The sequence below is a fragment of the Flintibacter muris genome, assembly GCF_943192995.1.
In the GTDB taxonomy this organism is placed as follows: domain Bacteria; phylum Bacillota; class Clostridia; order Oscillospirales; family Oscillospiraceae; genus Lawsonibacter; species Lawsonibacter muris.
Genome location: NZ_CALPCP010000010.1, coordinates 1 through 55,881, shown reverse-complemented (window position 1 = coordinate 55,881; position 55,881 = coordinate 1). Strand labels below are relative to the sequence as shown.

The following is a 55,881-nucleotide window of genomic DNA, read 5'->3' as shown; positions in this document are numbered from 1 at the left end:
CTGCTGTTCAATCAGGTCGCCCAGCATAATCTGGGTGCCTCCTCCAAGCAGCCGGGAGATGGCAAAGGTGGATACCGACGGGACAAACACCATAGTCACCCCGGACAGCACCCCGGGCAGGGACAGGGGCAGAATGACCTTTCGGAATACCCCGGCGGAATCGGCCCCCAGGTCCCGGGCGGCCTCCACCAGGGAGTGGTCCAGCTTGACAATGACCGAGTAGATGGGCAGGATCATAAAGGGCAGATAGTTGTACACCATGCCCAGCACCACCGCCCCGGGGGTGCCGATCATGGGGATGTAGTCCACCCCCAGCGCGTCCAGCAGGCCAACGGCCCGGAACAGCTGGTTGAGCAGGCCGTTGTTCTCCAGAATGGACATCCAGGAGTAGGTCCGCAGCAGAAAATTCATCCACATGGGGAGCATAATCAGGGCCATGGCCAGGCGCTGGAAGCCGGGGCCCTCGTGGGCCATCCAGTAGGACACCGGATAGCCGATCAGCAGGCAGACCAGGGTGGCCACAAAGGCCAGCCGGAAGGAGCGGAGAAACACCGAGGCATAGGAGCCCATTTCAGAGAAATTTTCCAGCGTCCCCTCAAAATCCGCAGTGGTAAAGGCGTATATCACCATAATCAGGATGGGGATGACCACCATCAGCGCCATCCACACCACATAGGGGACAGCAAACCAGGAGAGCTTATTCTTCATCCCCGCTCTCCTCCTCGTCCAGCGCGTAGCTGGCGTCGCTGATCTCCTCATACTCCTCGGAGTAGGAGGAGTAATCGCCGAACATACCGGAGTATTCGCTCTTTTTCATCACGTGGATGCCGTCGGGATCGATCTTGATGCCGATACGGCTGCCCACCGGGGACAGGTCGGTGGTCTGGATGAGCCACTTGAAGCCGTAGAAGTCCACAATGATATCGTACTGCATCCCCTTGAAGGTGACCGAGGTGACGGTGCCCCGCAGCTGGCCCTGGTCCTCGGGGACAATGTCCACATCCTCAGGACGGATGACCACATCCACCGGCTCGTCCTTTTCGAAGCCGCCGTCCAGGCACTGAAAGCGGCGGTTGAAGATCTCCACCACCCCGTCAGCGCGCATGATGCCGTCGATAATGTTGGACTCACCGATAAAGTCGGCCACAAAGGCGTTCTGGGGCTCGTTGTAGATGTCCTCCGGACTGCCGATCTGCTGGATGCGGCCGGCGTCCATCACAACCACCGTGTCGGACATGGCCAGTGCCTCCTCCTGGTCGTGGGTGACGTAGACAAAGGTGATCTCCATAGCCTTTTGGATGCGCTTGAGCTCGTTTTGCATGTCCTTGCGGAGCTTTAAGTCCAGGGCCCCCAAAGGCTCGTCCAGCAGCAGCACCTTGGGCCGGTTTACCAGCGCCCGGGCAATGGCCACCCGCTGCTGCTGTCCGCCGGACAGCTGGGTCACCCGCCGCTTTTCAAAGCCCTTCAGGTTGACAATTTCCAGCATCTCCATCACCCGCTGGCCGATTTCCTCCTCAGGCAGCTTGACCTTTTTTCCGGAGGCGTCCGCCTTGGGGATGCGCAGGCCAAAGGCGATGTTCTCATATACGTTCAGATGCGGGAACAGGGCGTACTTCTGGAACACCGTGTTGATGGTCCGCTTGTGGGGCGGGACAGAATTGATCCTCACCCCGCCGAACAAAACATCTCCAGAGGTGGGTGTTTGAAAACCACCAATGATTCTGAGCGTGGTGGTTTTGCCGCACCCGCTGGGTCCGAGCAGTGTGAGGAATTCCTTATCCCTGATGCTTAAATTGATTTTGTCGAGTACAACCTCGTCGTCGAACGCCATGGTACATCCGTTCAGGCGGATCAACTCCTTGGACATGTATCCTCCCCCATTTCTATAAATTACCTTGTCAGCTCCCTCGATTTATTCACCGGGCGGCCAGACCGTCCTGGGGGGACGGCGGTGCGGTGACCGGCTTTCACGGATAGCGAGATACACTATAGCTGTTTCTCACCAAAATGTCAATGATTTCGCACAAATTTTTTGACGGATTTCCTGTGAATTACTCCAAACCCATAGCAGTATAAAACTTGTACAGGCCATCTATTTAAAGTACTCTATATTGGTATAGTAATATTATAGCAATCATTAGATTTGCTGCTATATGTAGGGACGGCCTTTGGCCGCCCCCTACAGCTCCGGTGTCAGCAATTTTGACGTTTGCTATAGAAATACAAGGCGGCCAGTATAGCATCACTGGCCGCCTTTTCTCGATGCTTCAATTATCCTGTCAAATTAGCAGTTAGAGGTCCCTGCCTGTCTGCGGTTTTTCCAGGCGCACCGCAGAAGGTACAATAGAAGAAGAACCAGCCAGGAGATGGCCTCGGCGTAGGCGATGACCATCTGTCCAAACACCCCGGCAAGGGTGTAGGACGCCGTAATGCGCACTGCCAGGCCGGCGATTCCCGCTATACCGGAAAAGGTCATGTCGCCCAGTCCCTCCAGATAGCCCCGTACCGCCATGGCCAGGCCGTAGACCACATAGAAGCTGGCCAGCCGCCGGAAGAAGTGTCCTCCGATTTCCACCGACTCTGGGGTCAGCCCAAACATGGCAATCAAAAACTCTCCGGCCAGCAGAATAATCAAAGTCAGGCAGACAGATACCCCCACGATCATCAGCATCCCGCTTTTCAGGGCCTGTCTGGCCCGTTCCGGCCGCCCCGCCCCAATGTTCTGGGCCACCACCGTGGCGATTCCGGAGCCGAAGTTGACAATGGGCAGCAGCAGCACCGTGTCCACCCGGTAGGCTGTGGTGATGGCGGCCACCGTCTGCTCCCCAAAGCCGTTCATAAACCGCTGGAGGAGGATATTTCCAAAGGAGGTGGTCCCGGACTGGATGGCCGGGGGCAGACCGAAGCGGCTCCCCGCTCCGGCGGTCTCCCGGTGAAACAGTTCCCGGCCAAAACGAAGCTGCAGAACGGGATACCGCTGGAAGGTGTAGGCGGTCAGATAAACAGTCATGGCAATCTGGGACAGGACGGTGGCCGCCGCCGCCCCCGCCGTCCCCAGCCGCAGGCCCGCCACAAAAATCAGGTCCAGCGCAACATTGATGACGGAGCATACCAGCACGGAGAGAAAGGGGGCTCGGCTGTCCCCCATGCCCCGCAGCACCGCGCAGAAGGTGTTGTACACCGCCAGAAAGGGGATGCCGGCAAACATAATCCGCAGATAGTGCTCCGCGTTTTGAAAGATGTCCTCCGGTGTGTCCAGCAGTACCAGCAGCTGCTGTGTAAATACAGCCCCCAGCCCGCAGATGACCAGAAATATCCCGCCCAGCACAAGACTGAAGGAGGCCAGGATATACTTCAGCTCCTCCCCCCGCCCCATGCCGAACCGCTGCGCGGCCAGCACCGACAGCCCCGAGGTAAAGCCCACAATTATCATTACAAACATGCTGTAGGTGGCGGTAACCGCGCCGATTCCGGCCAGGGCCAGCTCCCCCTCCACATTGCCCACAATAAAGGCGTCCACCCAGTTGAACAGCTGCTGGAACACACCGCTGAGTACCAGAGGGATGGTAAACCGCGTCAGCGCCATGGCGATGTTTCCCTGAGTCATATCATTCTTCAATTCGATTACCTCCCATATATACACAGAGGCGCTCAAAAGCTACCATACGGCCAACGCCGTACCACAGGGGTAACTTATGAACGCCTCTCGCACTATAAACTTGTAACCGCAGTATATCAGGCCGGTGAGGGAATGTCAACTGTTTCCTCCCCAGAGAAACGGGAATCAATGTTCAGAAAATTCCGCCGTATTTGCAGGGCGGGACGACTCGGCCTGCCGTTGTTTGGAAACCTTTTCCAACGGCGCGCCCTACAGCACCACAAAGCGCCCTTCCGGGTATGCCCCCTCCCAGGCGCAGGGCAGGCGCCCCTGCTGGTAGACCTTCAGTACGGCAGTAAAAAAGCCCTCCGAACCCACCATCTGCTCTACACAGGCCCAGGCCAGATCCCGCTTCATAAAGTCCATCCACTCCTGCTCCAGGCCGCTCTCCTCCTCCAGCGACATCCGCTGGACAAAGGCGCACCAGCTCTGCCACAGCCGGCCGGCCGCCGCATCGGAGACCGTTTCAAACACACGGTCGATCTCGTCGTCTCCAATACTATCCCGGGCCTGTTCCTCCAGCCGGCAGGTCTCTGGCTCCCAGACCGCCAGCATCTCCCTGTTCCAGTTGTCCCAGGCCTGGAATAAGGAGGGCTCCACCCGATACGCCTGACTGGGTTCCCCGCAGTGTTCCAGCCAGGGGATGTCATCCAAACCGGCCAAAAAGCGGTCCATACGCGTTTTGATTCTATCCTGCTCAATCAGCAGCTTGACAGCCTCCACCCCGACGGTGACAGCTGCCTGGGTATCATGGCTCTCTTTCTGGTCCAGGCCGGCCTTCTCCCGCTCCTGGTTCCAGATCACGTGGAATACCGACCCGCACCGCACCCGGCGGGAGGCCGCCACAGCAAAGAGGGCGGCGGATTCCATCTCAGAGGCCAGCACCCCCAGCCGCTTCCAGGCCTCCCACTTCTGCTCCAGCTCATAGCTCACCGGCATCCGGGAGGGGGAGTGCTGGCCGTAGAAGGAGTCCTTGCACTGGACCACCCCGGCGTGCCAGGAGTAGCCCAAGCTTTTGCAGGCCTCCACCAGGGCGGTGGTAACGGCAAAATCGGGGACGGCGGGCCACTCGATGGGGGCGTACTCCCGGCTGGTCCCCTCCATGCGGACGGCCCCGGTGGCCACCACCACGTCGCCGCTTTGAACGGACAGGTCAATGCCCCCGCAGGTGCCCACCCGGACAAAGGTGTGTACGCCAAGGTTGGCCAGCTCCTCCATGGCAATGGCGGCGGAGGGCCCGCCGATTCCGGTGGAGGTCACGCTCACACTCTCACCCAGGAGGGTGCCGGTATAGGTGGTATACTCCCGGTTTGTCTGGATGCGGACCGGGTTGTCAAAGTGCTTCGCGATAGCCTCACACCGGCCCGGATCGCCAGGGAGAATACAGTAACCCCCCACCTCGCCCTGGGCGCATTGGATATGGAATTGTCGTTTTCTTGTCTGTTCATTCATAATGAGCGGCCTCCCTGTTTCTATTATTGTGCTATTTTACCATAAGAGCGGCTGGTTTTCAAGGCCTCCTTTGTATTATGTCTTGACCTTTTCCCTGTTTCGGCCTATAATATAGAAGTATCAAAATTGCCTCGCGTGCCTCGCGTCCATGTGCATCCTGTGAAGGAGGCTTCAAGCTTGAAACGTTTTTTAATTTTTCCCTGTATTCTGTCCCTGGTGATCGGGCTGCTGGTAGGTATCCTGCTGCCCATTGACCTGAGCGGCCAGGATGCGCCCCCAGCGGTGAACAGCACTCCCAGCAATTTCACTCCGCCGCCCGGCGTATCTCAGCCGGAGGGCAGCAGCTCCTCCACCCTTTCCGCCGATACAGACACCCTGGATCTGGAGGACAATTTCCCCCTGCTGGGTTCTGCCTGCGCCGTCAACCGCTGCCTTCAGCAGCGCAGCTGGGCCACACTGGCCGCCTATGTCCACCCCAGCCGGGGCGTCACCTTCACCCCCTACTCCACCGTGGAACCGAACAGCGACCTGACCTTTACCGCCGACCAGATCAAAAACCTGGCCCAGGACCAGAATGTCTACACCTGGGGCTTTGAAGACGGCCGGGGCGACCCCATTCAGATGACAGCCATCCAGTACTTTGAGCGGTACGTCTATGACCGGGACTACACCCAGGTTCCGGAAATCGGAATCGACCAGATTATGACCAGCGGCAACGCCCTGGAAAACCTGACGGAGGTTTACACCGGCTGCCGCTTTGTGGATTTCAGCTTTCCCACCTCCGACCCGGTGAACGACGGCCTGGACTGGTCCTCTCTCAAGCTGGTGTTCCAGCCCGAGGGTGAGCACTGGTATCTGGTGGCTATTGTCCACGGGGAATGGACGATTTAACGTACAAAAGGCCCCCTTCGCAAAGGGGGCTGGCACGGCAAAGCCGTGACTGGGGGGTACCAGATAGAAAACCCTCCGTCATTTGCTTTGCAAATGCCACCTCCCTCTGTGAAGGGAGGCTTTTTCATCCAAAAACTGGAAAGGACATCAATTAAATGGATATTGTCATTGTAGGCAGCGGAAAAGTAGGCTTCTCTCTGGCAGAGCAGCTGGTGAAGGAGGAGCACAACGTCACCGTGGTGGACAGCGACGAGGAGGCCCTGCGCCGGGCCGGCGACCAGCTGGACATCATGACCGTCAGGGGCAACGGCGTATCCGCCGCCGTCCTGCGGGAGGCCGGCGTGGACAAGGCCCAACTTCTGGTGGCCGCCACCAACGCCGACGAGGTGAACATGGTGTGCTGCCTCACCGCCAAGGACCTGGGGGCCAAGTATACCATTGCCCGCATCCGCAACCCGGAGTACACCACCAGCGTGGGCGAGCTGCGCCGCAACCTGAAAATCGACATGGCCATCAACCCGGAGAACTCCACCGCCGTGGAAATCTCCCGGCTGCTCCGCTTCCCCTCCGCCGCCAATATTGAAACCTTCTGCCGGGGCAAGGTGGAGCTGATGGGATTTCGCCTTCAGGAGGGGGACTTCCTTATTGACACCCCCCTCTACGCCCTGCCGGACAAGGTAAAAAAGCTGTCATTGCTGTTTTGCGCCGTGGACCGGGGGGGCGAGGTGTCCATCCCTAACGGCTCCTTTGTCCCCAAGGCGGGGGACAAGCTGTACATGGTGGGCCGTCCGGACAGTCTGGACCAGTTCTTCCGCCAGCTGGGCCGGTATGCCCCCAAGGTCAGGCAGGTCTTTATGGTGGGGGGCGGCAAGGTGTCTATGTATCTGGCCAAAATTCTGGACCGGATGGGCATCCGCCTGAAAATCATCGAGCAAAACGAGGAGCGCTGCCGCCTGATCAGCGAGCAGTTCCCCCGGGTCACCGTCATCTGCGGCGACGGCACCGACTCTGAACTGCTGGAGTCGGAAAATCTCACCGCCAGCGACGCCTTCGTCGCCCTCACCGACCGTGACGAGGATAACCTGATTATCTCCCTTTACGCCATGCAGCAGGGGATCAAAAAGGTGATTACCAAGTGCAACAGGCAAAACTATGCCGGAATCGTCCGGTCCTTAGGCCTGGACAGCGTCATTTCTCCCAAATTTGTCACCGCCTCAAACATTGTCCATGTGGTGCGGGGCATGCAAAACTCCCAGGGCAGCGTGATGAATTCCCTCCACCGCATTGCCGGGGGCGGGGCGGAGGCTATGGAGTTTACCGTGGGCTCCGCCACAAGGCACCTGGGCGTCCCTCTTAAGGATTTGAAACTGCGCCCCGGCGTGCTGCTGGCCGTTATCGTCCGGAAGAACGACATCATCATTCCCCAGGGCTCCTCCTTCCTCCAAGGGGGCGATCGGGTTATCATTATCGCCCGGGGGGGCGGCGTGCTGGACCTGAACGACATCTATGCCCCTGAGTTTACTGGTGGAGGGGCCGCGAAATGAATATAAAGCTTGTTTTAAAGCTGGTGGGCCGGGTGCTGCTGCTGGAGGCGGCTGCCCTGGCCGTCCCCCTGGCGGTGGCCCTGATCTACCGGGAGGACCCCCTCCCCTTCCTGCTGGCCATTGCCATTGTGGCCGCCGTTGGCCTTGCCCTGTCCGCCCTGCCCGCCAAAAGCCAGTTTTTTACCCGCGAGGGCTTTGTAGCTGTGGGTCTGATCTGGATTTTTACCGGGCTGGTGGGGGCGCTGCCCTTTATGTTCTGCGGGTATTTCGCCACCCCTATGGACGCCATCTTTGAGTCCTGCTCCGGCTTTACCACCACCGGCTCCACCATCCTTCCGGAAATCGAGTCGCTGCCCCGGGGCATCCTGTTCTGGCGGGCCTTTACCCACTGGCTGGGCGGCATGGGCGTGCTGGTACTGGCTACCGCCATCCTGCCCAGGCTGGGCATCCGCTCCCACTACCTTACCCAGGCGGAGACGCCGGGGCCTGTCTTCTCCAAGCTGGTACCCAAGCAGTCCCAGACCTCTAAAATCCTGTATACCATGTATTTTGCCCTCACCGCTCTGGAGGCCCTCTGCCTGAAAATTGCGGGCATGCCCCTGTACGACGCCCTGATCCACTCCTTCTCCACCGCTGGCACCGGCGGCTTCTCCAACCGCAACGCCAGCGTGGGGGCCTATGACAGCGTGGCAATCGATGTGATTATCACCGTGTTCATGCTGCTGTTCTCCATCAACTTCGCGGTCTACTTTTTGATTCTGACCAAAAAATGGCGGGAGGCCCTGGCCAGTGATGAGCTGCGCTTTTTCCTGTCTGTGGTGGCGGGGGCAACCGTGGTCCTCACCCTGTTCAACCTGGGGGTCTACTCCAGCGTTGGGGAGAGTCTGCGCTACGCCTCCTTCCAGGTGGCCGCCATCATCTCCACCACCGGCTTTGGCACGGCGGACTTTGTCCTGTGGCCCCAGTTCTCCCAGATGATTATTGTGCTGCTTATGTTTTGCGGAGCCAGCGCCGGGTCCACCGGCGGCGGCATGAAATGCTCCCGGGTGCTGCTGCTGCTCCGGGGCCTGCGCCGGGAAATCCACCGTATCACCCACCCCCGCTGTGTGGAGGTGGTCAAGCTGGACGGCAAGCTGGTGAGTGAGGCCACCCTCCACACCCTGCTGGTCTTCCTGGGGGCCTATGTCACCACCGTCTTCGCCGCCGCCCTCATTATCTCCCTGGACGGCTGCTCCTTCGCCGTCTCCTTCAGTGCCGCCCTCACCTGCGTCAGCAATGTGGGCCCCGGCTTGGAGGCCATTGGCCCCAGCGGCAACTTCGCCGCCTTCTCCACCCTGTCCAAGGGGGTTATGTCCCTGTGCATGATTGTGGGGCGTCTGGAGATCTTCCCCATTCTGGTCCTGTTCACCCCCTCCACCTGGCGGCAGCTGTAACGGAGGGCGGACTATGACCTTACAGCAGCTGAAATATGTCATTGCCATTGCGGACAGCGGCTCTGTCAACTCGGCGGCCAAAAATCTGTATGTCTCCCAGCCCAGCCTGTCCAGCGCCGTGAAGGAGCTGGAGGATGAGATCGGCCTTGAGCTGTTCCACCGCTCCAACCGGGGGGTGACCGTTACGGCGGAGGGGGAGGAGTTTCTCAACTACGCCCGTCAGGTGGGCGAGCAGTATGCCCTGCTGGAGGACCGCTTTGTCACCGGGCGGTCCAAGAAGAAATTTTCCGTCTCCACCCAGCATTACACCTTTGCCATCAACGCCTTTGTGGAGATGGTGCGTAAGGTGGGGATGGAGGAGTATGAGTTCTCCATTCTGGAGACCCGGACCTACGAGTGCGTGGAGAATGTCCGGGACTATAAAAGCGAGCTGGGCATCCTGTATCTGGACGATTTCAATGAGAAGTACCTCACCAAGCTCTTTGACGAGAACAATCTGGAGTTCCACCCCCTGCGGGACTGCTCCACCTGCGTCTACCTGTGGGGGGAGCACCCCCTGGCCCACCGCCCCCAGCTGACCATGGCTGACCTGGAGCCATACCCCTGTATCGCCTTTGAGATCGGCAAGCAGAACTCCCTGTTCCTGTCGGAGGAGGTGATGAGCACCTACCGCTACCGCCAGCTTATCAGGGTAGGGGACCGGGCCACAGTGCTCAATCTGATGAAGGGCCTGAACGGCTACACCCTGTGCTCGGGGATCATTTGCCGTCCGCTGAACGGCTCGGAGTACACCACCATCCCCCTGGCGGAGGGGGGCGTTATGCATATCGGCTATATCCAGCGCCGGGGCAGCCAGCTCAGCCGCCTGGGCGAGCTCTACCTGGCCGAGGTCCGCACATCCATTTTATTATAGTTTTTACCTATAACCCGCTCCTGTTTTTGGGTATTAACACCCGGGGCGGGTTTTGTGATATCCTTTTCACACGCCAAAGGAAAAGAGGAGACCGAATGATTCGATTGGAACACGTCTCAAAGCGGTTTGAGACGGGAAAGCATACGGTGGAGGCGGTAAGAGATGTCAGCCTCCACATAGAGAAGGGCAAAATTGCCGGTATCATTGGCTTTTCCGGGGCGGGCAAGTCCACCCTGGCCCGGTGCATCAACCTGCTGGAGCGGCCCACCCAGGGGAAGGTCATTGTGGGGGGCGCGGAGCTCACCGCCCTGAACGAAAAGCAGCTGAGGGAAAAGCGGAAAAAAATCGGCATGATTTTTCAGCACTTCAACCTGTTTGCCTCCCGGACGGTATACGGCAACGTGGCCTACCCCCTGAAGGGGAGCGGCAGAAGCCGGGGGGAGATTGACCAAAAGGTGCGCTCCCTGCTGGACCTGGTGGGGCTGGCCGACAAGGCGGACGCCTACCCCTCCCAGCTGTCCGGAGGCCAGAAGCAGCGGGTGGCTATTGCCCGGGCCCTGGCCAACGACCCGGAGGTCCTGCTCAGTGATGAGGCCACCAGCGCCCTGGACCCGGATACCACCCGGTCCATCCTCCGGCTGCTGAAAGAGGTCAACCGCACTCTGGGCATCACCATTGTGATCATCACCCACGAGATGGGAGTTATTAAGGAAATCTGCGACCAGGTGTATGTAATGGAGGGGGGGCAGGTGGTGGAACAGGGGGATGTGTTCCATGTGTTCGCCTCCCCCCAGCGGGCGGTCACCCGAAAGTTTGTGGACAGCACCTCCAACCTCTCCCGCATCCGGGAGCTGCTGGACGACCCGGCCAACCCCATCCAGCTCTTACCCGGCGACTATCTGCTCCGGCTGAACTACCTGGAGCGCAGCACCTCCCAGGCGCTGATCTCCACTTTGTCCCGGCAGTTTGACCTGGACATCAACATCCTGCTGGGCAACATTGAGCTTATCGACGGCAACCCCCTGGGCGGCCTGGTGGTTATCGCGGGGGGCGGCCACGACAGAGTAACCGCGGCGGCGGAGTACTTATCAGAACGAAACGTATTGGTGGAGGTGATCGCCCATGGCTGATCTGCTGAACCAGATAATCCCTGACGTGGTGGCCCGCTCCGACCAGCTGTGGCAGGCCTTTTGGCAGACCATCCAGATGGTGGGCATCTCCGGGGCCATCTCTCTGGTGCTGGGGATTCCCTTCGGGGTGCTCCTGTTTACCACCAAGGAGGGGGGCATCCTGCAAAACCGCGCAGTGAACTTTATTCTGGGCAAAATCTGCGACTTTTTCCGCTCCATCCCCTTCATTCTGCTGGCCATCCTGCTGCTGGGGATGAGCCGCCTGATTGTGGGCACCGGAATTGGTGTCACGGGAGCGATTATCCCCCTGCTGTTCGGCACCATCCCCTTTCTGGGCCGGCAGACAGAGAGCGCGCTGGCCGAAGTCCCCGCCGGCCTGATCGAGGCGGCCCAGTCTATGGGCTCCTCCCCCTGGGAGATCGTCTGGCGGGTCTATCTGCGGGAGGCTGTCCCCGGCATCACCCGGGGCGTGACCATCACCATTGTCTCCCTTATCAACTTCACCGCCGTAGCCGGTACCATTGGCGCGGGCGGACTGGGCAACTTCGCCGTGATGTACGGCCACAGCAAGCATCTGCCCCAGATCACCTGGACCGTCATCCTCATCATTGTCATTCTGGTGAGCCTGGTCCAGTGGACGGGCAGCGTGATCGCCAAAAAAGCGGCCCACTAAATTGGTCTGTTCTTCCGCCCCTGGGCGGGATAATGGAAATATATCCATCGCATTTAGGAGGAAATTAAAATGAAAAAGAAGAACATTTTCGCGTTGGCCCTGGCTGCGGCCTTGTGCCTGTCTCTGACCGCCTGCGGCGGAAACAGTGGAAACAGCGGCAGCTCCAGCCCTGCTTCCGGCTCCAACCCCGGCTCCAGCTCCGCAGGGAGCGGCGCCCCTGCCGCTGAGCCCACTGTGGTCACCGTAGGCGTGGTGGGCGCCAACAACCAACAGTGGGACACCGTCAATGAACTGCTGGCCAAGGAGAACATCAAGGTAGAGCTGATCGAGTTTGCCGAGTACGCTTTGCCCAACAACGCCCTGGACGCCGGGGAAATCGACCTGAACGCCTTCCAGCACAAGGCCTATCTCAATAACGAGATCGAAAAGATGGGCTATGACTTGGCCGTTCTGGGCGACACCATTGTGGCTCCCCTGTCCCTCTACTCCGATAAGATCACCGACGTCAGCCAGCTGAAGGAGGGGGACAAGATTGCCGTCCCCAGCGACGCCACCAACGAGGGCCGATGCTTTAAGATTCTGGAGTCCGCAGGGGTTCTGGAGCTGGACCCCTCCGCCGGGTATATGCCCGAGCTGAAAGACATTACCTCCAATCCCCTGAACCTGGAGTTTGTGGAGGTGGAGGCCTCCAACACCGCCAGCCTCCTGCCCGACGTGGCCGCCGCTTTTGTCAATGGAGCCCACGCCATTGACAACGGGCTGAAAATTGATGAAGCTGTCTACACTGAGCAGGTCCAGCCCGGCTCCGACAACCCCTACATCAACATCATTGCCTGCCGCACCGCCGACCTGAACAACGAGGTCTATGTCAAGGTGCTGGAAGCCTACCAGTCTGAGGAGACCGCCCAGGCCATCCGGGACATCTATCAGGGCACCTATATCCCCGCGTTTTAAAAGCTGCTCTATATTATAGCGATCATCAGATTTGCTGCCGTATGCAGTGGCGGCCAAAGGCCGCCACTGCAGCTTTCCCCCCTCAGCCGCCGCCGCAGGCGGCGACTGTATCCCTACCCCCTCTGGCCCTCCTTGAGGGGGCCTATTTCATTGATGAGGTGAAAAACATGGCTATCCATCCGCTGATTGAACAGGACCGGGACTACCTGGTCAACATCCGCCGCCACTTTCACAGCTACCCGGAGCTGAGCATGAAGGAATTTCAAACCGCCGCCAGAATTGAGGAGGAGCTCCAGGCTGTGGGCATCTCCACCCGGCGGGTAGGTGATACCGGGGTGCTGGGCATTATCCAGGGCAAAAAAGGGCCCGGCAAGCGGATTGTCCTCCGGGCGGACACCGACGCACTGCCTATTCAGGACGAGAAAACCGTCTCCTACTCCTCCCGGTGCCCCGGCGTGATGCACGCCTGCGGCCACGACGCCCACACGGCCTCCCTTCTGGGGGCCGCCCGGGCGCTGAAACGGCTGGAGAAGGACATTTCCGGGGAAATCGACCTGGTCTTCCAGCCCGGGGAGGAGTACGGCGCGGGGGCTGTCCTCTTTCTTCGGGACGGGGTGCTGGAAGGGGCGGACCGCTCCTTTGGCATCCATGTGCAGTCCAACCTGCCTGTGGGCCAGGTGGCCATGAATCCGGGAGCGGAAAACGCCTCGGTGGACCACTTTACCATCCGGGTTTTGGGTAAAAGCGCCCATGTCTCCACCCCGGAGCTGGGTGCGGATGCCCTTTACGCCGCCGCCCAGATAGTAACCGCCCTCCAGGGCCTGGTGGGCCGGCTGAAAAGCCCCACCGATCCCGCCCTGATTGGGGTAGGGGTGCTCCGGTCCGGGGAGGGCTACAACATTGTGGCCAAAGAGGCGGTTATTGAGGGCACTGTCCGCTGCTTCTCTGAGGACACCCGGGCTATGCTCAACGGGAAAATTGCCAGCACTGCCCGCAGCATCGCCGCTTTGTACAACACATCTGTGGAGGTGGACAACGAGTCCTTCACCCGGGCCCTTATCAACCACGCCGGGGTGTATGAGGAGACTGTGCCCATCATTGAAAAGGTGGTGGGCACAGGGAATCTGGTGCCCAAGGCCCTCTCCCTGGGGGGAGACGACATGGCGGAGATTATCGCCGCCGTCCCTGGCGTGTACGCCTTTGTGGGCAGCGGCAGTGACACTGTCCCCGGCTCCCGCCTGGCCCACCACACCCCCGGTTTTGACGTGGATGAGAGGGCCCTCCCCATTGCCGCCAGCCTCTATGTGGAATTTGCCCTGGCCCAGCTTTGAAAACGGGGGAGTGTCCCAATCGCAGATTAAAGCGCAGGGGCGGCCATAGGCCGCCCCTGCAGACAGCGTCAATTTGGTGATTGCTGTAACATGCGCGGCAGGGTGCTCACAAAATGCGGTTCCCTCTTGACAGAGTGGGCCGCACTGTTTATAATGATTAAACATACTAACATAGTATGAAAATATGAAAGGATTGCTGACTGCTATGATTTACGCAGATAACGCGGCCACGACCAAAATGAGCCGCACCGCTGTTGACGCCATGCTCCCCTTTATGGAAGAGGTCTTCGGCAACCCCTCCAGCCTGTACGCTGCGGGGCAGAGGGCGGCGGAGGCCCTCCAGAGCGCCCGAGAGCGGGTGGCCGCCTGTATCGGCGCCTCTCCAAAGGAGATTACCTTTACCTCCGGAGGCAGTGAGGCGGACAACCAGGCCATCCTCTCCGCCGCCCAAATGGGGGCACGGCAGGGGAAAACCCATATCGTCTCCACCGCCTTTGAGCACCATGCCGTTCTCCATACTCTGAAAAAGCTGGAGGGCCAGGGCTTTGAAGTGGAGTTGCTCCCCGTGGGTCCTCTGGGCACCGTCACATCCCGGCAGGTGGAACAGGCCATCCGCCCCAACACCTGCCTGGTTACCGTCATGTACGCCAACAATGAAATCGGCTCCGTCCTGCCCGTTGGGGAGATCGGGGCAGTGTGCCGGGAAAAGCGGGTACTCTTCCACACCGACGCTGTTCAGGCGGCGGGCCATCTGCCCATTGATACGGCGGGGCAGAGCATCGACCTGTTGTCTCTGTCCGCCCATAAATTCCACGGGCCCAAGGGGGTGGGCGCCCTGTATGTCCGCCAGGGGGTCCCCCTGGCCAGCCTCATTGAGGGCGGAGCCCAGGAGCGGGGCAAGCGGGCCGGGACGGAAAATGTCCCCGGCATCATGGGCATGGCGGCTGCCCTGGAGGAGGCCTGCGCCCACATGGAGGAGAACACCCTCAGGGTGTCCGCCCTCCGGGACCGGCTGATTGAGGGCCTTTGCAACATTCCGCACTGCGCCCTCAACGGCGACCCGGTCAACCGCCTGCCAGGCAATGTAAACTTCTGCTTTGAGGGTATTGAGGGGGAGAGTCTGCTCCTTCTGCTGGACGACAGGGGCATCTGCGCCTCCTCCGGCTCCGCCTGCACCTCCGGGGCTCTGGACCCCAGCCATGTCCTGCTGGCCATTGGACGGCCCCACGAGGTGGCCCACGGCTCCCTGCGCCTGTCCCTGTGTGAAACCAACACCGATCAGGACGTGGACGCTATCCTGAAGGCTGTACCGGAGATTGTGGACTACCTGAGAGGCATGTCCCCCCTGTGGAAGGACAAAATCAGCGGCAAAAAGGCCTTTGTGCTTTGAGAAAGGAGAACAAATATGGCACTATACAGTGAAATGGTGATGGACCACTTTCTCCATCCCCGCAACGTGGGCGTGATCGAGGACGCGGACGGCGTCGGCGAGGTGGGCAACGCCGTCTGCGGTGACATTATGAAAATTTATTTGAAAATCCGGGATAACGTGGTCACTGATGTGAAATTCGAGACCTTCGGCTGTGGTTCAGCCATTGCCTCCAGCTCTATGGCCACCGAGCTTATCAAGGGGAAACCCCTGGATGATGTGCTGAAGCTGACCAACCAGGCGGTCGTCCAGGCACTGGACGGCCTGCCCGCCCACAAGCTGCACTGTTCCGTCCTGGCCGAGGAGGCCATCCAGGCCGCAGTGAAGGACTACTGCGATAAAAACGGCCTGCCTTACAACGGCGGACGTTAGGCTGCAAAAATCCGCCTGTTCCCTTGTGGAAATTGCTCCTGTGTGATAAAATGTAGTCCATTCCATTTCAAAGGAGCAGTAATTTATGTGGTTAGGCGTTGACTACTACCCCGAGCAGTGGGACCCCGCCCTGATGGATGCCGATATGGACACCATCCGGGAGATGGGGGGAAATGTGATACGGATTGCGGAGTTCTCCTGGCACCTGATGGAAAGGACGGAGGGCAATTACGATTTCTCCTTCTTTGACAGGGTGATTGCCAAGGCCGGGGAGAAGGGGCTGCACGTCATTATGGGCACGCCCACCGCCACCATCCCCGCCTGGCTGGCCAAAAAGCACCCGGATATACTCTCCCAGCTGGAGAACGGGCAGAGGCGGGCCTTTGGCGGCCGCCATGTCTGCTGCTACAACAGTCCGGAGCTGTATGCCTACTCCGAAAAAATCGTCCGGGCTCTGGTAGGCCACTACAAAGGGGAAAAGCAGATTGCCGCCTGGCAGATCGACAATGAGCTCGGCCACGAGGGTAGCGACCTGTGCTGGTGCCCTCAGTGCCGGCGGGCGTTTCAGGACTTTCTGCGGGAAAAATTCAACGGGGACATAGACAAGCTCAACCACACCTACGGCACCACCTTCTGGTCCCAGGAGTACAACGATTTTGATGAGATCCCCTTGCCCGCTGAGACTGTCGCCGCTCACAACCCGGCCCTCCGGCTGGACTGGGAGCGATTCCGCAGCCACAGTATTGTCCGGTACATGGAATTTCAGGCCCGCCTCATTCGGGAGACAGACCCGGAGGCGGTGATTATCCACGATTTTCCCGGCGGCGGGCTGGACAAGCATGTGGACTACTCCCAGGCGGCCAAATGTCTGGATATCGCCGCCTATAACAACTACCCCGTCTGGGGCGGCCAGAACGAACCTGTCCCGCCCCACGAAATCGCCTTTGGCCTGGACTACATCCGGGGGCTGAAAGGGCAGAACTTCTGGATCACCGAGGCCATTATGGGCGCCCAGGGCCACGATGTTACCGGCTTTCTCCCCCGGCCCAACCAGGCTAAAATGTGGTCCTGCCAGGGGATGGCCCACGGCTGTACCGCCATGCTGTACTTCCGCTACCGGGGGGCAGTCAAGGGGGCGGAGCAGTTCTGCTACGGCGTAATCGATGCGGATAATGTGAAGGGCCGCAAATTCCGGGAGGTACAGAGCTTCTTTCAGGATATCAGCCGGTATGAGCGGGCCCTGTCCGCTCCCATCCCCAGCGAGGTGGCCATTGTCTATGACTACGACTGCCTGGCCTCCTTCCGCATCCAAAGGCAGAGTATCCTGCTGGACTGCCAGAACGAGATGAAAAAGCTGTATAAGCCGTTTTACGATGGAAATGTCCCTGTGGATGTGATTCCGGCCCAGGCGGATATTTCCCAATACAAGGTGGTCCTTCTGCCCCAGATGATCATTGCCCGGGAGTCCTTTCAGGAGCGGGTGAAGGATTTTGTCCGCCGGGGCGGGACGCTGGTGCTGACCTACCGCAGCGCGGTGAAGGACACGGACAACAACCTGCCCTTTGGACAGCGGGTACCCGTGGGCTTTGGGGAGCTGGCTGGGGTGTGGGTTGAGGAGACGGAGAGCCTGCATGAGCTGAACGCCTTCCCGGTTATTGGTGAAAACGGCTTTGAGGGGGAAACTGGCTCAGGCGGTATTTTCCGGGATATGCTGAAGGTCCGGGACGCCCAGGTCCTCTACCGCTATGGCGACCCGTTTTACATAGACTACGCCGCCGTGACCCGGAGGCGACAGGGCGAGGGCACAGTCTACTACCTGGGCTGCGCTCTGGATGAGAAGACCACCGCCCGGATTATGAGGGCTGTCCTGGCCGAAAACCAAATTGACACCATCCCCTCTGACAGCGGCGTGGAGGTGGCCGTCCGGGGGAGCGGCGGGCAAAAGGTCAGGATTCTGATGAACCACAACGCTGTCCCGGCCTCGGCCCTGGGAGTAACCCTGCCCCCCTTCGGATATGTGATCGAGCCGGTCTGAGATGCCGTCTGGGCGTTTTGACTATGTGCAGATTCCATATTTTTGCGAAATATAGCCTTTGAAATATGTGCAAATTTGTCATAAAATGATACTATATCCGTAGAAGGAGGAATTTGCACCATGAAAAGGATTCGAGCGGCGTGTTTAGAGCAGACCATCCACTTCCTGCTGAAGGACGGCACTCCCTCTGAGGCCGACAAGCAACAGCTCAGAAAGGAATTTGAGGCCTACAAAACACAGCTGGAGCGCAACAAAACCCCATACAAGATTATGGAGGAGTGCGAGCAGCCAGACGGTTCCCTTATCATCAAGATCAAGCGGCAGAATAACTCCCAGCCTGTGGGGGATTATCTGCTTTGAGCGCTCCCATGTATAGGGCCGGTACCCTCATCCTGTACGAACGCAGAGGGGTATATGAGATTGAGAGCATAGGGGAGCCGCCCTCCTCGGTGGAGGGCGGCGGGCTGTATTACAAGCTTCGCTCCCCATTCTCCACCAGCAACGAAATCATCTATACCCCGGTGGATACCACCGCCTTTATGCGTCCGCTGATTGACAAAGCTCAGGCGGCCCAGTATCTGGAGCTGTGCTCACAGCTTGAGTCCTGCCCCTTCAGCTCACGAAAGACAATGGATCTTGCCGCGCATTATCGCGGTATGCTGGCCTCCTGTAAGCTGGAGGACTGCCTGCTCCTTATTAAGGAGATTTACGCCAAGCAGAGGGAGCTGGCCAGCCACAGCAAAAAGCTGGGACAGGTGGATCAGCAATATTTAAAGCTTGCGGAGCGGCTGGTATGCGAGGAGTTTTCCGCCGTGCTGCATACCACTCCGGAGCTGGTCAAAAAGCAGCTGTACGCGGCCATGAGACGCAAGACGGCTGTTTCAAAGGAATCGGCCGCACAAAAGGCAGCGCTTTAACCTATAGCAATCATCAGGTTTTCTGCCATAAGCAGGGGCGGCCTTTGGCCGCCCCTGCTGCTTGCCCCAAAAGCCTCCCTCTTTGAGGGAGGTGGCACGGCGAAGCCGTGACGGAGAGAGTTTGTACGGGAAAAGGATATAAAATACTCCCTCAGTCACCGCCTGCAGCGGCGACAGCTCCCTCAGAGAGGGAGCCTCAGAGTCTGTTTAAAAACTTTAGACAAGAGGGGGAGAGAAGTAGATAATAAGGGAAAAACAGGCGGGAGATGAGGATAGGATGCATCAATATCCAAGCGATATCAGCCGGGAAGAATATGATTTGATTCGAGAGGATTTGGAAGGAGCACGAAAAAGAACGCGTCCAAGACAGTACGATTTGTACGATGTGTTTTGTGCAGTGCTGTATGTGGTGCAGGGTGGAATACAATGGCGAATGCTGCCCAGCGATTATCCCGAATGGCAGAGCGTGTACTATTATTTCCGGGTATGGGCCGAAAAAGATGCGACAGGCGTCAGTGTTCTTGACAGGGTTCTGCACAAATTGGTAAAGCAGATACGGAACGAGGACCTGCGGCAGGATAAGACCACTTTTGGAATTGTTGATGCGCAAAGTGTGCAGAATGCTGACACAGCGGAAGAAAAAGGGTATGACGCGGGAAAAAAGTATGTGGAATCAAACGCCATGTTGCCGTAGATACGATGGTGCTGCCCCATGCCATAGCCGTAACAACCGCTGATGTGACTGACCGGGATGGAGCCGTTCAGATGATCCTTTCTAACCGGGACAATCTTTCCTGTGTAAAGAAGTTTCTGGTAGATGGGGGATACTCCGGCGCACGCTTTGCCAATCAGGTCAAGGAGATTTGCGGCGCGCAGGTCGAAGTTGTAAAGCGCGGCGAATTACACAAGTTTGTTGTGCTGCCGCGTCGTTGGGTGGTAGAGCGTCTTTTCGGCTGGCTCGACAAATTCCGCAGGCTTTGGAAAAATTGTGAACGCAAACTTCTTACCGCTGCCTAGATCCTTACTTTTGCTCTCATTGCCATCCTTATTAGAAGTTTTCAAACAGGCTATTAGGATTTTTGAGGCGGTCAGCGGTGGGCCGCTGGGAGGTATGAAAAGACAGGGGGCCGGGTTTCGGCCTCCTGTCTTTTCGGTTTTAGGGTTCGGCTATAGGTGGGTGGGGTGCTTCCTTATCTGTACCCACCTTGTCTGCGGGCCTGTTTTTATGGAATTGCGACGGTCTCCCCTATTTCTGGAATGCTCACTGGAATGGTCTGGCAGCGGGCCAGCACCCCTTCCACCATACTCCACAGCCCCTCCGGGTCGTTGTTCCGGGCGGGCATGTGGAGGAGTATCAGGTGACAGGGGGCCATACCCTCCACAATGCGCCAGGCGGCGGGGGTGGCCGCGTAGGCGAAGGGGGCCAGGACCACATCCGGACTCAGCGGACTGCCCTTCCACTGGGTGGGGGCGGCGTCCCCCAGGAAGAGACAGCGCCGGGAGCCCTCCACCAGAAGGCTGACGTGCTCCAGCTCCCGGTAGGCCGCCCCAATGTGGCGGGAGGGAATGGGCATCACCGTGACACAGCCCGCTGCCGCCGCTTCCCCCACCGTCACCGGCCAGGGGGACAGAGCCCCGGCTACCCCGCCGGTACCCAGCACCGGAGTCCCACCCCAGGCGTAGAGGCATTCCTTCATTGCCGATGGGTCCAGGTGGTCCGGATGGGCGTGGGTAAAGGCGGCCAGACTGACAGGCCGTTGAATCAGCGTGTTCAGCACCGCCGGCGGGGTGGGCAGATAGGGTCCCTCCGCCCCGCACACCCCGTCCAGAAGGATCAGTCTTCCGTCCAGCTCCAGCAGGCCGCCGGCATTGGCCGTCCGGGTGAATTTACACACCCGCCTTGGCCTTTCTCAGCTGCTCGGCGTCGGTAAAGCTCTGGCCGGGCACATAGCCGGGCAGGGGCACAATCTTCTCATGGATGGCGTCGATAATCCAGGAGGGCTGGGGGAAGAAGTAGTGGTCAAACTCGTAGGGCGGAGTGATCCAGTTCTTGGCCCCCACCACCACAGGGGGAGCGTCCAGGTCGTCGAAGCACAGCTCAGTGATATTCCGGGCCACGTCGTCCAGGAAGGAGCCCCGGGCGCAGGCGTCGCTCACCAGCACCACCCGGCCGGTCTTCTTCACGCTCTCGATAATTTTGGTGTAGTCCAGGGGAACCAGAGAGTGGAGGTTGATGATCTCGGCCTCCATGCCATACTTCTCCTTCAGCTCTTTGGCCGCTTCCACGGCCCGGTAGAGCACTGCGCCGATGGTGAGGATGGTCACATCCTTGCCGGTCTGGATGACGTTTACGTCGCCGAAGGGGATCTCATACCGTCCGGCGGGGACGCCGCCCTCGTGGAACTGCTCGCCCATGTCGTAGATGCGCTGGCTCTCGAAGAAAATCACCGGGTCGGTGCCGTTGAGGGCGGTCTCCATCAGGCCCTTGGCCTCCCAGGGGGTGGCGGGGAAGCACACCTTCAGGCCGGGGATGTGGGCACACAGGGCGGTCCAGTCCTGGCTGTGCTGGGCGCCGTACTTGGAGCCCACCGACACCCGGACCACCACAGGCATCTTCAAAATGCCAGCGGACATGGACTGCCACTTGGACAGCTGGTTGAAGATTTCGTCGCCGGCGCAGCCGATAAAGTCGGCGTACATCAGCTCCACCACGGCCCGGCCGCCGCACATGCCGTAGCCCACGGCGGTGCCCACAATGGCGGCCTCAGAGATGGGGGAGTTGAACAGACGGCTGTGGGGGATGGCATCGGCCATGCCACGGTAGATGGCAAAGGCGCCACCCCAGTCCCGGACGTCCTCTCCGTAGGAGATCATGGTGGGGTCCTCGTAGAACTTGTCCAGCAGCACCTCGCTGATGCCGTCCCGCAGGTTGAACAGCTTCATCTTGCTCACCGGCTTGCCGTCCTTGGTAAAGGGAGCACGCTCCTTGCCCTGGATCTTCTGCCACAGGGGGCACTCCTCCTTGGGGGTAAGGGCGTCGGGTGTGCGCTGGGTGTCAAAAGAGGGCACCTTCAAGTTGGAGTACATCAGCCGCTCCACATAGGCGGGGTCGTTGTCAAAGTCGGCGTAGGGGGAAACTGCGGGATCGGCGGCGTGGCGGCAAATCATGGTCATGCGCTCCACCGTCTCGGCCATAATCTCCTCAAACCGGCTGTCGGGGGCCACACCGGCCTCCACCAGACTCTGGCGGTAGGTGACAATGGGGTCAACAGCCCGCCAGGCCTCGATCTCCTCCTTGGTGCGGTATGCATTCTGGTCGGAGGTGGAGTGGCCGGACAGACGGTAGGTGATGGTGTCCAGCAGGACGGGGCCCTTGCCGGCCCGGAGCAGCTCCAGCTTGCGCTCCATGGCGTCGATCACAGCCAGGGGGTTGTAGCCGTCCACCCGCTCGGCGTGGAGCTGGGTGGGGGACACGCCGGAGCCCATGCGGGCCAGCATGTCGTAGGCCATGGTCTCGCCCCGGGTCTGGCCGCCCATACCGTAGGAGTTGTTGAAGATATTGTACAGGATGGGCATGCCCTGGTCCCGACCCTTTTCCCAGAGGGTGTGGAACTGGTCCATGCAGGCAAAGTTCATAGCCTCCCACACGGGGCCCCGGCCCAGAGAGCCGTCGCCAATGTTGCACACCACAATGCCGGGCTTCTCGTTGCACTTTTTGAACAGAGCCGCGCCGGTGGCAATGGTGGCGGAGCCGCCCACAATGGCGTTGTTGGGGTAGACGCCGAAGGGCAGGAAAAAGGCGTGCATGGAGCCGCCCATGCCGTGGTGGAAGCCGTTCTCACGGGCAAAGACCTCAGCCAGAGCGCCGTAGACCACAAAGCGGATTGCCAGCTCCTTGGTGTCCTTCACGCTGCCCAGCTTCTCCACCGCCCGCAGGGTGCTGCCGCCCAGAAAGCTCTCCATCACGTCCATCAGTTCCTGGTCGGTGAGCTTCTCAATGCAGCTCAGGCTCTTGGCCAGGATCTCGCTGTGGCTGCGGTGGCTGCCGAAGTTGAAGTCGTTGCGGTCCAGCAGGTAGGACTGTCCCACAGCGGCGGCCTCCTGGCCCAGGGACAGATGGGCGGGGCCGGGGTAGGTGGTCTCAATGCCGTTGTACACCCCCTGGGTCTTGATCTGGTTGAGCATGGACTCAAACTCCCGCAGGATGGTAATGTCCCTCCAGATACGCACCAGGTCGTCGTCGCTGAACTTCTTGCGCTCGTCCTGAACGGTCTTGCTGTAAGCGTTGACGGGGATGTCCTCAAAGGTGATCTTCCCCGGGGCCCGGGTGGCGGCGGGGTCCACAAAAATGCTCTTGGGCATGGTGAAACTTCCTCCTTATATTTAAATCTTGAACATGGCTTCCCGGATGATCTCGCCCACGGTGGGGTGGGGGAATACAAGCTTTTTCAGCCGCTGGGGGGGCAGCTCGGTGTCCACCATCATGGCGGCGGTCATAATAATCTCAGAGGCGTAGCTGCCCACCATGTGGCAGCCGATAAGGCAGTTTTTCCTGGTGTCCACCACCAGCTTGATAAAGCCCTTTCCGTTTTCATTCTCGGCCACATAGCGGCCGGAGTAGAGCATAGGCAGCTCCACCTCCTTCACCTCCAGGCCCTTGGCCCTGGCGCTGTCGGCGGTCTCACCTACGCTGGCCACCTCGGGGTCGGTGTAGATGACGGAGGGAATCACGTTGTAGCGCATCTCGTCCTTCACGCCCAGCATGTGGTTGACGGCCACCTCGGCCTCCCGGTAGGCGGTGTGGGCCAGCATCAGCTTGCCGTTGCAGTCGCCCACGGCGTACACGCCGGCCACGTTGGTACACAGGTGCTTGTCGGTGACGATAGCGGCCCGGTCCATCTCCAGGCCCAGCTTCTCCAGCCCCAGCCCCTGAGTGAAGGGCCGGCGCCCAGCGGACAGCAGCACCAGGTCGCACTTGACCTCCTTCTTCTCCCCGGCCTCCTCGTAGAGGACGGAGTTCTTTGTCACCTCCAGCACCTTGCAGGAGAGCTTAAACTCCATCCCACGCCTGCCGTATTCGTCCATAAGTACCTTGCAGATGGCAGGGTCGGTGGGGCCGGCGATCTTGGGCATCATCTCAATGACGGTGACATGGACCCCCACGCTGGCAAAGTAGCAGGCCATCTCCAGACCAATGACGCCGCCGCCAATGACCACCAGCTCACGGGGCAGCTCCTTCCGGTCCAGCACCTCCCGGTTGGTCACCACAAAACCGCTGGCAATACCCTCCTTCAGTCCGGCGACGGGGGGGACCACCGTCTCAGAGCCAGAGGCAACGACCAGCCGCTTGGCGGTGTACATCTCCTCCCCCGCTTTGACGGCAAAGCCGCCCTCAACCCGGCCCTCAATGGCCGCAGCCTTGTCAATAACGGTGACTTTGCAGCTCTTCATGGTGCCCTTTACCCCGGACACCAGGGTTTTTACCACTTTATCCTTCCGCTCCACCACCTTGGCGTGGTCCAGAGTGACCTTTTCAGCGGTCACGCCGAAGGCGGCGCTCTCGGTAGCGTGGCGGTAGAGCTTGGCGGAGTTGAGCAGGGTCTTGGTGGGGACGCAGCCCTCGTTGAGGCAGGTGCCACCCAGGGAGCGGGCCTCAAACAGGGCAGTCTTCATGCCGCCCTGGGCGGCCCGCTCGGCACACAGATAGCCGCCGGGGCCGCCGCCAATGACAATAAGATCAAACAGTTCCATAGTTCAGCCTCCTTATTTCGCCAGCAGTACAGTGAACTGCTCCAGCTGCCTGCACAGCTCCTGCACAAAGCGGGAGGCAGGCGCGCCGTCAATGGCCCGGTGGTCGTAGGTGAGGGACAGGGCCATGGCGGGATAGAGCTTGATGGAGCCGTCGGCGGCCAGCCTGGGCCGCTGTACGGTGGTACACACCCCCAGAATACCAGTCTGGGGCGGGTTGATGACAGGGGTAAAGCTCTCCACGCCGAAGCCGCCCAGGTTGGACACGGTGAAGCTGGCCCCGGTGAGCTTGTCGGGACTGATGGCCCCGTCTCTGGCCTCGGCGGCCAGCACCTTCAGCTCCTTGGAAATCTGGAGGAGGCTCTTCTCGTCGGCGTGCATAATGGTGGGGACAATCAACCCCCGGGGGGTGTCCACAGCCACGCCCAGATTCACATGGTTAAACTTCCGGATGCTGGTGTCGTCCAGCATATGGGCGTTCAGGTCGGGATAGGCGGGCAGAACGCGGGAGACGGCGTACAAAATCAGATCGCCAATGGTGATCCCGGCACACTCGCCGCCCGACTCCTTGAGCATCTTCCGGTAGGCCAGGATGGCGGAGGCGTCGAAGGAGAAGTTGTGAGTCAGCTGGGCCATAGAGGTCAGGGAGTTGTGCATAGACTTGCTGATGGCCCGGCGGATGCCGCTGAACTTCACATCCTCATACTCAGGACCGGCATCCACGGCGGCGGGGGCGGATGCCGCAGGGGCGGCGGACTGTGCGGCGGCGGGGACGCCCTCAGCCATCAGTCTGCGCACATCCCGCTCAATGACACGGCCGTTGGGGCCGGTGGGGGTGGCCAGGGAGCCGTCCACTCCGGCCCGCTCGGCCAAGTTCCGGGCCCGGGGGGAAATTTTTCCTGCGCCCCCTGGGGCGGCAGAGACCTCAACCGCCTGAACAGCCGCAGCAGCGGCGGCGGGAGCCTCCTCCGCCGCCGGGGCGGGTTCGGAGGCGGGAGCAGCTCCGTCGGGGCGCAGGGAGGACACATCCTCCCCTTTGGCGCCAATGGCGCACACATTCACCAGGCAGGGGACCTCCTCGCCGTCACCGAAGAAGATCTCCAGCAGTTCACCGGCGGCGGTGGACTCGCACTCAAAGGCGGCCTTGTCCGTCTCGTAGGTGAACAGAATGTCCCCCTCGGCAACCTGGTCGCCCACCTTCTTCTCCCACTTTCCAATGATACAGGACTCCACTGTGATACCCGCCTTGGGCATCAGGACTGCGTTTGCCATGACCATTCCTCCTAATTTTTCATTTTATATGGAAATGTTAAGATTGCGCCTGTTCACTGCGGCAATAGAGCTTGACATTGCTGTCCTTCAGCCGCTTTTTCCACTCCTCCGAGGGCTCCCGGTCGGTGATAATCCGGTCAATCTCCTCCAGCCGGCCCATGGACACAAAGCCGGCGCGGTCAAACTTCCGGTGGTCAGCCAGCAGAACGGCGTGGTCGGAGGCCGCCATCATGGCCCGCTTCACCTGGACCACATCATCTGAGGAGTCGGCAATGCCCAGTTGGGTGTTCACCCCCCGGGCGGACAGGATAGCGTACCGCACATGGTAGCTCTGGATGGTACTCAGGGCCTTGGGCCCCACCAGCGCCATGATGTCCGGCTTGAGCTGTCCCCCGGTGGAGATGATGTGCCAGGAGTCCTGGCCGCTCACCTCCTGCAAAATGTTCAGGGAATTGGTAATCAGGGTCACCTCTTTCAGGTGCCGCACCGCCCGGATAGCGAACAGAGCGGTGGAGCTCTCGTCCACCATCAACGAATCGCCGTTCTGGACCATCCCGGCCAGCAGCCGGGCAATGGCCACCTTGCCCTCTACATTGGTGTTCTTCCGGGTGGCATAGGGGGGCGGGGCCTGATCGTTGTGCTTGAGAACGGCACCCCCATAGGTGCGCACGGCGATTCCCTCCTGCTCCAGCCACTCCAGATCCCGGCGAATGGTCTCCTCCGACACGCCAAACTCGGCGCTCAGCTCGCCCACTACCACCCGGGAGGTGGCCCGAACCCGGTCTACAATCACCTGTCGGCGCTCCGCCAGCAGCATCAGCCTCGCCTCCTTCCCTGTCTCCCGGTTTTTTACTGTTCAATCATACCACAAACCCACAAATTCGTCAACAGAAATCCCACATGATCTCAAATATTCTTTGTGATTTTGTGGTTTTTTGTGTAGAAAGCTATTGACAAGTGCCACATAAATCCACTATACTGGTCAAAAAGACGGGGCAGACACACAGCCCGCCCAAAAAAGTGAGGTTTTTTCTATGAGCTGGTCCTTTATTGACGTCCAAAGCACCGATCCCGCCTTCAATCTGGCCCTGGAGCAGTACGCCTTCGACTCCCTGCCCCGGGACCGGAACTGGTTTATGCTCTGGCGCAACCACAACACTATCGTCGTAGGCCGCCACCAGAACACACTGGCGGAGATCAACGAGGCGGCGGTCAGAGAGAAGGGGGTCACCGTGGTCCGCCGCCTGTCTGGCGGGGGAGCGGTGTACCACGATTTGGGCAACCTGAATTTTACCTTTATTCAGGATGCCGCCCAGGGCGGCCAGCTGGACATGGGCCTGTTCTGCCGTCCGGTGGCCCAGGCCCTCCAGGCCATGGGGGTAGATGCTCAGGTCAACGGCCGCAACGACATTACCATCGACGGCCAAAAATTTTCCGGCAACTCCCAATATCTCCGGGAGGGCCGGGTAATGCACCACGGCACCATTATGTATGACTCCAACCTGGACACGGTGGCCCAGGTCCTGCGGGCCGACCCGGAGAAGATACAGGCCAAGGGGGTGCGCTCCGTCCGTTCCCGGGTGACCACGGTTCGAGCCCATATGCCCCGCCCCGTCCCCCTGGAGGAGTTTAAGGCTCTGCTTTTGAAAGAAATTTCCAGAGAGCGGCCCATGGATCCCTACCGGCTCACTGAGGCGGATATCTCCGCTGTGGAGGCCATCAAAAAAGCCCGCTACGACCGCTGGGAGTGGAACTACGGCGTCTCCCCTCCCTGCGATTTGCTGCGCAAGCGGCGCGTGGAGGGCTGCGGCACTGTGGAGGCCCACCTCCACCTGGAGGCGGGGCAAATCGCCGCCATCTCCTTCTATGGTGACTTCTTCTCCGCAGTGGAGCCCGAGGAACTGGCCCGGCATCTTCAGGGCTGTCCCCTGCGGGAGAAGGACCTGCGGGAACGGCTGACTGGCACAGACATCTCACAGTATCTGGCCGGACTGACCGCGGAGGGACTGATTGGTATTTTGCTGGAGCAGTAAAGGAAGACCTGGAGCAAACCGCTCCAGGTCTTCTTTCACATGAGGGAATATTCGCCAGGGGTCAGCGGCGCTCCTCCACGGGATCTCGGTCGCGGAACAACAGGGAGACGCACCATACGGCGGACAGACCCACCAGGGTATAGATCACCCGGCTGATCATGCTGCCGGACCCGCCGCAGGCAAAGGCCACCAGGTCAAACTGGAACAGGCCCACGCTGCCCCAGTTCAGGCCGCCGATAATCAGCAGTGTCAGGGCGATTTTGTCCATCATCACGTCAAACCACCTCCTTGTTTCGGGTTCCAGGGGGTAGTTTATCCGATTTTTACCCTTTTATGTAATTGGAAAAATTTATTTCAGCGACTTGGGCCCAAATCCGCAGGGCAGCAGGCTGGACAGGGGAACCTCACGAAATGTTCCGTCCCCTCTCGCGGCCAGCACCCGCAGATTGGGGGCAAATTCGTAGAGCATCTGGCGGCACGCGCCGCAGGGCCAGCAGAAGTCCTCCCCCTGGCCCGCAATGGCGATTGCCGTCCAGCCTTCGCGGCAGCCCTCGCTTACCGCCTTTACAATGGCGGTGCGCTCGGCGCAGATGGTGGAGCCGTAGGCGGCGTTTTCCACGTTGCAGCCGGTGAATACCCGGCCCTCCTCGCTCAGCAGCGCCGCTCCAACGGGAAAATGAGAGTAGGGCACATAGGAAAATTGATGCATCTCAAAGGCTTTTTTTACCAGCTCCTGGTCAGTCATCGCTCTTACCTCCTTTTATCTGATCCTCCACAAAAAGCTTGCGTATTATGTCCGTTTCTATTATAATACCTTTGACATATTCACGCAAGGACGGGATTGCATATGGACATAAAATTTGCGATTTTTGATATGGACGGTACTCTGGTGGACTCCATGGGCTACTGGAACCGGCTGGCCGACGAGTATCTGGCCCGCCACGGTATTCCCCCGCTGTCCCCGGAGTTGAAGGAGGAATCCATCGCCCTGACCATGCAGGGCACCGGTGAGCTGTTCATCCGGGAATTCGGACTGCCCGGCACTGCTGACGACATCGCCCGGGAGGTCAACGCTCTGATGGAGGAGCATTACCGCACTGACGTCTCTCTGAAACCAGGGGCGGCCGCCCTTCTGGAGCGGATGAGGGCGGCGGGATTTAAAATGTGTGTGGCCTCCTCCACCGCTCCAGCGCTGCTGGACATCTGCCTGCGCCGGCTGGGTGTGCGGGACTATTTTCAGTTCCTGCTGTCCTGCGAGGAGGTGGGGGTGGGCAAAAACCACCCCGACGTATATCTGGAGGCCGACCGGCGGCTGGGCGGCACGCCGGAGAACACCGTCATTTTTGAGGACATCCTGGTGGCCGCCCAGACCGCCAAGAAGGCCGGTTTTTCCCTGGGCGTCATCTACGACGTCAACTCCCACACCGAACAGCCCCAGCTCAAAACCCTGGCCGACTGCTATGTCACCCGCTGGGACGACCCGGCCCTGCCGAAGTGGCTGGGAGTGTGACGTTAAGGCCCCCTTCGCAAAGGGGGCTGTCAGCGAAGCTGACTGGGGGGTTCTCCTAACGACACGCATCTGTCCCTTTAGAGGAAAACCCTCCGTCACGGCTTCGTCGTGCCACCTCCCTTTGCGAAGGGAGGTTTTTTACGCTAACTCAAAAGCCTTCCCTTTTACAATGAAGGGAAGGCTTTTTATGTCTCCGTCAGCCTTGCCCGCAGTCCAGAATAGCGGCGGGTCTGGCGGTTGTTGTTTACCATCCTTGCGGCGGCGGCTGGGTCGCCCACCAGAATGAACAGTTCCCGGGCCCGGGTGACGGCGGTGTACAGCACCCCCCGGGTCATCAGAAAGGGGGCGCCCTCCAGGGCAGCCAGAATTACCGCCCGGTATTCGCTGCCCTGGGCCTTATGTACCGTCACAGCAAAGGCGGGCTCCAGCTCTCCCAGCATGTCGGGGGCGTACTCCACCACCTTGCCGTCAAAATCCACGGTGATGACCTCCTTCTCAATGGAGCGGATGACGCCGATATCCCCGTTGAACATGCCCATCCCGGCGTCGGCGCCCCCCTCCTCACGCCAAAGGATGTCGTAGTTGTTACGCACCTGCATCACCCGGTCCCCCGCCCGGAAGACCCAGTCGCCAAAGCGGCGTTCCCCCTTGCTCTCCAGGGGAGGATTCAGGGCCGCCTGGAGGACCTGGTTCAGGGCTTTGGTGCCCGTCCCCCGGCGGCGGGTGGGGGACAGGACCTGGATCTGGTCAGAGGGAATGCCCAGCCGCTCAGGAAGACGGCGGCGGCACAGGTCCACAATGGTGTCCAGCACCGCCTCCGGGTCCCGCCGGGCCAGACAGAAGAAGTCCCCCTCGTTGCGCCGCAGGTCGGGTACCTGGCCTTGGTTAATCAGGTGGGCATTGCGGATGATGGCGCTCTGCGCCGCCTGGCGGAAGATTTCCGTCAGCCGGACGGTGGGGACCACTCCGCTGCGGATCAGGTCGGCGAAGAGGGCCCCCGGCCCCACTGAGGGCAGCTGGTCCGGGTCACCCACCAACACTAGGCGGCAATCCCCCTCCAGGGCGTCCAGCAGAGCGGCCATCAGGGGCACGTCCACCATAGAGGTCTCATCCACAATGACAGCCTCCGCCTTTAAGGGGGCGTAGGAATTTTTGGTGAACACCAGCTTACCCGAGTGGGGGTCGAAGCCGGTCTCCAGCAGGCGGTGGATGGTGGAGGCGTCGGTATTGCACAGCTCCCCCAGCCGCTTGGCAGCCCTGCCGGTGGGGGCGGCCAGGGCGGTGTCCAGCCCCATCATCTCGAACAGGGCCAGCACCCCCCTCAGACAGGTGGTCTTTCCCGTGCCCGGTCCGCCGGTAAGCAGCATCACCTGCCGTCCTGCCGCCAGCTCCACCGCATGGCGCTGCTGGGGGGCATAGGAGATGTGCTGTTCCCGCTCAATGCGGCCAATCAGCTTGTCCAGCCCCTCCGGAGGCAGCAGCTCTGCCTGGCTCATCTCTGTAATCCGCCGGGCGATAAAGGTTTCGGCGTCGTACAGGGCGGGGAGATACACCGCCTCCTGTCCCGCCACCTGCTCACACTCCGCCTCTCCCCGGCGGATCAGGGCGGTCAGGCTGTCCTCCAGCATGGGACCGGGGGCCTCCAGCAGTATGCCGGTGGCCTCCACCAGCTTGCGTCGGGGAAGAAAGGTATGTCCGTTGTTCAAATTGTGGGCCAGCTCAAAGAGCAGCCCTGCCTCCAGCCGCAGGGGGTCCTCCGGACCCACCCCCAAAGAGAGGGCCAGCCTGTCCGCCTGAGAGAACTCCACTTCAAACTCCTCCCCTGCCAGCAGGTAGGGGTTGGCCTTAATTACCTCCAGGGCTACGTCGCCGTAGGCCCGGCGGAGGAGGGCAGCCAGCTCCAGGGGCAGCTGGTGCTCTCCCAAAAATTCCATCAGCCGCCGGGTACCCATCTGCTGGTGAAAGACATCACCGATCTGCCGGGCCCGCTTTTTGGTAATCCCCTTGATTTTGGTCAGCTGTTCCGGGTCCTCCTCAATAACAGTGAGGGCATCCTCCCCAAACTCCTCAATGATAAGCCGGGCGGTGGTCTTGCCCACCCCCTTCACCGCTCCAGAGGACAGATAGTGGAAAATCTCCTTCAGTCCCTGGGGCAGGCGGCGCTCCACAACCTCGGCCTTGAGCTGAGGACCGTAGGTGGGGTGCCGGGTCCAGCGGCCCCGGATGGACAGATACTCCCCCGGCGCCACCCCGGCCATGGGCCCCACCACCGTGACCTCCTCCCCCCGGATATCCAGCCTGAGGATAGTATAACCGTTTTCCTCATTTTGAAAAATAACAGCGGAGACGGTCCCCTCCAGCAGTTCCAGATCTTGCTCCGACATAAGGTACCGTCTCCTTTCGTTAAGCCTCCCTTCGCAAAGGGAGTGGCACCGCCGCAGGCGGTGACGGAGGGTTTTCCCCATAAAGAAACCCCTCAGCCAGCTTCGCTGACAGCCTCCTTTCCGAAGGGGGCCTTTAAGTCCATAAAATATAATCTCCCAAATCCGACGCCGGCCACAGGATGACCTCGGGCCACCGGGCAGTCAGCCGCAGGGCCAGCTCCCAGCCGGCGGGGGTGAGGCCCGCGTCGGCGATGATAATGGGGCAGCGCAGCAGCCCCAGGCCCCGCAGCCACAGGAAGGACCGAACCTGCTGCTCCAGGTCCTCCCCCTCCCCGCGTCCGGTGAGGATTACCTTGGCCTCCCGCCCGGGCAGCGGGCGCAGCAGAAGCCCAAACAGCCAGCAGCCCACAAGGGCCAGGCCCAAAATGCACATCAAAGCCAGCGCGGCGTCCCAGAATGTACCCACTACAGCAACACCTCCGGGTCATCCTATGCCGCAGAGCCGAAGGTGGTTAAAGCCTCCCTCCTTGAGGGAGGTGGCCTTAAACCGTCCCCGAAAACAGGTTGACCCCCACGTGGGTCAGCCCCAGCATGATGCACCCGGCGGTGAGCACCCCCAGCACCACGGCGGGCATGGCCTTTTTCAGCCGCATGCCCAAAAATGCCGCCGCCAGCGAGCCCGTCCAAGCCCCCGTTCCCGGAAGAGGGATGGCCACAAAGAGCCACAGGCCGATATATTGGTACTTCTGCACCTTTTTTCCCTTTAAATGGGCTTTTTTCTCCAACCGGTCCACAAATCCGTTCAGCTTGGGAAAATATTTCCTCATCAGCTGGAAGATGCGGCGGATATACACAATGATAAAGGGGGTTGGAATCAGATTGCCCGCCACCGCCGCCGGAAAGGCCAGATAATAAGGCAGCCCCAGGGCCACTCCAAAGGGAATGCCGCCCCGCAGCTCAATTATCGGGAGCATGGATACCAGCATGGTGAACAGGCATTTGCCCCCGGCGGTGCCGGTTAAAAAATCAAAGAGCTCCATGCCGTCACTCCCGTCCCAGCAGATAGTCGGCGGTCACGCCGAAGTAGTCGGCCAGGAAAATCACCGTTGTGGCGGGGACGTTGATCTGCCCGTACTCAATTTTTTGGTAGTGGCGGTCCGTACATCCCAACAGCTCCGCCATTCCCAACTGTGTCATTTTTTTGCTTTTCCTGAGCGGCTTTAACCGCTCCGCAAAGCTGGGCAAAATAATTTCCATTATTTTCTCTCTTTCCCATTGACATTATTTAAATTCGTGGTATAATAACGACATACAAATTCGTGTTCAGGTGGTGCTATCATGGAAGAAACCCTGAAAGAGCTCTATATCCGGGAAACCAGCCGGAATGGCCTGGACTTCGACAGCGACCCGGAGTACCAAGCCTATTATACACAGGCGGAGGCCCTTTGGGAAGGGGGAGATATGCCCGCCGCCCTGTTTCACCTGCTGGAAACCGGCAGCTTCCTCTCCTTTGCCCACGGCTTCCGCCTGGGCGCGCAGCTGGCCGGTTGGGTGCAGACCTTCCCCTAAAGGGGAAGGCTTTTTTCCGCGGGCGGGACGGGGCTTTATTCCAGCATTTTTTTCAGGTACCGCCCCGTATAGGAGCCGGGGCATGCGGCAACCTCCTCCGGGGTACCGGTACAAACGATGCTTCCGCCGCCGTCGCCCCCCTCGGGCCCCAGGTCGATAATGTGGTCGGCGGTTTTAATCACGTCCAGGTTGTGCTCAATGACCACCACGGTGTTGCCCCCCTCCACCAGCCGCTGGAGCACCTCAATAAGCTTGTGGACGTCGGCGGAGTGGAGACCGGTGGTGGGCTCGTCCAGGATATAGATGGTCTTTCCGGTGGACCGCTTGGACAGCTCGGTGGCCAGCTTGACCCGCTGGGCCTCGCCGCCGGACAGCTCGGTGGAGGGCTGGCCCAGCTTCACATAGCCCAGGCCCACCTCCTCCAGGGTCTTGAGGCGGTTGTAAATCTTGGGCAGGTTCTCAAAGAAGGGCAGGGCCTCGTCCACCGTCATCTCCAGCACCTCGTAAATGTTCTTGCCCTTGTAGCGCACCTCCAGGGTCTCCCGGTTATACCGCTTACCCTTGCACACCTCGCAGGGGACGTAGATATCGGGGAGGAAGTGCATCTCGATTTTGAGAAGGCCATCGCCGGTGCAGGCCTCACACCGGCCGCCCCGGGTGTTGAAGGAGAACCGGCCCGGACCGTAGCCCCGGCTTTTGGCGTCGGGGGTGGAGGCGAACAGCTCCCGGATATCACTGAACAGATTGGTGTAGGTGGCCGGGTTGGACCGGGGGGTCCGGCCAATGGGGGACTGGTCAATGTTGATGACCTTGTCCAAAAACTCCTCCCCCTCAATGCGCTCGTGTCTGCCCGCCCGGGTTTTGGTTCGGTTCAGATCGGCCCCCAGCTTCTTGTACAGGATTTCGTTCACCAAGGAGGACTTCCCCGACCCGGATACCCCGGTGACACAGGTGAAGGTACCCAGGGGAATGTCCACATCCACGTGGCGCAGGTTGTGCTCCGCCGCGCCGAAGACCTTTAAATAGTGTCCGCTCCCCTTCCGCCGCTGGGAGGGAACGGGAATTTTTTTCCGCCCTGTGAGGTAGTCGCCGGTGACGGAGGCGGGGTTGCTCATAATCTCCTCCGGGGTGCCGCTGGCCACGATTGTGCCGCCGTTCACCCCTGCGCCGGGACCCACATCAATGATATAGTCGGCCTCCCGCATGGTATCCTCGTCGTGCTCCACCACCAGCAACGTGTTGCCCAGGTCCCGCAGCTCCTTCAGGGTCTGGAGCAGCTTGTCGTTGTCCCGCTGGTGCAGGCCAATGGAGGGCTCGTCCAGAATGTAGAGCACCCCCATGAGGGAGGAACCAATCTGGGTGGCCAGACGGATGCGCTGGCTCTCACCGCCGGAGAGGGTGCCCGCCTCCCGGGACAATGTTAAATATTGCAGGCCCACCGACTGGAGAAAGCCCAGGCGGTTTTTGATTTCCTTTACAATCTGGGCGGCAATCATGGTCTGGGTTTCGTTGAGGACCAGTTTTTCCACAAAGTCCAGGGCCTCGGTAACGCTTTTGCGGCAGTAGCTGTCGATATCCAGCCCGCCCACCGTAACGGCCAGTGACTCCCGTTTCAGCCGACGGCCCTGGCAGGTGGGGCAGGGGCACTGGGACATGCATTCCTCCAGCTCCCGCTTCATGGCGTCCGACTGGGTCTCCCGGTAGCGGCGCTCCAGGTTGTTGACGATCCCCTCAAAGGGCTGGTACAGGGTACCCTTGCCCCGGGGCTGGTCGTAGTGGAGGGTGAGCTTCTCCCCGTTGGTGCCGTAGAGGATGATATCCATCACCTCCTTGGGCAAGTCCTTGACAGGGGTATTCAGCTTGAACTTGTACTTCTTGGCCAGAGCGTCGAAGTACATCCGGGAGATGCCGTCCGATTTGATGTTGTTCCACCCGGAGGCGGTGATGGCCCCCTCCACAATGGACAGGTCCTTGTTGGGGATAATCAGTTCCGGATCCAGCTTCATCTGGGAGCCCAGGCCGGTGCAGGCGGGACAGGCCCCAAAGGGATTGTTAAAGGAGAACATCCGAGGGGACAGCTCCTCAATGGACACGCCGCAGTCCTCGCAGGCGTAGTTCTGGGAGAACAGGATATCCCGGTCCTCCCCCACAATGTTGACAATCACCAGGCCGCCCCCCAGGTTGGAGGCCACCTCCACACTGTCGGTAAGCCGCCGGGTGATGTCGTCCCGGATGACCAGCCGGTCCACCACAATTTCAATGTGGTGTTTTTTGTTTTTGTCCAGCTTGATCTCCTCGGACAGGTCGTAGAGAGAGCCGTCCGCCCGCACCCGGACATAGCCCGACTTCCGGGCGTCCTCAAAAATTTTGACGTGCTCCCCCTTCTTCCCCCGGATCACCGGGGCCATCACCTGGATGCGGGTGGCCTCGGGGAGGGCGAGCACCTGGTCAATGATCTGGTCAATGGTCTGCTGGCGTATCTCCTTGCCGCAGACGGGACAGTGGGGGGTGCCCACCCGGGCCCACAGCAGACGCAGGTAGTCGTAAATCTCCGTCACCGTGCCCACGGTGGACCGTGGGTTCTTGCTGGTGGTCTTCTGGTCAATGGAGATGGCCGGGGACAGGCCGTCAATGTAGTCCACGTCGGGCTTTTCCATCTGGCCCAGGAACATCCGGGCGTAGGAGCTAAGAGACTCCACATACCGCCGCTGTCCCTCGGCATAGATGGTGTCAAAGGCCAGGGAGGACTTTCCCGACCCGGACAGCCCGGTGAGCACCACCAGCTTGTCCCGGGGGATTTTTACGTCGATATTCTTCAGGTTGTTCACCCGCGCACCCTTGACGGTGATGTGTGTGTGCATAGTTTTGTTACTCCTTTGCAAAATCGAAAAAAGAATTACGGGAAGAGCAGAACAAAAGAGAAGAAGAGGATCGGCACAGCCTCACACCACGGGCCCAGCGTCAGCACCAGACAGACCAGCCGCCGTCCCAGCCGCCGCCAGCCCCGGGCACCGTGAATGTACTCCCACTCCCAGCCTGGCCCGCCGGTCCGCTTCATGTGCCGCCGCGCCAGCACCAGTGCCGTCAGCACCAGCACATTCCACGCCAGCAGGGCCTGGGCCGCCCGATTGACAAACACCGGGTCGTTAAGCAGAGCCAGTACCGGGGCGAGTATGCCCGCAAAGGGGCTGAGCAGCGCCTGCACCGCCGCATACAGCAGCATAGCCGGGAGCAGCAGGACAGTGAAAACAAGAAATCCCATTGAAACGCACCTCTTTGCCAAAAATCAGGCTTTTTTCTTCCGCTTTTTCGGCAGGGGCGTGACCTCCTCGGCCAGCCGGGCGGCCTTACGAAGGGTGTCCCGGTTGTCGGGGTCCAGGAGGTAGTGGTCCTTGGCCCCATCATAGGGCGGCTCGGTGGGACGGCCCTGCAAAAGCTCCTCCAGACAGGGCAGCATCTTCACCAGGACACGGTCGTCACAGATGATGAGCACCGGCTTGTCGTTGAGATAGACCATATACTCCCCGAACATCTTCCGGGAGCGCACCGCCCCCAGACCCTCCAGCTGCTCGCAGATGTAGGCCACAAAATCAGGACTGCTCGCCATGAAAATCCCCCCTCTCCTCACTGCGGCCCACCAGATAATCAAGGCTTACCTGGAAATAATCCGCTAATTTAATCAACGTCAAAGCGGGAACATTGATTTTTCCCGATTCAATATCTTGATAATGACGGCTGGTTTTCCCTAACAGCCCGGCTATGTTCTGTTGGGTCACACCTTTTTCCTTCCGCAATAGTTTTAATCGTTGACTTAAAAGGGACATTTTTATTTCCATAACTCGATTTCTCCTATTTACGGAATTTTATCTCATGTTATAATATCTCACGAAATTATAACACGCCTGCAGGAGCGGCCTGTGGCCGCCCGCCAATGCGAGGCACCGCAGGGTTCCGCCGCGTCCGCCTGCCCATGACGTGTGCGGGCGCGGGCGGCCACAGCCGCCCTTACATATTAACCGTCCACCGTTAAATCCGCGGTGGACGCCCCCACCAGCTCAATCAAAGCGGCGGGGGAGAGCTCCACCTGAAAGCCAATCTTCCCGGCGGACACCATAATGGTGTCGATAATCTCCGCCGTTTCGTCAAAGACGGTGGGGTACTGCTTCTTCATCCCCACTGGGGAGCAGCCGCCGTGGACGTAACCCGTCAGGGGCAGCAGCTCCCTCTGGGGGAGCATGGCCACCGACTTCTCCCCCACCGCCCTGGCCGCCTTTTTCAGGTCCAGGCTGTCCTCCACCGGGATGCCAAACACATACAGTCCCCCGGACGCCCCCCGGGCCACCAGCGTTTTGAACACGCACGCCGGGTCCTGCCCCAGCTGCTTCGCCACGCTCACCCCGTCCAGCCCCGCCTCCGGGTCGTAGACATGAGGGGTGCAGGGGATGTTTTTTTGCTCCAAAACCCGCATGACATTGGTTTTTTCTTCTTTTTGCTTTGCCATCTGCTCATTTCCGTCCTTGTAATAACAGTCCTCCCGCCATTTGGCCGGGTTGGTGTCAGTGTATTCCCATATTCTCCGGTAATTGGCATCATTGCGGATGATATGGTCGTGGTATGATGTCTGCCATATGTTGAAACCAGCTTCCTGATTGGAAAATCGTTTCATTGAGTCAATTATGCGGGGAATCAATTGTGTAGGCCCCGCAGAAGAGCACCAGCAGAATCTCCCAGAGGATAAACACCAGCAGGCCGTACCGCAGCAGAATCAGCAGCCACCATTTCCAGCCCGAATGCCGGTCAATATAGGAGCGGTCCATGGTCCCGCTTTTCTTCCACACGCGGCGGATCAGAAGCAGCACCGCAAGAACAATCAGATTCCACACCAGCAAAATGGGCGCGATCAGAGGCATAGCCACCTGAAAAAAGTACAGCACCGCAATGGGCAGAATCATAGGCCACAGCACAACAACAATCAATCCGCCCACGGCGGCACCTCCTTATTTCCCCCGCAGCTCCACAATCTGATCCCGGAGGGCGGCGGCCAGCTCGAATTCCAGCAGCTTGGCGGCCTCCCGCATCTCCTTTTCCAGCTTGGCGATCCGCTCCAGCTTCTGCTGCTTGGTCAGACCCTGGACCTCACCCCGGCGCTCGGCGGTGTCCTCGTCAGCGGAGATGCTCATCAGGTCCCGCACAGACTTAATCACCGTTTTGGGCACAATACCGTGGGCTTTGTTGAAGGCGTCCTGCTTTTCCCGGCGGCGCTCCGTCTCGTCAATGGCCCGGCGCATGGAGGGGGTGACGGTGTCAGCGTACATAACCACCATACCCTCCGCGTTCCGGGCGGCCCGGCCAATGGTCTGGACTAGTGAGGTCTCACTGCGCAGAAAGCCCTCCTTGTCGGCGTCCAGGATGGCCACCAAAGACACCTCGGGCAGATCCAGCCCCTCCCGCAGCAGGTTGATGCCGATCAGCACAGAGAACAGCCCCAGGCGCAGGTCCCGGATGATCTCCATCCGCTCCATGGCATCAATATCGTGGTGCATGTAGCGCACCTTGATCCCCGCACCCTGGAGGTAGGTGGTCAGGTCCTCCGCCATCCGCTTGGTGAGGGTGGTCACCAGCACCCGCTCGTTCCGGGCGGTGCGGGTGTTGATCTCGCCGATCAGGTCGTCAATCTGGCCCTCCACCGGGCGGACCTCAATCAGGGGGTCCAGCAGTCCGGTGGGCCGGATGACCTGCTCTACAATCTGCCCCGACCGGGTGCGCTCATACTCCCCCGGAGTGGCGGAGACATAGACAATCTGGTTGACCCGCCGCTCAAACTCCTCAAATTTCAGCGGCCGGTTGTCAAAGGCGCTGGGCAGGCGGAAGCCGTAGTCTACCAGGGTGGTCTTCCGGGCCCGGTCACCGTTGTACATGGCCCTCACCTGGGGCAGGGTGACGTGGCTCTCATCAATAAACAGGACAAAATCCTTGGGAAAGTAATCCAGCAGAGTGTTGGGGGGCGACCCCACCGGACGGCCCCCGATCACCCGGGAGTAGTTCTCAATGCCGGAGCAGTAGCCCAGCTCCTGAATCATCTCAATGTCATACAGGGTGCGCTGCTTGATGCGCTGGGCCTCGATAAGCTTGTTTTCACTCTCGAAAAGGGCCACCCGCTCCTCCATTTCCTTATAAATCTCCTGGACTGCCGCATCCAGCTTCTCCTTGGGGGTGACATAGTGGTTGGCTGGCCAGATGGGTATGTTGTTCAGCCGGCGGATGGGGGAGCCGGTGACCACGTTAATTTCGCTGATGCGGTCGATCTCGTCCCCAAAGAATTCCACCCGGATGGCAGTGTCCTTCCAGTAGGCGGGCCACACCTCCACCGTGTCCCCCCGAACCCGGAACATGTTGCGCTCAAAGGCGATATCGTTGCGCTCATAGCGGATGGAGACCAGCTTTTTCAGCAGCTCGTCCCGCTCCAGCTGGGCCCCCACCCGCAGGGAGATCATCATCTTGCCGTAGTCATCCGGCTCGCCCAGGCCGTAGATGCAGGACACGGAGGACACCACAATCACATCCCGCCGCTCCAGCAGGGAGGCGGTGGCGGACAGCCGCAGCCGGTCGATTTCCTCGTTGACAGAGGAATCTTTTTCAATAAATGTGTCGGTGTGGGGGATATAGGCCTCAGGCTGATAGTAGTCGTAGTAGCTGACAAAGTACTCCACCGCGTTGTTGGGAAAGAACTCCTTAAACTCGGCGCACAGCTGGGCGGCCAAAGTCTTGTTGTGGGCCAGCACCAGGGTGGGCCGCTGGACCTTCTCAATGATCTTGGCCATGGTAAAGGTCTTGCCTGAGCCGGTAACGCCCAGCAGGGTCTGCTCATCCAGCCCCATCTCGATGCCGTTTGACAGGGCCTCAATCGCCTCGGGCTGGTCGCCGCTGGGCGTATATTCAGATACCACTTCAAAATTTGGCATACGTCTCACCTCTGCAGGGACGGATGTCATCCGTCTGTGTAACACGCCCTATTATAGCAGAACTAACGTTCCATATCAAGAGAAAATCGAACAAATTTTTCACCACTGTCCGGGGTGGACCAGCTGAAAGCCGCGCTTCTGCCCGGCAGCTTCGCTCTCCCGCAGGGACACCAGGTCCCCGTCGGAAAAAACCAGGTGGTCCACCAGCTGGACCCCCAGGGGCTCCAGGGCGGCCCGGACCACGCTGGTGGTATTCATGTCCTCCGGTGAGGGCAGGGCAATTCCGCTGACGTGGTTGTGGGCCAGGTAGCAGAAGGAGGACCGCAGGGCCATGCATTCCTCCGCCACCCGGCGGATGGTCACGTCAGAACTGCTGTTGTTGCCCTCTGATATTCTCCTGACGCCCTGTAACCTCTCTTTGGCGTCCAGGCACAGGATATAGACCATCTCATTGCGCGCGCCGTAAAAATAGGGGGCCAGGACGTGTCCGGCCTCCGCCGCGGTATGGATGATAACACCTGGCCCGGTGCGGCCCTCCAAGTAGCGGCCCAGCACCGCCGGGAACAGCTTGAGCAGGACAACGGAGTGCTCCCCCATCCCCTTTACCTTCATCAGCTCCTCAGGCAGGACATCCAGCACGCCGTCCAGCGTACCAAAGCGGTCAATAAGCTCATGGGCCAGAGGGTTTACGTCCCCCTGGGGGATGGCGTAAAACAGCAGCAGCTCCAGCACCCGATGGTCGGGCCAGCCCTCAATGCCCCGGGTGAGGAATTCCTCCTTCACCCGCCCCCGGTGCCCGGTGTGGATGGCTTTCTTTTTCTCCGCCATAGCTGTTCACCCTTTATTTCTTCGTTTCGACTCTCTCAGCCCGCTATATCGTCCAGATAGTCCTGATAAGCCTGATCCAGCAGGGGCTCAAACTGGAGATAATCCTCCCAGCTGCCTGCAAATTCCAAGGGCAGATCGCACAGGACGTTGATTACCCACTCCACGTAGTCCTCCCAGTACCGACCGCCGTCGTAGTACCACACCACAAAGGGGAGGATCTCCGGACTTAGATCCTCGTCCCAGAATTTTCCGTCGCAGTACCGCAGGAAAAAGTCCACCCCCAGCAGCCTGCCGGCTTTCACCGCCTCCAAAATTTCGGGAATCTCCCAGTGCATCTCCCCTGCGAACCCTCTCCGAACAATCCAGGTGAGGAAAAAGCCTATGTGGTTGCCCGCCCGGCGGGTGATCTCATACTCATCGTCCTCTGTGAGGGAGCTCTCCCCCTTGGCCGCGGTCTGGCAGTAAGCCTCCCGCGCCTTTTCACAATAATAATCCGCCTTGTCAAAGCACATGCTGCTCTCCTCCTTATTTTGCCCCGTACTGCGTCAGATAGGCTTCCATCCTGGCCTTCACACTGTCGTCGATATAAATCCTGCCGTCCACCGGGTTGTTATGGAGGAAGGCAATCACCTCCCGCACGGTGACAATGGGAAAGACCTGGATGCCGTAGTCCTGGCGCAGCTCATCCAAGGTGGAGCAGTCCCGGGTCCCCCGCTCCATCCGGTCCACCGAGACAAACAGGGCCTTCATCTCCACCTTGGCTACCGATTTGAACAGCTCAATGGACTCCCGCACAGCAGTGCCGGCGGTAACTACGTCCTCAATGATAGCCACCCGGTCGCCGTCCTGGGGCTTATAGCCCACCATAGAGCCCCCCTCGCCGTGGTCCTTGGCCTCCTTGCGGTTGAAACAGTAGGGCAGGTCCCGGCCGTGATTGCGGTAGAGGGAGGCCGCGGCAGAGACCGCCAGGGGGATGCCCTTGTAGGCCGGACCGAAAAGGCAGTCGATCCCCTGAGGCATGTGCTCCTGGATGCAGGCGGCGTAGTAGTCCCCCAGCTTGGCGGCCTGGGCACCCGTTTTATAGTTGCCCGTGTTGACAAAATACGGGGTCTTCCGCCCCGACTTGGTGGTAAAGTCTCCAAAGGTAAGCACGCCGGAGCGCACCATAAAGGTAATAAATTCCTCCTGATAGGTCATGGCGGTAAAACCCCTTTTCTTGTATTTTATCAGGCTTCAAATTTGCCGCCCCTACAGATGGCGGCTAATCTGACGATTGCCACAGCCCTCTTGGGCCGTAACGGTTTATTATACCACATATTTAGATGCTGTACAAGACCCAGCCGCCCTGCCGCAGGGAAATCAATTTTGGCGCTGTAGGGCGCGACGGCCCCGGCGCACCGTTTACAAAAGCTGTCAACCAGCGGCGGGCCGAGTCGTCCCGCCCTACAAATATGGCCGGATTTTCTAAAAATTGATTTTTGTGGCCCTGTTGTCCTGCCAAATGAGACCGGTTTCCCTTGACTTTTCTTTTTCCCGGTGATATTATGTCACTGTCAAAATGGCATTGACGGAGAAGAGGCCGTGGGAAAGCACCCAGAGAGGGGCGCCAAGTGCTGCAAGCGCTCTGTGCGGAAACCGGCCGGTACCACTCTGGAGCCGTCCGGGAAGACCGGACCGGGGCCTCCCGTTATCGAGGACACGAGCGGCGGTTGAAAAACCGCAAGCAGGGTGGAACCGTGGAGCTGTCGCTTCACCCCTGAACTTTATCAGGGGTGGAGCGTTTTTGTTTGTCCGCCCCAATACAAGGAGGAATTTTAATGTCTGAGGAAAACAACCTGTACACCTTTGAAAACCCTGAGTACCGCGCCACCTACTGGCACACCTGCTCCCATGTGATGGCCCAGGCGGTCAAGCGGCTGTGGCCCGAGGTAAAGCTGGCCATCGGCCCCTCTATCGACGAGGGCTGGTACTACGACATGGACGCCCCCTTCGCCTTTACCCCCGAGCACCTGGAGCAGATCGAAGCCGAAATGAGGAAAATCTGCAAGGAGAAGCTGAAGCTGGAGCGGTTTGAGCTGCCCCGGGATGAGGCCCTGAAGTTTATGGAGGAGCGGGATGAGAAGTATAAGGTGGAGCTCATCAACGACCTGCCCGAGGGGGAGGCTATCTCCTTCTACAAGCAGGGTGAGTTTACCGACCTGTGCGCCGGCCCTCACCTGGACTCCACCGGCCGGATCAAGGGCAACGCCCTGAAGCTCACCGCCTGCAACGCCGCCTACTGGCGGGGGGACTCCAGCCGGGAGACCTTGCAGCGCATCTACGGTATCGCCTTCCCCAAGAAGGACGAGCTGGATGCCCACCTGGCCCGGATTGAGGAGGCCAAAAAGCGGGACCACCGCCGTCTGGGCCGTGAGCTTGGCCTGTTTATGCTCCGGGACGAGGGCCCCGGCTTCCCCTTCTTCCTCCCCCGCGGCATGGTGCTGAAAAACACCCTGCTGGACTACTGGCGCAAGGTCCACAAGAAGTACGGCTATGTGGAAATTTCCACCCCCATCATGCTCAACCGTCAGCTGTGGGAGCGCTCCGGCCACTGGGACCACTACAAGAACAACATGTACACCACCGTCATTGACGATGTGGACTTTGCCGTCAAGCCCATGAACTGCCCCGGCGGCATGCTGGTCTATTCCAGCGAACCCCACTCCTACCGGGACCTGCCCCTGCGGGTGGGGGAGATCGGCCTGGTTCACCGCCACGAGCTGTCCGGCGCCCTCCACGGTCTGTTCCGGGTGCGCTGCTTCAATCAGGATGACGCCCACGTGTTCATGACCCGAGAGCAGATGCAGGACGTGATCCAGGAGACCGTCCGCCTGTTTGACGAGGTCTACTCCGTCTTTGGCCTGAGCTACACCATTGAGCTGTCCACCATGCCCGAGGACCACATTGGCACCGTGGAGGAGTGGGAGCGCAACCAGGACATCCTGAAGCAGGCCATCACCGCCATGGGCAAGGACTTTGTTGTCAACGAGGGGGACGGCGCCTTCTATGGCCCCAAGCTGGACTTCCACCTGGCCGACTCCCTGGGCCGGACCTGGCAGTGCGGCACCATCCAGCTGGACAGCCAGCTGCCCGAGCGGTTCGAGCTGGAGTACACCGGCGAGGACGGGGAGAAGCACCGCCCCGTTATGATCCACCGGGTGGTGCTGGGCTCCATTGAGCGGTTCATCGGCGTCATCACCGAGCATTTCGCCGGGGCCTTCCCCGCCTGGCTGGCCCCCGTTCAGGTGAAGCTGCTCCCTGTCACCGACCGGGCCGCGGAGTACGCCGGCCAGGTGTCCGCTCAGCTGGACGCCCAGGGCTTCCGGGTAGAGGTGGACAGCCGCAACGAGAAAATCGGCAAAAAGATCCGGGAGGCCACCCTGGAGAAGATCCCCTTCATGCTGGTGGTGGGCGACCGGGATATGGAGAACGGCACCGTCTCCGTCCGCCGCCGCTCCGGCGAGGACCTGGGCGCCATGTCCCTGGACCAGTTCGCCGCCCTGCTGGGTGATGAGGTCCGGACAATGGCCAGAGCCTAAGGGCAAAGCGGCCCCAAAAAGTGAGGCAAACCTATGGATAAGGCCATTGTCATCCGTCCCGTATTTGAGCCAGGGCGGCGGATTATCGCCGTCAGCGATATCCACGGCAACCTGCCCTTTTTCCTGGCCCTGATGGACAAGATCAGCCTCACCCCGGAGGATATCCTGGTTCTAAACGGCGACCTTCTGGAAAAGGGGCGGGACAGCCTGCCCCTTTTGCGCCGCCTCATGGCCCTGTCCGCTACCCACACCCTCTACCCCATCTGCGGCAACTGCGATGGGCTGGTCCTCCGCTTTTTCGAGACGGATGAGCTGGACAGCCGCTTTTTCTCCTCCTACCTCCCCCGGCACCCGGAGTCCACCCTCCGCCAGCTGGCCCGGGAGGGGGGCTTTGATCAGGTGGACGACCTGCCCAAGCTGCGCCGGGACCTGCGCGCCGCCTTTCCGGAGGAGTGGGCCTGGCTGCGGGCCATGCCCACCATCCTGGAGACGGAACATTTGCTCTTTGTCCACGGAGGCGTACCCTCTTTGGAGGGGATGGAGAAGCTGGACCGGTGGCACTGCATGAAAAATGACAACTTTCTGGGTCAGGGCCACAGCTTTGACAAGTGGGTCATTGTGGGCCACTGGCCGGTCACCCTCTACAACCCCCGCATCCCCTCCTCCGCCCCCCTCTTCACCCCAGACCGGAAGATTATCTCCATCGACGGAGCCTGCGTACTCAAGGTGGACGGCCAGCTCAACGCCCTGATGCTGCCCTCGGAGGAGTCGGAGGACTTTTACTGGACGGCCTGGGATGGATTGCCCACCGCCACAGCCCTGGACCCTCAGCAGCCCAGTGAGGACCCGGTGAACATCCGCTGGGGCCGCTCCGCTCTGGAACTGCTGGAAGCCGGGGAGGAGCTGTCCCTGTGCCGCCACAGGGAGACGGGGCGGGAGCTGTATATCCTCAACGAGTATCTGCGCCAGGGCCGGCACGGCCTGGAGTGCGAGGACTCCACCGACTACCGCCTCCCGGTGGCCCCAGGGGACCTTTTGACGGTGGTAAGAAAAACCAGGCGCGGTTTTTTGTGCAAAAAGGAGGGGGTAACGGGCTGGTATTATGGGCGATTATCGGATATAATGAAGGAAAAACAAACTTAAAAAGGATTTGAATGTATGTTGGATTTTCGCCCCCTCCAACTGGAGGACCTGCCCCGCCTGCGCCAGTTTTTTGGCTACAGCCGCAACCGCATCTGTGACACCACCCCCGGTACCGTCTTCATTTGGCGGGACATCTACAAAACCGAGTGGGCCGTTTACGACGGCTCCCTCTACTTCAAGGTGGACTACCCCGGCCTGGGCCCCACCTTTACCCTGCCCCTTGGGGGCGGCCGGCCTGAACACTTCCGGCAAATTGCCGACTTCTGCTGCCGCCGGAATATGCCGATCGCTTTCTATCCCGTCCCCAAGGACGAGCTGGAACAGCTCCAGGAGTTCTTCCCCGCCAGTACCGCCGTGGGCGAGCGGGACAACTTCGACTACCTGTACCGGGCGGAGGACCTGAAATACTTCCGGGGCAAAAAGCTCAGCGGCCAGCGCAACCATGTAAACAAGTTTTTAAAAACCTACGGCAACTGGACCTTCCGCCCCATTGCCCCGGAGGACATCCCGGCGGTGAAAGACTTCTTAGACCGCTACGCCGCCCGCTGGGACAAGGGTGCGGCCACCTTCCACGAGGATATCGCCAAAACCCACGAGGTGCTGGACAACTACCAGACCTACGATCTTCTGGGGGGCGTGCTGCTGGTGGAAAACCAGATTGTGGGCTTCTCCCTGGGAGAGATCATCGGCGACACCCTGTTTACCCACATTGAGAAGGCCGACCGGGACTATGAGGGCTGTTACCAGATGCTGGTGGCCCAGTTTGCCCAGCAGTTCGCCGGGGAGGGCGTGGCCTTCATCAACCGGGAGGACGACACCGGCGATATGGGCCTGCGCACCAGCAAGCTGTCCTACCATCCGGTGGCCCTGCTGGAGAAGTACACCGTTACCGTGGACAAGCCCTGCGACTACTGTCAGGCATAAGAAAATCCCGGCCATTGGCCGGGATTTTGCATTATTCCACCGCCTTTTTCGCGGCGTCTATGTCGTTGGCCACCACCAGCAGGAGGGTCTCCCCCCGGCGGGCAATGTAGGCGTTCTCCAGCTTGGGGATCTCGGCGGGGCGGTAGTCTATATTTTCGTCGATTTGGCTTTGAACATAGTCCTTCAGCGCCTTCTCAGCGGTTTCGGCGGAATCCTTGCTGTCCAGCACCAGATATGCCAGCTCTTCGCAGGTGGCCCCGGCGGAGCGGCGGACAATCGCTCCACTCAGACGGTCTAAACCGTAGTCGGCCAGCTTGTACAGAACAAAGGCGGTGTCTTTGTCCAACTCCTCCAACTCCTCGGAGAAAGCTCCGCTGTCCAGCAGCGCCTGAACATCATCGGTATCCCATACCGTTTTATCTTTTTCCCCGCCGCAGGCGGTCAGCCCCAGCGCCAAAGCCAGGGCCAGCGTAATTGTCAAAAGCTTTTTCATTCTTGCACACTCCCATCAGCAGTTGTCGGTTCGGCGGGCTCCGGTACGGGAGGGCCATCCGGGTACAGGGTGTCAAAGTCCACAGTGTGGGTCTTCAGGTACTCCAGCCACCGCTGGCAGGGCTCCTTTTTCAGGTGGACGCCGTCCCGGCTGTCCTCCTCGGGCAGGGAGCCGTTCTCGTCCACAAACTGGGAGTACAGGTCCAGATAGACCACCTGCTTCTCCTCCGCCGCCTGACGCAGAAGGTCGTTGTATATCCGCAGATGGTCGTTGTTCAGATAGTCGTGGCCGCTGGATTCTATCGCCTGTTTTTCGTTCACCGGGATCAGACCTTGAATGTAAATGACCGCCTGGGGCTGGACCCTTCTGATCTCGTCGATCGCGGCGCAGTAGCTGCGGTAAAAGCCCTTGTCGTTGTTGTAGCCCAGCTCGTTGATGCCCAGAGAGATGTACACCTTTCCGTACTCCTCCAGAGCCAGGGCCTCCAGCAGGGTATACTTCTCCCCATCGATAGTAAGCGCCTTTTTCTCGGAAAGGCGGAAGATGGAAAGCCCGTTGGAGGTGAGATTTTTGCCGGTGCCAATGCCGCTGTAGAGCATAAAGCCGTCGGTGCGGGAGTCGCCCACAAAGGCGGCGTCGTCAAAATAGCTCTGCTCCACCGCCTCCCCCTCCGGGGCAGGCTGGGAGAAGTCGTAGGGGGGCGCCTTGGGCTGGCCGGGCTCCGGGAAATCCTGGGAACCAGCGGCGGAAGAACTTCCATCAAGCCCCAAGGTATCGCCCGGCTGAGTGGGGTCCGGGTCCTTGGGCGTCTTGTCCCAGTACTTTTGATAGATCAGCACCGCCAGGACCAGGGCCATTATAACTGCCGCCGCCGCCAGCACAATCACCGCCCAGCGGCTTCGGGCAACACGCTTCCCTTGATAATGGGCCATCCGCAAACACCTCCCTGCCGGTCAAATACTGTCGAAACCGTACCTGTTCAGGATACCATATTTTCGGCAAAATTCAAGTGACAAATCTGTAACAAAAAAATCCTTTTTCTGTCAAAAAAACAGGCGGCAAAATCCCCGGCCAAAACCGGCCGGGGATGCTCTGTTATGAAATGGCCCGGCGCATCAGACCCACGCCAATGGGACTGGGGCCGGTGTGGACGCCGATGGTCACCCCAATCTGATAGGGGCGCTTCACGTCGGGGCGGTCATAGCCCAACTCCAGCAGGCCATCGTAGACAGTCTGGGCAAAGGCCTCATGTTCCGCCGCATCCAGGCCGAAGCCGGTGGCCAGACGGCAGCGGTCTATGTCGATCTCCTCCCGTTTCAGGTGGCGGAAAAACAGCTCCCGCACCTTGACCAGCGACTTCTTCCGCCCCTGGGCAATACCGTCAGAGATGAGCCCGGCGTCCTTGTAGCCGATCAGGGGCTTTACCTTCAGCAGCGTCCCGGTGGCAGCCGCCGCCCGGCCAATGCGGCCGCCGTGGCGGAGATACTCCAGGTCGTTGGTGGTAAAGAAGATACGCCCGGTGGCGGGCAGGGGACGCAGCGCCTCCACCGCCTCCTCCAGGGTACAGCCGGCGTCCCGGAGGGCGGCCGCCTCCTGGACAAACAGCCCTTGGAGCACGGTGGCCAGGGTGGAGTCCAAAACCTGGACCCGGACGTCCGGAAACTCCTCCCGCAGCTCCTCCGCCGCGTTTTGGGCCGTCTGGAAGGAGCCGCTGAACCGGGCGTTGAGGCAGATGCACAAAATGGGCAGGCCCTGGGCCGCCAGGGGACGGAAGGCCTCCAGATAGTCCTCCAGAGTGGGCATAGAGGTCTTGGGGAACACGCCGGGGCGGTCCGCCATCATCTGGTAAAACTGGTGGGTGGAGATATCCCGCTCCTCACGGTAGTAGACCTCGTCGCCAATGGCCGCATAGAAGGACACCATAGTCACGCCCAGCCGCTCCAGCTCCTCCCGGCCTAAATCGCAGGAGCTGTCACTGACAATATGGAACTTCATAGTCCTCTCCTTTGTGTTTTATGACCCGCCTGTCTCCTGCGGGCCAAGACCGGGTGTCTGCCCGGTGGGTATTAGTGCAATTATATAACAACGCCAGAAAAATCTCAACCATTTTTTGAAATATTTCCTTCGCGGTGTTGATTTTGTATACCACCGCAGGCCTGCTGATGGGGACCCGTCTGGTCATCAATGGAGTGAACAGCACCCCCTCCACCATCAATCTGGTGATCTCCACCTCTCACTTCGAGAACCAGATCAAGGTCACCCTGCCCGCCAACTCCACCATTTCCCTGCAAATGTTTATCTGCATTGTGGGAATTGCCATTCTGGTAGGCGGCGGCGCGGGGCCTGCCTGACCATCATCCGGCTGAGCTGAACGCCGCCGGAGCACAAAAATCTCCCGCCGGCTTTTGCTGGCGGGAGCAATATTACAAGGAATCAAAAGGAGGCGCCGTTCGATCTGAGATTTTTATTTTGACGTCCGGTGACAGGCCCAGATAATTGCTCCAAATCCGCAGCCGCCGATTATATTGCCGATGGTAACAGGAATCAGGTTGGCAAAGAAACCTGTCAGGCTCAGCGCGGACAGGTTCACCCCCGCCTCCTGGGCCAGCCGGGCATATTCAGGCACACCCGCCGCCATCAGCCCGGCAGGGATATAGTACATGTTGGCCACACAGTGCTCAAAGCCCCCAATGACAAAGAAGCTCACCGGCACAAAGGCTCCGATGGCCCGGCCGGGCAGGCTCTTGGAGCACAGGGAGCACATCACCCCGGCGCACACCAGGATGTTGCACAAAATCCCCAGCACCACCGCCTTTCCGAACGGAATGGCACACTTGGCGGCGGCGGTGCGGATGGTATGTACCGCCAGGGCTCCTCCGGACAAATCCAGCTGTCCGCAGTACACAACGGCCGAAGCCAAAATCACCGCCCCCAGCAGATTGCCGATGTAGACGATCACCAGATTCCGAACCATCCCGGCCAGCGCCGCCTTTTTCTCCAGCAGAGAGATGGTGATAAGGCAGTTGCCGGTAAACAGCTCCGCCCCGGTTACAATCACCATAATAAGCCCGAAGGGAAACAGCAGCCCGCACACCACCCGAGACATTCCGGCGTTGGCCAGCATATGTGCCGCCGTGTTGGCCACCACCGCGCCGGAGGCGATATAAAACCCGGCCAGCAGTGCCGACAGGTACAGCTTTTGGGCGCTGTTGGCGCACTTTTTTTCTCCCACCTGGGCGTAGAAATTGACAAATTCCGCCGGGCTCAGCATAAGCGCCCCGCCTTTCTTTCAAAAATCAGCGCAGCTCCTCCAGCATGTGCCGCACCTCGCCAATCATATACAGCGATCCGGTGACACACACCATATCCTGAGGTCCCGCCGCCGCCAGCGCCCGGTCCAAGCCGTTCCAGGCGCTTTCACAGGCAATCGCCTTGACCCCTCGGTCCTCCAGCCAGGCGGCCAGAGCGGCGGCGGACATGGCACGGGGGCTGTCGGGGGTGATGGTGTAAAACTCCCTTGCCAGGGGGAGCAGCTCCTCCATCATGGCGGACCAGTCCTTGTCAGCCAGCACGCCGGTGAGGAAAATCATCTTTTTCCCTGGATACAGCTTCTTTAACGACCGGGCCAGGGCCTCCAGGCACTGAGGGTTGTGCCCCCCGTCCAAGATCACATCAGGACAGCGCCGCACCAGCTCCATCCGTCCGGGCCACCGGGCCCGAGACAGCCCTCTGTTGACAGCTTCCCAGGTAATACCCCAGCCCCGCAGCCTTAAGGCCGCCACTGTCTCCAGCACCGTTATGGCGTTATACAGCTGATACTCCCCCAACAGAGGGATATGGAAGGGGCCCATCCTGTGATATCGAAACCGTTGCCCCTCCGGTCCGCTGGAAACCATCTCCAGCGTCTTCGGGTCTGTCAGCCAGAGCCGTCCGGAATTGCCCGCCCTGCGGCAGGCATCCTCCACGGTCTCGATTACCTCCCGGCTCTGGCGATAGAGAACCACATCACAGCCTGGCTTGATGATCCCCGCTTTTTCAGCGGCAATTTTTTCCAAGGTATCCCCCAGAAATTCGGTGTGCTCCAGCCCGATATTGGTAATGACAGCCGCCTCCGGGGCGGGGATGATGTTGGTGGAGTCCAGCCGGCCTCCCAGCCCGGTCTCCAGCACGACAATATCGCATCTGGACCGCAGAAAGTGGACCATCCCAATGGCGGTCATCAGCTCAAACTCGGTCTCATCCTCCGCCGCCTCCAGCACCTGGGCAGTAATTTCCACCAGATCGTCCCCGGAGATGGGGACCCCGTCCACCTGGAACCGCTCATGGAACCGCCACAGATGCGGGGAGGTGTACAGTCCGGTTTTCAGCCCAGCCGCTGTGAGCACCGAGGCCAGCATGGCGGCGGTGGACCCCTTCCCGTTGGACCCGGCGATATGGACAAATTTCAGGCTGTTCTGAGGATTGCCCAGCCGGTCCAGCAGCCGGCGGATACGCTCCAGCCCCGGCTTCTGGCCCACCCAGGCCCGTTGGTGAATCAGTTCAACCGCTTCCACGTCCGTCATGGCGTCACGCCTCCCGGACACAGGAGACCATCAGAACGCCCGGCCCACCCTTTATGGTAAAGCTCTCATTCTGGCCCTTCAGGCATAGCAGGGTCTGCCCCGCCTGAACCTCCAGCCCGAATTCGGGCAGACTGGCCCTTCCGGACACACAGTAGACAGCCAGCCCCCGGGTCTGCGCTCCAGGCTGGATGGTCTCCTCATAGGCCTCCTCCCGGTGCAGCTGGATCACAACGCCGCTGCCCTTTCCCTTGCGCACCATCAGGTTGAAGTCCACGCACTTTCCCCAGCTCTCCACCGGCACGCCGCCGTCAAAGGCGACCACCTTCCCTGGAGCCACCGGGATGGGCTCCTGACTGTCAATTTTCAGCTGGATTTCCCCCTCCAGCACGGACAGCAGCCGGTTGTAGTCGGGCAGGGGGGTAAAGTCGGAGTGGTCCAGCTCCACGGTGGCGGAGCTGAGCCGCCAGAAGAAATCCCTGTCCCCATACACCGCCCCCTCCGGGGCAATGGCCAGCTGAGTGGTAGTCCCGCCGGACCAGTTGGTAGTCACATAGTCCTCTCGGGTCAGAAGTTTCCATTCCATAACAGGGCTCCTTTCGTCAGTCCGCGTATCTCACCACACCGCTGCGGCGCAGAGCGTGGACCAGTGGGATACAGACTGTGGTAATGCCCACAGCGGTGGCGATTCCGGTTGTAAACCGAAGCGGCAGGCCGGGCAGATATGCCGCAAAAGAGGTGTGGTACATCAGCGACTCCAGCCAGATGCTCACCGTATTTCCGGCCGTCGTAAGAATGGCCCCGGCGATACACACGGCGTAGCACGTCACGGGGCGGCTCTCCAGCCGCTTTCCGGTGCGGCGGCACCACAGCGCTCCGCAGCCCACTACCATCCCCCGGATGGCGGCGGGGACCACATAGAGCACCGTGGTGGGGGCCAGCCCATAGGGGCCGGTAATCTGGGCGACAAGCTCCCCCAGAAGGCCCACCAGCATACCCTCAACGGGCCCGAACAGCATTGCCGCCAGCACAATGGGCAAAGAGGCAAAGGAAAATTTAAAATAGGGTGTCTCAATGGCGATGGTCCGTTTCAGCAACACCATCATTGCGGTGAGCAGAGCCACCATGCAGATGGTATAGGCAGTCTTTCTTCTCTGTGCTGTTGTCATAATAATACGCTCCTTTCACGGCGTGTTGCCATGTAAGGAGCGCACTCCCCCATGGCAGCGGATGCGGCACAGCATCGCGGGCTAAAAGCTCCCTTCGTCCGCCGGCAACTTCCCATCCGGCAGCACTTGACGCGCTGGGCCTACTCTGTCAGGTACTTTTCTATTTTACTCCCCCACTCGAGGAAGGAAAACAGCATAAAACTTACATCTGGCTGACTACAGTGCTGTAGATCTGGTCGGCCAGGGGCAGGGCCTTGGCCAGCAGGGCCTCGCCGCGGGCCCGGTAGTCCTCTGCCAGGACGGTGTCCTTCAAGCTTCCGATATTGATAAGCACATTGAGCCACGCCCCCTGGATGGCGGCGCGCAGGGACAGGGCGGACACGCCCAGATCGCTGGCGGCGCTGTCGTTGCTCTTGCCCAGCACGGAGGCGGTGAGCTCCAGCGTCTCCACGGCCAGCTCCATCATCTCAAAGGGGGTTTTGGTGCAGCCCTTCAAGCCCTCCTGAATGGCGGCGGAGCGGGCGGCCTTCTCCTCGTCGGTGGCCTTGGGCATGCCAAAGGCGGCGCTGACCACATTGAAGGCCTCGGTATCCCGGTCCATCACATCCACAAAGCGGGCTTGCAGGTCGTTGGCCTTGGCCTGGACGGACCGGGCCAGCTCCTCATGCTCGGCGTACTTCTTCTTGCCCACGGTCAGGGAGCACACCATGGCGGTGAGGGCGGCGCCCAGAGCGCCCTCCAGGGCGGCGGCGGACCCGCCGCCGGGGGCGGGAGCGTCGGAGGCCAGCAGATCGGCAAAGCCGGCGGTTGTCAGTTCAGCAAGCTTCATGGGGTTTCCTCCTTATTCCATACCCACCAGATGATACTCCATCACCTGGTTGTGGCAGTCGAAGTTTTCCAGCTTCAAATAGTGCTCGGCGCAGTCAATCAGGGCCTTGGCGGGGGTGAGGCCCACCACCTCGCTGCCCACAATGTAGGTGCCGTAGCGCTCAGCCAGAGACTTGATCATCTCATAGACGGTACACAGGGAGGTGTCCTCATAGTTGACCATGTTCATGGACACCTGGGCAATGCCCCGGTCCTCCAGCATAAAGCCCATGGCCTTGCAGCTGCGGAAGCCGCCGGAGGAGCCGCGGATGACCTTGGCAATCTTCTTGGCAATCTCCACGTCGGAGGTAGCCAGGTTCACGTTGAAGGCCACCAGGGGCATACGGGCACCGATAGCGGTGATGCCGGCGGTGGGATGAATCTTCCGCTCACCGAAGTCGGGGGCCCACTCGGGCTGGAGCAGCTTCTCAGGCATCCCCTCAAACTGGCCCTTGCGGCAGGTGGCCAGATTGCGGCGGGCGGGGGTGGAGGCGGAGTCCTCATAGAGGAAGGAAGGGATTTTCAGCTCATCCCAGATGCGCTGGCCCAGCCGCTTGCTGATTTCCACGCACTCCTCCACGGTAACGCCCATGGTGGGAACAAAGGGGATCACGTCGGTGGCGCCCATACGGGAGTGCTCACCCACATGCTTGGTCATATCAATGACCTCGGCGGCCTTTTTAGTGAGCTGGAAGGCCACCTCTTCCACGGCCTCGGGGGAGCCGATCATGGTGAACACACAGCGGTTGTGGTTGCCGTCGGTCTGGGCGTCGAAAAGGGTGCAGCCGGGCACGCTCTGAGCCACCTCCACCAGGGCGTTGTAAGCGGCCTCATCCTTCTCCTTGCTGCAGCTGAAATTGGGGATACACTCTACAAGTCTAGCCATTTGTGATTCCTCCTAAATTTTTTTGCGCCGGGACATTTATCTTTGGTGCATCCATTATATAGTCTCCCGCCCGGTGATGCAATAGCGGTACAAAGGTGTTTTCGGCCATTTGCTTAAAAATATTAAGCCCTGCCCTCTGGATTATCCCGTTCCTTTCCGGCCAGCTCCAAAAATCGGCTGACACAGCCAATCTGATAGGGGTTATTTTCCCACACCAGGATCGGGTAGGATTTGGCAGAAAACTCCATCACCGGCTTGGTGTAAACGGGGGAGCCGGGGTGAGCGGCCACAACAGATCTGGGCAAAAAACCCACCCCAAAGCCCGCCTGGACCATCTGCATCTCCATAGGGGTATCGTAGCAGTGACAGGCCACATTGGGGGAAAACCCCGCCCGGCGGCACTCCTCCAGCAGATCCCGGCTGTAGTTCCACAAATCGTCGCTGCGCAGCAGGCACATGGGCACATCCCGCAGGGCCCGGATGGGGACGGCCTCCTGTCCCGGCGCGGGGTCGGTGTCCGGACACATCACCAGCTCCAGGGGGTCCTCCCCCAGCACCTGTTCCCGCAGGCCGTAGGACCGCTCCCACCGGCTGCGCAGAAACAGTACATGGAGCTCCCCCCGCTTCAGATCATTCAGCAGATCGCCCGGGGAGCCCATGCGGACATACAGCTCCACCTGGGGAAACTGTTCATGATACTTCTTTAAAAGGCTGGCGGCAATCTGAACGTCCGAGTAGATAATCCCCAGCTTCAGCTGCCCCCGCACCCCGGCGTCCACATCCCGGACGCTGTCCGCCATAGTCCGCAGGTTCTGGAACATCTGGCGGCTCTGTTGATAGAGGCACCGCCCCGCCTCGGTAAGGGCGACCCCCTTGTTGGTGCGCAGGAAAAGGGTAACCCCCAGCTCGTCCTCCAGCATGGCCAGCTGCCTGCTGATGGGCGGCTGGGCCACATGGAGCTCCCGGGCGGCCCCGGAGATGCTCCCTTTCTCCGCCACGGCGGAAAAGTATTCCAGCTGCTTAAAGTTCATCCTCACCCTCCATACTTTTTTTATATGGCAAATATATAATACAAGTGCTTTTCATTCTACCACGTTTTTGTTAAAATACAATACATAGAAAGCGGTTCCCACCGTAAACTTTATATTTTTATGATCTCTCGGAATTCTGATTGATCCTGCCAGCGAAACTCTGGCATTGGACTTTGACAAGTGGATATTATTC

At 60.0% G+C, this 55,881-nt stretch carries 56 protein-coding genes, 1 pseudogene and 1 riboswitch (1 of these 58 only partly in view); of the genes and pseudogenes, 22 read left to right on the top strand and 35 right to left on the bottom strand.

What is annotated here, in order from left to right:
* The 4 genes and pseudogenes from NFS22_RS10240 to udp form a co-directional block, all read right to left on the bottom strand.
* A protein-coding gene (locus NFS22_RS10240; RefSeq protein ID WP_251317676.1) for an ABC transporter permease crosses the window boundary here: on the bottom strand, nt 1-708 show its 5' portion. 129 nt of this gene lie to the left of the window's left edge; the window shows 708 of its 837 coding nt (coding positions 1-708); the start codon lies at nt 706-708; its stop codon lies off the left edge, out of view.
* Nucleotides 698-1,867, bottom strand: a complete 1,170-nt coding sequence (locus NFS22_RS10235) for an ABC transporter ATP-binding protein (RefSeq protein WP_251317675.1) — start codon at nt 1,865-1,867, stop codon at nt 698-700. The genes NFS22_RS10240 and NFS22_RS10235 overlap by 11 nt, the downstream gene beginning before the upstream one ends.
* A gap of 417 nt (nt 1,868-2,284) precedes the next feature.
* A complete protein-coding gene (locus NFS22_RS10230; RefSeq protein ID WP_251317674.1) occupies nt 2,285-3,619 on the bottom strand; it encodes an MATE family efflux transporter in 1,335 nt (444 codons plus the stop codon).
* Between the two features lie 726 nt (nt 3,620-4,345).
* Nucleotides 4,346-5,110 (bottom strand): annotated as a pseudogene (gene udp, locus NFS22_RS10225) (uridine phosphorylase); the annotation flags it as partial.
* 177 nt (nt 5,111-5,287) lie between these two features.
* Between udp and NFS22_RS10220 the strand changes: the two are divergent.
* The 14 genes from NFS22_RS10220 to NFS22_RS10155 all read left to right on the top strand — a co-directional run bounded on the left by NFS22_RS10220 (nt 5,288) and on the right by NFS22_RS10155 (nt 19,749).
* A complete protein-coding gene (locus NFS22_RS10220) occupies nt 5,288-6,001 on the top strand; it encodes a hypothetical protein (RefSeq protein WP_251317673.1) in 714 nt (237 codons plus the stop codon).
* A 155-nt stretch (nt 6,002-6,156) separates the two neighbouring features.
* Nucleotides 6,157-7,545, top strand: a complete 1,389-nt coding sequence (trkA, locus tag NFS22_RS10215; protein WP_251317672.1) for a Trk system potassium transporter TrkA — start codon at nt 6,157-6,159, stop codon at nt 7,543-7,545.
* The gene (locus tag NFS22_RS10210) at nt 7,542-8,978 is read left to right on the top strand and encodes a TrkH family potassium uptake protein (RefSeq protein ID WP_251317671.1); all 1,437 of its coding nucleotides are present in this window, start codon (nt 7,542-7,544) and stop codon (nt 8,976-8,978) included. Before trkA ends, NFS22_RS10210 begins: the two co-directional genes overlap by 4 nt.
* A gap of 13 nt (nt 8,979-8,991) precedes the next feature.
* Nucleotides 8,992-9,891, top strand: a complete 900-nt coding sequence (locus NFS22_RS10205) for a LysR family transcriptional regulator (RefSeq protein WP_251317670.1) — start codon at nt 8,992-8,994, stop codon at nt 9,889-9,891.
* 95 nt (nt 9,892-9,986) lie between these two features.
* On the top strand, nt 9,987-11,021 hold the full coding sequence (locus tag NFS22_RS10200) for a methionine ABC transporter ATP-binding protein (RefSeq protein WP_251317669.1): 1,035 nt from the start codon (nt 9,987-9,989) through the stop codon (nt 11,019-11,021).
* A complete protein-coding gene (locus NFS22_RS10195; RefSeq protein WP_251317668.1) occupies nt 11,014-11,694 on the top strand; it encodes a methionine ABC transporter permease in 681 nt (226 codons plus the stop codon). Before NFS22_RS10200 ends, NFS22_RS10195 begins: the two co-directional genes overlap by 8 nt.
* A 69-nt stretch (nt 11,695-11,763) precedes the next feature.
* Nucleotides 11,764-12,648: a MetQ/NlpA family ABC transporter substrate-binding protein gene (locus NFS22_RS10190; RefSeq protein WP_251317667.1), complete on the top strand. Its 885-nt coding sequence runs from the start codon at nt 11,764-11,766 to the stop codon at nt 12,646-12,648.
* Nucleotides 12,649-12,815: 167 nt separating this feature from the next.
* A complete protein-coding gene (locus tag NFS22_RS10185; protein ID WP_251317666.1) occupies nt 12,816-13,979 on the top strand; it encodes a M20 metallopeptidase family protein in 1,164 nt (387 codons plus the stop codon).
* Between the two features lie 205 nt (nt 13,980-14,184).
* Entirely contained in the window at nt 14,185-15,369 is a 1,185-nt protein-coding gene (gene nifS, locus NFS22_RS10180; protein ID WP_251317665.1) for a cysteine desulfurase NifS, read from the top strand.
* A 15-nt stretch (nt 15,370-15,384) separates the two neighbouring features.
* A complete protein-coding gene (nifU, locus tag NFS22_RS10175) occupies nt 15,385-15,780 on the top strand; it encodes a Fe-S cluster assembly scaffold protein NifU (protein ID WP_251317664.1) in 396 nt (131 codons plus the stop codon).
* An 85-nt stretch (nt 15,781-15,865) separates the two neighbouring features.
* Nucleotides 15,866-17,815, top strand: coding sequence for a beta-galactosidase (locus NFS22_RS10170; protein ID WP_251317663.1), 1,950 nt, complete (start codon nt 15,866-15,868; stop codon nt 17,813-17,815).
* 120 nt (nt 17,816-17,935) lie between these two features.
* Nucleotides 17,936-18,175, top strand: coding sequence for a hypothetical protein (locus tag NFS22_RS10165; protein ID WP_251317662.1), 240 nt, complete (start codon nt 17,936-17,938; stop codon nt 18,173-18,175).
* Nucleotides 18,172-18,732 carry a hypothetical protein gene (locus NFS22_RS10160; RefSeq protein ID WP_251317661.1) on the top strand — a complete coding sequence of 187 codons (561 nt, stop codon included), beginning with the start codon at nt 18,172-18,174 and terminating at the stop codon, nt 18,730-18,732. Before NFS22_RS10165 ends, NFS22_RS10160 begins: the two co-directional genes overlap by 4 nt.
* A gap of 277 nt (nt 18,733-19,009) precedes the next feature.
* Nucleotides 19,010-19,749 (top strand): IS5 family transposase gene (locus NFS22_RS10155; RefSeq protein ID WP_251317660.1). Its coding sequence is split into 2 segments (ribosomal slippage): nt 19,010-19,385 and nt 19,385-19,749, totalling 741 coding nucleotides; the frame shifts between segments, so codons are not numbered across the junction.
* A gap of 206 nt (nt 19,750-19,955) precedes the next feature.
* Here NFS22_RS10155 and NFS22_RS10150 read toward each other — a convergent pair.
* From NFS22_RS10150 to NFS22_RS10130, 5 genes are read right to left on the bottom strand one after another with little or no spacing between them, the layout of a single operon-like run.
* A complete protein-coding gene (locus NFS22_RS10150; RefSeq protein ID WP_251317659.1) occupies nt 19,956-20,627 on the bottom strand; it encodes an MBL fold metallo-hydrolase in 672 nt (223 codons plus the stop codon).
* Nucleotides 20,620-23,094, bottom strand: coding sequence for an alpha-ketoacid dehydrogenase subunit alpha/beta (locus NFS22_RS10145; RefSeq protein WP_251317658.1), 2,475 nt, complete (start codon nt 23,092-23,094; stop codon nt 20,620-20,622). The genes NFS22_RS10150 and NFS22_RS10145 overlap by 8 nt, the downstream gene beginning before the upstream one ends.
* Before the next feature lie 21 nt (nt 23,095-23,115).
* Nucleotides 23,116-24,483, bottom strand: coding sequence for a dihydrolipoyl dehydrogenase (gene lpdA, locus NFS22_RS10140; RefSeq protein WP_251317657.1), 1,368 nt, complete (start codon nt 24,481-24,483; stop codon nt 23,116-23,118).
* 12 nt (nt 24,484-24,495) lie between these two features.
* Nucleotides 24,496-25,752, bottom strand: coding sequence for a dihydrolipoamide acetyltransferase family protein (locus NFS22_RS10135; protein WP_251317656.1), 1,257 nt, complete (start codon nt 25,750-25,752; stop codon nt 24,496-24,498).
* Between the two features lie 37 nt (nt 25,753-25,789).
* Nucleotides 25,790-26,569: a DeoR/GlpR family DNA-binding transcription regulator gene (locus tag NFS22_RS10130; RefSeq protein WP_251317655.1), complete on the bottom strand. Its 780-nt coding sequence runs from the start codon at nt 26,567-26,569 to the stop codon at nt 25,790-25,792.
* Nucleotides 26,570-26,786: 217 nt separating this feature from the next.
* Between NFS22_RS10130 and NFS22_RS10125 the strand changes: the two genes are divergently transcribed.
* Nucleotides 26,787-27,785 (top strand): lipoate--protein ligase, encoded by a 999-nt coding sequence (locus NFS22_RS10125; RefSeq protein WP_251317654.1) that lies wholly within the window; start codon nt 26,787-26,789, stop codon nt 27,783-27,785.
* Nucleotides 27,786-27,846: 61 nt separating this feature from the next.
* On the opposite strand, the gene NFS22_RS10120 is transcribed toward NFS22_RS10125, so the two are convergent.
* Both NFS22_RS10120 and cdd read right to left on the bottom strand, forming a co-directional pair.
* Nucleotides 27,847-28,056: a DUF378 domain-containing protein gene (locus NFS22_RS10120; protein WP_035103403.1), complete on the bottom strand. Its 210-nt coding sequence runs from the start codon at nt 28,054-28,056 to the stop codon at nt 27,847-27,849.
* Between the two features lie 78 nt (nt 28,057-28,134).
* Nucleotides 28,135-28,530: a cytidine deaminase gene (gene cdd / locus NFS22_RS10115; protein ID WP_251317653.1), complete on the bottom strand. Its 396-nt coding sequence runs from the start codon at nt 28,528-28,530 to the stop codon at nt 28,135-28,137.
* Between the two features lie 102 nt (nt 28,531-28,632).
* Between cdd and NFS22_RS10110 the strand changes: the two genes are divergently transcribed.
* Nucleotides 28,633-29,295: an HAD family hydrolase gene (locus tag NFS22_RS10110; protein WP_251317652.1), complete on the top strand. Its 663-nt coding sequence runs from the start codon at nt 28,633-28,635 to the stop codon at nt 29,293-29,295.
* A gap of 185 nt (nt 29,296-29,480) precedes the next feature.
* Here NFS22_RS10110 and recD2 read toward each other — a convergent pair whose 3' ends face one another.
* From recD2 to NFS22_RS10090, 4 genes are all read right to left on the bottom strand, one after another.
* A complete protein-coding gene (gene recD2 / locus NFS22_RS10105; RefSeq protein ID WP_251317651.1) occupies nt 29,481-31,679 on the bottom strand; it encodes an SF1B family DNA helicase RecD2 in 2,199 nt (732 codons plus the stop codon).
* A 133-nt stretch (nt 31,680-31,812) separates the two neighbouring features.
* On the bottom strand, nt 31,813-32,145 hold the full coding sequence (locus NFS22_RS10100; RefSeq protein ID WP_251317650.1) for a hypothetical protein: 333 nt from the start codon (nt 32,143-32,145) through the stop codon (nt 31,813-31,815).
* 76 nt (nt 32,146-32,221) lie between these two features.
* Nucleotides 32,222-32,719 carry a COG2426 family protein gene (locus NFS22_RS10095; protein ID WP_251317649.1) on the bottom strand — a complete coding sequence of 166 codons (498 nt, stop codon included), beginning with the start codon at nt 32,717-32,719 and terminating at the stop codon, nt 32,222-32,224.
* A gap of 4 nt (nt 32,720-32,723) precedes the next feature.
* Entirely contained in the window at nt 32,724-32,936 is a 213-nt protein-coding gene (locus tag NFS22_RS10090; RefSeq protein WP_277614760.1) for a helix-turn-helix domain-containing protein, read from the bottom strand.
* An 81-nt stretch (nt 32,937-33,017) separates the two neighbouring features.
* On the opposite strand from NFS22_RS10090, the gene NFS22_RS10085 reads away from it, so the two are divergent.
* Nucleotides 33,018-33,248, top strand: coding sequence for a hypothetical protein (locus NFS22_RS10085; protein WP_251317647.1), 231 nt, complete (start codon nt 33,018-33,020; stop codon nt 33,246-33,248).
* 35 nt (nt 33,249-33,283) lie between these two features.
* On the opposite strand, the gene uvrA is transcribed toward NFS22_RS10085, so the two are convergent.
* The 10 genes from uvrA to pyrE form a co-directional block, all read right to left on the bottom strand.
* Nucleotides 33,284-36,109, bottom strand: a complete 2,826-nt coding sequence (gene uvrA, locus NFS22_RS10080) for an excinuclease ABC subunit UvrA (RefSeq protein ID WP_251317646.1) — start codon at nt 36,107-36,109, stop codon at nt 33,284-33,286.
* A 35-nt stretch (nt 36,110-36,144) separates the two neighbouring features.
* Nucleotides 36,145-36,510: a hypothetical protein gene (locus tag NFS22_RS10075; RefSeq protein WP_251317645.1), complete on the bottom strand. Its 366-nt coding sequence runs from the start codon at nt 36,508-36,510 to the stop codon at nt 36,145-36,147.
* Between the two features lie 24 nt (nt 36,511-36,534).
* Nucleotides 36,535-36,855 (bottom strand): TfoX/Sxy family protein, encoded by a 321-nt coding sequence (locus NFS22_RS10070; RefSeq protein ID WP_251317644.1) that lies wholly within the window; start codon nt 36,853-36,855, stop codon nt 36,535-36,537.
* Complete coding sequence (locus NFS22_RS10065) at nt 36,839-37,084, bottom strand: helix-turn-helix domain-containing protein (protein WP_251317643.1); 246 nt, start codon at nt 37,082-37,084, stop codon at nt 36,839-36,841. Before NFS22_RS10065 ends, NFS22_RS10070 begins: the two co-directional genes overlap by 17 nt.
* A 176-nt stretch (nt 37,085-37,260) precedes the next feature.
* Complete coding sequence (ybaK, locus tag NFS22_RS10060) at nt 37,261-37,914, bottom strand: Cys-tRNA(Pro) deacylase (RefSeq protein ID WP_420908858.1); 654 nt, start codon at nt 37,912-37,914, stop codon at nt 37,261-37,263.
* A 4-nt stretch (nt 37,915-37,918) separates the two neighbouring features.
* Nucleotides 37,919-38,233, bottom strand: a complete 315-nt coding sequence (locus NFS22_RS10055; protein WP_251317642.1) for a hypothetical protein — start codon at nt 38,231-38,233, stop codon at nt 37,919-37,921.
* 12 nt (nt 38,234-38,245) lie between these two features.
* Nucleotides 38,246-40,210, bottom strand: coding sequence for an excinuclease ABC subunit UvrB (uvrB, locus tag NFS22_RS10050; RefSeq protein WP_251317641.1), 1,965 nt, complete (start codon nt 40,208-40,210; stop codon nt 38,246-38,248).
* A 99-nt stretch (nt 40,211-40,309) separates the two neighbouring features.
* Nucleotides 40,310-41,038, bottom strand: a complete 729-nt coding sequence (locus NFS22_RS10045; RefSeq protein ID WP_251317640.1) for a JAB domain-containing protein — start codon at nt 41,036-41,038, stop codon at nt 40,310-40,312.
* 35 nt (nt 41,039-41,073) lie between these two features.
* Entirely contained in the window at nt 41,074-41,550 is a 477-nt protein-coding gene (locus NFS22_RS10040; RefSeq protein WP_251317639.1) for a DUF7832 domain-containing protein, read from the bottom strand.
* Between the two features lie 13 nt (nt 41,551-41,563).
* Nucleotides 41,564-42,235, bottom strand: a complete 672-nt coding sequence (pyrE, locus tag NFS22_RS10035) for an orotate phosphoribosyltransferase (protein WP_251317638.1) — start codon at nt 42,233-42,235, stop codon at nt 41,564-41,566.
* Nucleotides 42,236-42,648: 413 nt separating this feature from the next.
* Here pyrE and NFS22_RS10030 point away from each other — a divergent pair, with 413 nt between their 5' ends.
* From NFS22_RS10030 to NFS22_RS10015, 4 genes are read left to right on the top strand one after another with little or no spacing between them, the layout of a single operon-like run.
* Nucleotides 42,649-42,798 (top strand): hypothetical protein, encoded by a 150-nt coding sequence (locus tag NFS22_RS10030; RefSeq protein WP_251317637.1) that lies wholly within the window; start codon nt 42,649-42,651, stop codon nt 42,796-42,798.
* A 57-nt stretch (nt 42,799-42,855) separates the two neighbouring features.
* Nucleotides 42,856-44,616 (top strand): threonine--tRNA ligase, encoded by a 1,761-nt coding sequence (gene thrS / locus NFS22_RS10025; protein WP_251317636.1) that lies wholly within the window; start codon nt 42,856-42,858, stop codon nt 44,614-44,616.
* A gap of 33 nt (nt 44,617-44,649) precedes the next feature.
* Complete coding sequence (locus tag NFS22_RS10020; RefSeq protein ID WP_251317635.1) at nt 44,650-45,759, top strand: metallophosphoesterase; 1,110 nt, start codon at nt 44,650-44,652, stop codon at nt 45,757-45,759.
* 15 nt (nt 45,760-45,774) lie between these two features.
* Nucleotides 45,775-46,683 carry a DUF2156 domain-containing protein gene (locus NFS22_RS10015; RefSeq protein ID WP_251317634.1) on the top strand — a complete coding sequence of 303 codons (909 nt, stop codon included), beginning with the start codon at nt 45,775-45,777 and terminating at the stop codon, nt 46,681-46,683.
* Nucleotides 46,684-46,714: 31 nt separating this feature from the next.
* Here NFS22_RS10015 and NFS22_RS10010 read toward each other — a convergent pair whose 3' ends face one another.
* From NFS22_RS10010 to NFS22_RS10000, 3 genes are all read right to left on the bottom strand, one after another.
* Nucleotides 46,715-47,176, bottom strand: coding sequence for a DUF4358 domain-containing protein (locus tag NFS22_RS10010; RefSeq protein ID WP_251317633.1), 462 nt, complete (start codon nt 47,174-47,176; stop codon nt 46,715-46,717).
* Nucleotides 47,173-48,108, bottom strand: coding sequence for a GDSL-type esterase/lipase family protein (locus tag NFS22_RS10005; RefSeq protein ID WP_251317632.1), 936 nt, complete (start codon nt 48,106-48,108; stop codon nt 47,173-47,175). The genes NFS22_RS10010 and NFS22_RS10005 overlap by 4 nt, the downstream gene beginning before the upstream one ends.
* Nucleotides 48,109-48,271: 163 nt before the next feature.
* The gene (locus NFS22_RS10000; protein WP_251317631.1) at nt 48,272-49,171 is read right to left on the bottom strand and encodes a DegV family protein; all 900 of its coding nucleotides are present in this window, start codon (nt 49,169-49,171) and stop codon (nt 48,272-48,274) included.
* Between the two features lie 143 nt (nt 49,172-49,314).
* Here NFS22_RS10000 and NFS22_RS09995 point away from each other — a divergent pair, with 143 nt between their 5' ends.
* Nucleotides 49,315-49,527, top strand: a complete 213-nt coding sequence (locus tag NFS22_RS09995; protein ID WP_251317630.1) for a BclA C-terminal domain-containing protein — start codon at nt 49,315-49,317, stop codon at nt 49,525-49,527.
* 113 nt (nt 49,528-49,640) lie between these two features.
* Here NFS22_RS09995 and NFS22_RS09990 read toward each other — a convergent pair whose 3' ends face one another.
* From NFS22_RS09990 to NFS22_RS09960, 7 genes are all read right to left on the bottom strand, one after another.
* Nucleotides 49,641-50,447 (bottom strand): formate/nitrite transporter family protein, encoded by an 807-nt coding sequence (locus NFS22_RS09990; RefSeq protein ID WP_251317629.1) that lies wholly within the window; start codon nt 50,445-50,447, stop codon nt 49,641-49,643.
* A 25-nt stretch (nt 50,448-50,472) separates the two neighbouring features.
* On the bottom strand, nt 50,473-51,738 hold the full coding sequence (locus NFS22_RS09985) for a bifunctional folylpolyglutamate synthase/dihydrofolate synthase (RefSeq protein ID WP_251317628.1): 1,266 nt from the start codon (nt 51,736-51,738) through the stop codon (nt 50,473-50,475).
* Nucleotides 51,739-51,742: 4 nt separating this feature from the next.
* On the bottom strand, nt 51,743-52,321 hold the full coding sequence (locus NFS22_RS09980; protein ID WP_251317627.1) for a HutD/Ves family protein: 579 nt from the start codon (nt 52,319-52,321) through the stop codon (nt 51,743-51,745).
* A gap of 16 nt (nt 52,322-52,337) precedes the next feature.
* Nucleotides 52,338-52,904: a folate family ECF transporter S component gene (locus NFS22_RS09975; protein ID WP_251317626.1), complete on the bottom strand. Its 567-nt coding sequence runs from the start codon at nt 52,902-52,904 to the stop codon at nt 52,338-52,340.
* A gap of 53 nt (nt 52,905-52,957) precedes the next feature.
* Nucleotides 52,958-53,054, bottom strand: a riboswitch (THF riboswitch).
* Nucleotides 53,055-53,106: 52 nt separating this feature from the next.
* Nucleotides 53,107-53,733, bottom strand: a complete 627-nt coding sequence (locus tag NFS22_RS09970) for a cyclodeaminase/cyclohydrolase family protein (protein WP_251317625.1) — start codon at nt 53,731-53,733, stop codon at nt 53,107-53,109.
* Between the two features lie 12 nt (nt 53,734-53,745).
* Nucleotides 53,746-54,657 carry a glutamate formimidoyltransferase gene (gene ftcD / locus NFS22_RS09965; RefSeq protein ID WP_251317624.1) on the bottom strand — a complete coding sequence of 304 codons (912 nt, stop codon included), beginning with the start codon at nt 54,655-54,657 and terminating at the stop codon, nt 53,746-53,748.
* A gap of 122 nt (nt 54,658-54,779) precedes the next feature.
* The gene (locus NFS22_RS09960) at nt 54,780-55,688 is read right to left on the bottom strand and encodes a LysR family transcriptional regulator (RefSeq protein WP_251317623.1); all 909 of its coding nucleotides are present in this window, start codon (nt 55,686-55,688) and stop codon (nt 54,780-54,782) included.
* Between the last annotated feature and the right edge of the window lie 193 nt (nt 55,689-55,881).

Excerpts from the sequence above, each read along its gene's own strand:
- NFS22_RS10235 (WP_251317675.1), bottom strand. The coding sequence starts at position 1,867 with ATGTCCAAGGAGTTGATCCGCCTGAACGGATGTACCATGGCGTTCGAC.
- trkA (WP_251317672.1), top strand. The coding sequence starts at position 6,157 with ATGGATATTGTCATTGTAGGCAGCGGAAAAGTAGGCTTCTCTCTGGCA.
- NFS22_RS10210 (WP_251317671.1), top strand. The coding sequence starts at position 7,542 with ATGAATATAAAGCTTGTTTTAAAGCTGGTGGGCCGGGTGCTGCTGCTG.
- NFS22_RS10205 (WP_251317670.1), top strand. The coding sequence starts at position 8,992 with ATGACCTTACAGCAGCTGAAATATGTCATTGCCATTGCGGACAGCGGC.
- NFS22_RS10200 (WP_251317669.1), top strand. The coding sequence starts at position 9,987 with ATGATTCGATTGGAACACGTCTCAAAGCGGTTTGAGACGGGAAAGCAT.
- NFS22_RS10195 (WP_251317668.1), top strand. The coding sequence starts at position 11,014 with ATGGCTGATCTGCTGAACCAGATAATCCCTGACGTGGTGGCCCGCTCC.
- NFS22_RS10190 (WP_251317667.1), top strand. The coding sequence starts at position 11,764 with ATGAAAAAGAAGAACATTTTCGCGTTGGCCCTGGCTGCGGCCTTGTGC.
- NFS22_RS10185 (WP_251317666.1), top strand. The coding sequence starts at position 12,816 with ATGGCTATCCATCCGCTGATTGAACAGGACCGGGACTACCTGGTCAAC.
- nifS (WP_251317665.1), top strand. The coding sequence starts at position 14,185 with ATGATTTACGCAGATAACGCGGCCACGACCAAAATGAGCCGCACCGCT.
- nifU (WP_251317664.1), top strand. The coding sequence starts at position 15,385 with ATGGCACTATACAGTGAAATGGTGATGGACCACTTTCTCCATCCCCGC.
- NFS22_RS10170 (WP_251317663.1), top strand. The coding sequence starts at position 15,866 with ATGTGGTTAGGCGTTGACTACTACCCCGAGCAGTGGGACCCCGCCCTG.
- NFS22_RS10165 (WP_251317662.1), top strand. The coding sequence starts at position 17,936 with ATGAAAAGGATTCGAGCGGCGTGTTTAGAGCAGACCATCCACTTCCTG.
- NFS22_RS10145 (WP_251317658.1), bottom strand. The coding sequence starts at position 23,094 with ATGCCCAAGAGCATTTTTGTGGACCCCGCCGCCACCCGGGCCCCGGGG.
- lpdA (WP_251317657.1), bottom strand. The coding sequence starts at position 24,483 with ATGGAACTGTTTGATCTTATTGTCATTGGCGGCGGCCCCGGCGGCTAT.
- NFS22_RS10135 (WP_251317656.1), bottom strand. The coding sequence starts at position 25,752 with ATGGCAAACGCAGTCCTGATGCCCAAGGCGGGTATCACAGTGGAGTCC.
- NFS22_RS10130 (WP_251317655.1), bottom strand. The coding sequence starts at position 26,569 with ATGCTGCTGGCGGAGCGCCGACAGGTGATTGTAGACCGGGTTCGGGCC.
- NFS22_RS10125 (WP_251317654.1), top strand. The coding sequence starts at position 26,787 with ATGAGCTGGTCCTTTATTGACGTCCAAAGCACCGATCCCGCCTTCAAT.
- NFS22_RS10120 (WP_035103403.1), bottom strand. The coding sequence starts at position 28,056 with ATGATGGACAAAATCGCCCTGACACTGCTGATTATCGGCGGCCTGAAC.
- cdd (WP_251317653.1), bottom strand. The coding sequence starts at position 28,530 with ATGACTGACCAGGAGCTGGTAAAAAAAGCCTTTGAGATGCATCAATTT.
- NFS22_RS10110 (WP_251317652.1), top strand. The coding sequence starts at position 28,633 with ATGGACATAAAATTTGCGATTTTTGATATGGACGGTACTCTGGTGGAC.
- recD2 (WP_251317651.1), bottom strand. The coding sequence starts at position 31,679 with ATGTCGGAGCAAGATCTGGAACTGCTGGAGGGGACCGTCTCCGCTGTT.
- NFS22_RS10095 (WP_251317649.1), bottom strand. The coding sequence starts at position 32,719 with ATGGAGCTCTTTGATTTTTTAACCGGCACCGCCGGGGGCAAATGCCTG.
- NFS22_RS10090 (WP_277614760.1), bottom strand. The coding sequence starts at position 32,936 with ATGGAAATTATTTTGCCCAGCTTTGCGGAGCGGTTAAAGCCGCTCAGG.
- NFS22_RS10085 (WP_251317647.1), top strand. The coding sequence starts at position 33,018 with ATGGAAGAAACCCTGAAAGAGCTCTATATCCGGGAAACCAGCCGGAAT.
- uvrA (WP_251317646.1), bottom strand. The coding sequence starts at position 36,109 with ATGCACACACACATCACCGTCAAGGGTGCGCGGGTGAACAACCTGAAG.
- NFS22_RS10075 (WP_251317645.1), bottom strand. The coding sequence starts at position 36,510 with ATGGGATTTCTTGTTTTCACTGTCCTGCTGCTCCCGGCTATGCTGCTG.
- NFS22_RS10070 (WP_251317644.1), bottom strand. The coding sequence starts at position 36,855 with ATGGCGAGCAGTCCTGATTTTGTGGCCTACATCTGCGAGCAGCTGGAG.
- NFS22_RS10065 (WP_251317643.1), bottom strand. The coding sequence starts at position 37,084 with ATGGAAATAAAAATGTCCCTTTTAAGTCAACGATTAAAACTATTGCGG.
- ybaK (WP_420908858.1), bottom strand. The coding sequence starts at position 37,914 with ATGAAACGATTTTCCAATCAGGAAGCTGGTTTCAACATATGGCAGACA.
- uvrB (WP_251317641.1), bottom strand. The coding sequence starts at position 40,210 with ATGCCAAATTTTGAAGTGGTATCTGAATATACGCCCAGCGGCGACCAG.
- NFS22_RS10045 (WP_251317640.1), bottom strand. The coding sequence starts at position 41,038 with ATGGCGGAGAAAAAGAAAGCCATCCACACCGGGCACCGGGGGCGGGTG.
- NFS22_RS10040 (WP_251317639.1), bottom strand. The coding sequence starts at position 41,550 with ATGTGCTTTGACAAGGCGGATTATTATTGTGAAAAGGCGCGGGAGGCT.
- pyrE (WP_251317638.1), bottom strand. The coding sequence starts at position 42,235 with ATGACCTATCAGGAGGAATTTATTACCTTTATGGTGCGCTCCGGCGTG.
- thrS (WP_251317636.1), top strand. The coding sequence starts at position 42,856 with ATGTCTGAGGAAAACAACCTGTACACCTTTGAAAACCCTGAGTACCGC.
- NFS22_RS10020 (WP_251317635.1), top strand. The coding sequence starts at position 44,650 with ATGGATAAGGCCATTGTCATCCGTCCCGTATTTGAGCCAGGGCGGCGG.
- NFS22_RS10015 (WP_251317634.1), top strand. The coding sequence starts at position 45,775 with ATGTTGGATTTTCGCCCCCTCCAACTGGAGGACCTGCCCCGCCTGCGC.
- NFS22_RS10010 (WP_251317633.1), bottom strand. The coding sequence starts at position 47,176 with ATGAAAAAGCTTTTGACAATTACGCTGGCCCTGGCTTTGGCGCTGGGG.
- NFS22_RS10005 (WP_251317632.1), bottom strand. The coding sequence starts at position 48,108 with ATGGCCCATTATCAAGGGAAGCGTGTTGCCCGAAGCCGCTGGGCGGTG.
- NFS22_RS10000 (WP_251317631.1), bottom strand. The coding sequence starts at position 49,171 with ATGAAGTTCCATATTGTCAGTGACAGCTCCTGCGATTTAGGCCGGGAG.
- NFS22_RS09990 (WP_251317629.1), bottom strand. The coding sequence starts at position 50,447 with ATGCTGAGCCCGGCGGAATTTGTCAATTTCTACGCCCAGGTGGGAGAA.
- NFS22_RS09985 (WP_251317628.1), bottom strand. The coding sequence starts at position 51,738 with ATGACGGACGTGGAAGCGGTTGAACTGATTCACCAACGGGCCTGGGTG.
- NFS22_RS09980 (WP_251317627.1), bottom strand. The coding sequence starts at position 52,321 with ATGGAATGGAAACTTCTGACCCGAGAGGACTATGTGACTACCAACTGG.
- NFS22_RS09975 (WP_251317626.1), bottom strand. The coding sequence starts at position 52,904 with ATGACAACAGCACAGAGAAGAAAGACTGCCTATACCATCTGCATGGTG.
- NFS22_RS09970 (WP_251317625.1), bottom strand. The coding sequence starts at position 53,733 with ATGAAGCTTGCTGAACTGACAACCGCCGGCTTTGCCGATCTGCTGGCC.
- ftcD (WP_251317624.1), bottom strand. The coding sequence starts at position 54,657 with ATGGCTAGACTTGTAGAGTGTATCCCCAATTTCAGCTGCAGCAAGGAG.
- NFS22_RS09960 (WP_251317623.1), bottom strand. The coding sequence starts at position 55,688 with ATGAACTTTAAGCAGCTGGAATACTTTTCCGCCGTGGCGGAGAAAGGG.